The 41,244-nt window shown below is 56.4% G+C and carries 44 protein-coding genes; 29 read left to right on the top strand and 15 right to left on the bottom strand.

Going from position 1 to position 41,244, the window contains the following annotated elements; genetic code table 11:
• Window positions 1–156: 156 nt before the first annotated feature.
• Entirely contained in the window at window positions 157–1,383 is a 1,227-nt protein-coding gene (locus KOE80_RS18280) for an MFS transporter (protein WP_083055019.1), read from the bottom strand.
• Window positions 1,367–1,900 (bottom strand): Chromate resistance protein ChrB, encoded by a 534-nt coding sequence (locus KOE80_RS18275; RefSeq protein WP_080747983.1) that lies wholly within the window; start codon window positions 1,898–1,900, stop codon window positions 1,367–1,369. Before KOE80_RS18275 ends, KOE80_RS18280 begins: the two co-directional genes overlap by 17 nt.
• Window positions 1,901–1,979: 79 nt before the next feature.
• Here KOE80_RS18275 and KOE80_RS18270 point away from each other — a divergent pair, with 79 nt between their 5' ends.
• From KOE80_RS18270 to KOE80_RS18255, 4 genes are all read left to right on the top strand, one after another.
• Window positions 1,980–2,429, top strand: coding sequence for a hypothetical protein (locus KOE80_RS18270; RefSeq protein WP_137430495.1), 450 nt, complete (start codon window positions 1,980–1,982; stop codon window positions 2,427–2,429).
• Window positions 2,422–2,970: a ferritin-like domain-containing protein gene (locus KOE80_RS18265; protein WP_009461955.1), complete on the top strand. Its 549-nt coding sequence runs from the start codon at window positions 2,422–2,424 to the stop codon at window positions 2,968–2,970. Before KOE80_RS18270 ends, KOE80_RS18265 begins: the two co-directional genes overlap by 8 nt.
• A gap of 183 nt (window positions 2,971–3,153) precedes the next feature.
• A complete protein-coding gene (locus KOE80_RS18260; protein ID WP_115634605.1) occupies window positions 3,154–4,389 on the top strand; it encodes a multidrug effflux MFS transporter in 1,236 nt (411 codons plus the stop codon).
• A gap of 63 nt (window positions 4,390–4,452) precedes the next feature.
• The gene (locus KOE80_RS18255) at window positions 4,453–5,043 is read left to right on the top strand and encodes a TetR/AcrR family transcriptional regulator (RefSeq protein WP_226349680.1); all 591 of its coding nucleotides are present in this window, start codon (window positions 4,453–4,455) and stop codon (window positions 5,041–5,043) included.
• Here the strand turns inward: KOE80_RS18255 and KOE80_RS18250 are convergent, their stop codons facing one another.
• Together KOE80_RS18250 and KOE80_RS18245 are read right to left on the bottom strand one after the other, a co-directional pair.
• Window positions 5,044–5,751, bottom strand: a complete 708-nt coding sequence (locus KOE80_RS18250; protein ID WP_009461948.1) for a GntR family transcriptional regulator — start codon at window positions 5,749–5,751, stop codon at window positions 5,044–5,046.
• A gap of 100 nt (window positions 5,752–5,851) precedes the next feature.
• Window positions 5,852–6,586: a sulfite exporter TauE/SafE family protein gene (locus KOE80_RS18245; RefSeq protein WP_226349679.1), complete on the bottom strand. Its 735-nt coding sequence runs from the start codon at window positions 6,584–6,586 to the stop codon at window positions 5,852–5,854.
• Window positions 6,587–6,755: 169 nt separating this feature from the next.
• Between KOE80_RS18245 and KOE80_RS18240 the strand changes: the two genes are divergently transcribed.
• The 6 genes from KOE80_RS18240 to KOE80_RS18215 all read left to right on the top strand — a co-directional run bounded on the left by KOE80_RS18240 (window position 6,756) and on the right by KOE80_RS18215 (window position 13,696).
• The gene (locus KOE80_RS18240; protein ID WP_009461936.1) at window positions 6,756–8,273 is read left to right on the top strand and encodes a hypothetical protein; all 1,518 of its coding nucleotides are present in this window, start codon (window positions 6,756–6,758) and stop codon (window positions 8,271–8,273) included.
• Window positions 8,270–9,751 carry a gamma-glutamyltransferase family protein gene (locus tag KOE80_RS18235; RefSeq protein WP_226349678.1) on the top strand — a complete coding sequence of 494 codons (1,482 nt, stop codon included), beginning with the start codon at window positions 8,270–8,272 and terminating at the stop codon, window positions 9,749–9,751. The genes KOE80_RS18240 and KOE80_RS18235 overlap by 4 nt, the downstream gene beginning before the upstream one ends.
• A 123-nt stretch (window positions 9,752–9,874) precedes the next feature.
• Window positions 9,875–10,609 (top strand): TenA family transcriptional regulator, encoded by a 735-nt coding sequence (locus KOE80_RS18230; RefSeq protein WP_022983674.1) that lies wholly within the window; start codon window positions 9,875–9,877, stop codon window positions 10,607–10,609.
• A gap of 60 nt (window positions 10,610–10,669) precedes the next feature.
• Entirely contained in the window at window positions 10,670–12,130 is a 1,461-nt protein-coding gene (locus KOE80_RS18225) for an aldehyde dehydrogenase family protein (RefSeq protein ID WP_137430498.1), read from the top strand.
• Between the two features lie 31 nt (window positions 12,131–12,161).
• A complete protein-coding gene (locus KOE80_RS18220; protein ID WP_022983673.1) occupies window positions 12,162–12,641 on the top strand; it encodes a GlcG/HbpS family heme-binding protein in 480 nt (159 codons plus the stop codon).
• Between the two features lie 20 nt (window positions 12,642–12,661).
• Window positions 12,662–13,696, top strand: a complete 1,035-nt coding sequence (locus KOE80_RS18215) for a 2Fe-2S iron-sulfur cluster-binding protein (protein WP_226349677.1) — start codon at window positions 12,662–12,664, stop codon at window positions 13,694–13,696.
• Here the strand turns inward: KOE80_RS18215 and KOE80_RS18210 are convergent.
• On the bottom strand, window positions 13,693–13,884 hold the full coding sequence (locus KOE80_RS18210) for a hypothetical protein (RefSeq protein WP_105630127.1): 192 nt from the start codon (window positions 13,882–13,884) through the stop codon (window positions 13,693–13,695). The two genes, KOE80_RS18215 and KOE80_RS18210, sit on opposite strands and share 4 nt — an antisense overlap.
• 201 nt (window positions 13,885–14,085) lie before the next feature.
• On the opposite strand from KOE80_RS18210, the gene KOE80_RS18205 reads away from it, so the two are divergent.
• From KOE80_RS18205 to KOE80_RS18170, 8 genes are all read left to right on the top strand, one after another.
• A complete protein-coding gene (locus KOE80_RS18205) occupies window positions 14,086–14,394 on the top strand; it encodes a 2Fe-2S iron-sulfur cluster-binding protein (RefSeq protein ID WP_009457376.1) in 309 nt (102 codons plus the stop codon).
• Window positions 14,394–14,738, top strand: a complete 345-nt coding sequence (locus KOE80_RS18200; protein WP_088451752.1) for a ferredoxin — start codon at window positions 14,394–14,396, stop codon at window positions 14,736–14,738. The genes KOE80_RS18205 and KOE80_RS18200 overlap by 1 nt, the downstream gene beginning before the upstream one ends.
• An 11-nt stretch (window positions 14,739–14,749) precedes the next feature.
• On the top strand, window positions 14,750–15,028 hold the full coding sequence (locus KOE80_RS18195; RefSeq protein ID WP_226349676.1) for a 2Fe-2S iron-sulfur cluster-binding protein: 279 nt from the start codon (window positions 14,750–14,752) through the stop codon (window positions 15,026–15,028).
• Between the two features lie 11 nt (window positions 15,029–15,039).
• Window positions 15,040–15,984 (top strand): ornithine cyclodeaminase family protein, encoded by a 945-nt coding sequence (locus tag KOE80_RS18190; RefSeq protein ID WP_226349675.1) that lies wholly within the window; start codon window positions 15,040–15,042, stop codon window positions 15,982–15,984.
• 42 nt (window positions 15,985–16,026) lie between these two features.
• Window positions 16,027–16,377 (top strand): hypothetical protein, encoded by a 351-nt coding sequence (locus tag KOE80_RS18185; RefSeq protein ID WP_035269656.1) that lies wholly within the window; start codon window positions 16,027–16,029, stop codon window positions 16,375–16,377.
• A gap of 248 nt (window positions 16,378–16,625) precedes the next feature.
• Complete coding sequence (locus KOE80_RS18180; protein ID WP_026483541.1) at window positions 16,626–17,648, top strand: Nif3-like dinuclear metal center hexameric protein; 1,023 nt, start codon at window positions 16,626–16,628, stop codon at window positions 17,646–17,648.
• Window positions 17,649–17,674: 26 nt separating this feature from the next.
• Complete coding sequence (locus KOE80_RS18175; RefSeq protein WP_035274771.1) at window positions 17,675–18,781, top strand: hypothetical protein; 1,107 nt, start codon at window positions 17,675–17,677, stop codon at window positions 18,779–18,781.
• Between the two features lie 348 nt (window positions 18,782–19,129).
• Complete coding sequence (locus tag KOE80_RS18170; protein WP_226349674.1) at window positions 19,130–20,230, top strand: MBL fold metallo-hydrolase; 1,101 nt, start codon at window positions 19,130–19,132, stop codon at window positions 20,228–20,230.
• On the opposite strand, the gene KOE80_RS18165 is transcribed toward KOE80_RS18170, so the two are convergent.
• Window positions 20,227–20,976 carry a tyrosine-protein phosphatase gene (locus KOE80_RS18165; RefSeq protein WP_060185509.1) on the bottom strand — a complete coding sequence of 250 codons (750 nt, stop codon included), beginning with the start codon at window positions 20,974–20,976 and terminating at the stop codon, window positions 20,227–20,229. The two genes, KOE80_RS18170 and KOE80_RS18165, sit on opposite strands and share 4 nt — an antisense overlap.
• A gap of 475 nt (window positions 20,977–21,451) precedes the next feature.
• Here KOE80_RS18165 and KOE80_RS18160 point away from each other — a divergent pair, with 475 nt between their 5' ends.
• A complete protein-coding gene (locus tag KOE80_RS18160; RefSeq protein ID WP_226349673.1) occupies window positions 21,452–22,645 on the top strand; it encodes an aromatic amino acid transaminase in 1,194 nt (397 codons plus the stop codon).
• A gap of 339 nt (window positions 22,646–22,984) precedes the next feature.
• Here the strand turns inward: KOE80_RS18160 and KOE80_RS18155 are convergent, their stop codons facing one another.
• Window positions 22,985–23,935, bottom strand: a complete 951-nt coding sequence (locus KOE80_RS18155; RefSeq protein WP_060185508.1) for a LysR substrate-binding domain-containing protein — start codon at window positions 23,933–23,935, stop codon at window positions 22,985–22,987.
• Window positions 23,936–24,091: 156 nt separating this feature from the next.
• On the opposite strand from KOE80_RS18155, the gene KOE80_RS18150 reads away from it, so the two are divergent.
• Both KOE80_RS18150 and KOE80_RS18145 read left to right on the top strand, forming a co-directional pair.
• Window positions 24,092–25,135: an aromatic ring-hydroxylating dioxygenase subunit alpha gene (locus KOE80_RS18150; RefSeq protein ID WP_060185507.1), complete on the top strand. Its 1,044-nt coding sequence runs from the start codon at window positions 24,092–24,094 to the stop codon at window positions 25,133–25,135.
• 5 nt (window positions 25,136–25,140) lie between these two features.
• Window positions 25,141–26,346, top strand: a complete 1,206-nt coding sequence (locus KOE80_RS18145; protein WP_115634601.1) for an FAD-binding oxidoreductase — start codon at window positions 25,141–25,143, stop codon at window positions 26,344–26,346.
• A gap of 170 nt (window positions 26,347–26,516) precedes the next feature.
• Here KOE80_RS18145 and gcvA read toward each other — a convergent pair whose 3' ends face one another.
• Window positions 26,517–27,401 (bottom strand): transcriptional regulator GcvA, encoded by an 885-nt coding sequence (gcvA, locus tag KOE80_RS18140; protein ID WP_226349672.1) that lies wholly within the window; start codon window positions 27,399–27,401, stop codon window positions 26,517–26,519.
• Between the two features lie 145 nt (window positions 27,402–27,546).
• Between gcvA and KOE80_RS18135 the strand changes: the two genes are divergently transcribed.
• The 3 genes from KOE80_RS18135 to KOE80_RS18125 are packed head-to-tail and all read left to right on the top strand — an operon-like array spanning window position 27,547 to window position 29,709.
• The gene (locus KOE80_RS18135; protein ID WP_060185504.1) at window positions 27,547–28,170 is read left to right on the top strand and encodes a glutathione S-transferase family protein; all 624 of its coding nucleotides are present in this window, start codon (window positions 27,547–27,549) and stop codon (window positions 28,168–28,170) included.
• Window positions 28,171–28,182: 12 nt separating this feature from the next.
• Window positions 28,183–29,214 (top strand): LLM class oxidoreductase, encoded by a 1,032-nt coding sequence (locus KOE80_RS18130; RefSeq protein WP_226349671.1) that lies wholly within the window; start codon window positions 28,183–28,185, stop codon window positions 29,212–29,214.
• Window positions 29,215–29,232: 18 nt separating this feature from the next.
• Window positions 29,233–29,709, top strand: coding sequence for a GNAT family N-acetyltransferase (locus KOE80_RS18125; protein ID WP_226349670.1), 477 nt, complete (start codon window positions 29,233–29,235; stop codon window positions 29,707–29,709).
• 72 nt (window positions 29,710–29,781) lie between these two features.
• Here KOE80_RS18125 and KOE80_RS18120 read toward each other — a convergent pair whose 3' ends face one another.
• The 4 genes from KOE80_RS18120 to KOE80_RS18105 form a co-directional block, all read right to left on the bottom strand.
• Window positions 29,782–31,170 carry a type II toxin-antitoxin system HipA family toxin gene (locus KOE80_RS18120; protein WP_226349669.1) on the bottom strand — a complete coding sequence of 463 codons (1,389 nt, stop codon included), beginning with the start codon at window positions 31,168–31,170 and terminating at the stop codon, window positions 29,782–29,784.
• A complete protein-coding gene (locus KOE80_RS18115; RefSeq protein WP_052159270.1) occupies window positions 31,160–31,522 on the bottom strand; it encodes a helix-turn-helix domain-containing protein in 363 nt (120 codons plus the stop codon). The genes KOE80_RS18120 and KOE80_RS18115 overlap by 11 nt, the downstream gene beginning before the upstream one ends.
• A 219-nt stretch (window positions 31,523–31,741) precedes the next feature.
• Window positions 31,742–32,932, bottom strand: a complete 1,191-nt coding sequence (cml, locus tag KOE80_RS18110) for a CmlA/FloR family chloramphenicol efflux MFS transporter (protein WP_226349668.1) — start codon at window positions 32,930–32,932, stop codon at window positions 31,742–31,744.
• A 259-nt stretch (window positions 32,933–33,191) separates the two neighbouring features.
• Complete coding sequence (locus tag KOE80_RS18105; RefSeq protein ID WP_226349667.1) at window positions 33,192–33,662, bottom strand: helix-turn-helix domain-containing protein; 471 nt, start codon at window positions 33,660–33,662, stop codon at window positions 33,192–33,194.
• An 81-nt stretch (window positions 33,663–33,743) separates the two neighbouring features.
• On the opposite strand from KOE80_RS18105, the gene KOE80_RS20485 reads away from it, so the two are divergent.
• Window positions 33,744–33,890: a hypothetical protein gene (locus KOE80_RS20485; RefSeq protein WP_319002436.1), complete on the top strand. Its 147-nt coding sequence runs from the start codon at window positions 33,744–33,746 to the stop codon at window positions 33,888–33,890.
• Complete coding sequence (locus KOE80_RS18100) at window positions 33,847–34,197, top strand: DUF2938 family protein (RefSeq protein WP_319002435.1); 351 nt, start codon at window positions 33,847–33,849, stop codon at window positions 34,195–34,197. Before KOE80_RS20485 ends, KOE80_RS18100 begins: the two co-directional genes overlap by 44 nt.
• Window positions 34,198–34,322: 125 nt before the next feature.
• Here the strand turns inward: KOE80_RS18100 and KOE80_RS18095 are convergent, their stop codons facing one another.
• On the bottom strand, window positions 34,323–35,204 hold the full coding sequence (locus KOE80_RS18095) for a LysR family transcriptional regulator (protein ID WP_226349681.1): 882 nt from the start codon (window positions 35,202–35,204) through the stop codon (window positions 34,323–34,325).
• A 169-nt stretch (window positions 35,205–35,373) separates the two neighbouring features.
• Between KOE80_RS18095 and KOE80_RS18090 the strand changes: the two genes are divergently transcribed.
• Complete coding sequence (locus tag KOE80_RS18090; RefSeq protein ID WP_226349666.1) at window positions 35,374–36,885, top strand: MFS transporter; 1,512 nt, start codon at window positions 35,374–35,376, stop codon at window positions 36,883–36,885.
• A 127-nt stretch (window positions 36,886–37,012) separates the two neighbouring features.
• Here the strand turns inward: KOE80_RS18090 and KOE80_RS18085 are convergent, their stop codons facing one another.
• A complete protein-coding gene (locus KOE80_RS18085; RefSeq protein WP_083054996.1) occupies window positions 37,013–37,567 on the bottom strand; it encodes a GNAT family N-acetyltransferase in 555 nt (184 codons plus the stop codon).
• Between the two features lie 132 nt (window positions 37,568–37,699).
• On the opposite strand from KOE80_RS18085, the gene KOE80_RS18080 reads away from it, so the two are divergent.
• Window positions 37,700–38,560, top strand: coding sequence for an AraC family transcriptional regulator (locus tag KOE80_RS18080; protein ID WP_226349665.1), 861 nt, complete (start codon window positions 37,700–37,702; stop codon window positions 38,558–38,560).
• 133 nt (window positions 38,561–38,693) lie between these two features.
• Here the strand turns inward: KOE80_RS18080 and hutC are convergent, their stop codons facing one another.
• Window positions 38,694–39,383: a histidine utilization repressor gene (gene hutC, locus KOE80_RS18075; protein ID WP_226349664.1), complete on the bottom strand. Its 690-nt coding sequence runs from the start codon at window positions 39,381–39,383 to the stop codon at window positions 38,694–38,696.
• A 315-nt stretch (window positions 39,384–39,698) separates the two neighbouring features.
• Here hutC and hutU point away from each other — a divergent pair.
• Window positions 39,699–41,244, top strand: a 1,546-nt coding sequence (gene hutU / locus KOE80_RS18070; RefSeq protein WP_226349663.1) for a urocanate hydratase, incomplete at its 3' end; no start/stop codon positions are given.

The raw sequence follows: 41,244 nt of genomic DNA, 5'->3' as shown, positions 1-41,244 counted from the left end.
GGTCGCCCGGAACCAAGGAGTCCAGCGTGACCATTTCCCATTCATGTTGATAAGCAGTCGGGGTCTTAAGCATGAACGTATTATGAACAAGCCTGCTGTTTTATGGGAGGGTTTGTCAGCAGTCTGAAAGGCCGACATGAAGTCGGCCTTTTTGTTTCAGAACGCTCCTTGAGCGGAACGTCGCAAGGTAATCAAACCTAGGCCAGTCAAAACCGCAAAGATCGCACCGGCGGCAAAGGTGCCTTGGAAACCGATGGTATCCCAGAGCACGCCGGCAATGACGCTGGCCAGCAGCAGAGCGATACCGGTTAGCAGGTGGAACATGCCAAAGGCGGTGCCACGCAGTTCGGTGGGGGCGCTGTCAGCGATCAAGACGTTGAACAGGCCCTGGGTAAAGCCCATATGCAGGCCCCACAAGGCAACGCCCAGGCCCAGACCCAGCAAGCCGGGCACGAAAGCCAGGATCAGGTCCGCTGCAATCAGCAGGGCCACACCGATCAGGAGCAGGTCAGTTTTACGCATACGATCTGACAGCACACCGGCGGGGTAGGCGGACAGGGAAAAAGCCACGCTCATGACGACCAGCACGGCAGGGGCCCACATGGGCGGCAGACCGCTGGATTCACCGCGCAAGATCAGAAAGGCTTCGCTGAAACGGGCCAGGGTAAAAGCCAGGCCAATTGCGACAACCCACCAGTAGCGGGAACCCAGGCGGCCCAGATCTTCCCGGTTCAGAGGCAGTTTGCGGGGGCGGATGGTGGCCGGGATCTTCGGTTCGCGTACAAAGAACACCAGAACGGCGATGGCCGCAAAGGCAGGCAGCACGGCAACCCAGAAGATCAACTGATAGTTGTTTGCTGTCCACCACATCAGGGCGATGGCCAGTAGGGGCCCTACAAAGGCGCCAATGGTATCCAGCGTTTGCCGCAAGCCATAGGCTGCGCCGCGCAGCTCGGGCGGGGTGACATCGGCGACCAAAGCATCACGCGGCGCACCGCGTATGCCTTTGCCGATGCGGTCTACAAAGCGGGCACCGACCAGCCAGTCCAGCGAGTTCGCCAGTGGAAAAATGGGTTTGGTCAGGGCGGCCAAGCCATAGCCAATTACTGCCAGCAGTTTGCGCTTCCCAAAACGGTCGCTGACCGCTCCGGAAAACACCTTCATGATGGAGGCGGTGGCCTCGGCAATGCCTTCAATAAAACCGACCGCCAGTACCGATGTACCCATGACGGTGACCATATAAATGGGCAGCAGGGCGTGGATCAGCTCCGAGGAAATATCCATGAACATGGACACAAAGCCCAGTGCCCAGACGCTGCGGTGGATTTTGGCACGGGAGGCGTCGGCCGTCGGGGTAAGCGCGGGATTAGCGGTTTTCTTCATGAGCGTCATAGACCATTTGGGCATACGCATCCAGCCGTGCCTTGCACTCTTGCAGGCGCTCTTGAGCAACCTGTGCCAGGGGGGCGCCATAAAAATCCAGTTTCTGGATTTTCTCGTACCAGTTTTCCAGCTTCTTCAGATCGGTTTCTTCTTCGTCCAGTTCGGCGTAGGTGAATTTCTGAATCGAAATTTCCTTGTCGATTTCGGCCTCGAAGTCTTTGCAACGGCCCAGCAGTTCCTGGTATTGCTCGTTGCGGTCGTCCGTAAAACGGGCGATGACTTTGTCCTCTTGTGCCTTGTCCAGAGCAATGGTCTCCAGCAAGACGCATTCACCTTCCATGGTCGTGATGTCGTTTTCCAGCACCTTCAGACGGCGCACATGCTCGTCGGTTTTAGGCAGAACACATACCCCGTTTTGCAGATACACCGCGCCCAGCGCTTTCAGGCGCCGCCATAAGGCCAGCCGTTTTGCACTGGGTTCAGAGGGGACCTTATAGGTAAGAAGCAGCCAGCTCATTGAAGTCATGATCGTGGATTTAAAGTAACGATCGTTTCATATTAATAGAACTATATGATTCTGAAAAGAAGAACTGAACATGTCGTTCGAAACCGAGGGTATGTATCCAAGTGTTTGGTCTTGTATCCCGGCTTGTACAGAATCAGGCCATTTTCGGGTCGCGATTGCCGGTAACAATTTCTTCCCCCAAGCCGCATGTGTCATGAGTTCTGGCGACTTTCGCTTAAGGGATTTCCCGGTTTTCTATCCGAAAACAGCCACCTTCCAAGGAAGGAAAACAGCCGTTTTGCGCTTTCCAAGCCAAGGAGCAATCGCTACCATGACAGCACCTATCCACTTTGTTCAGTTTCTTGCACGACCGGTCTCAACCACAAGCAGCGTGCAGACTTCAAGCCCAGGTTTAGGTAAAGCGCTTGTCCTTGGACAAGCTCTTGTTGGTTATGGAGTCAGTGTGTTCGTTTCCGGTTGTTGCGCGATACAGCGCCGCACTTTCGCGGTGGGAATCAATACGGAGGAATGCAATGAGTAAGCAGAAAGCAGTCCAAGCAAGCCAAGGTCCAATCGATGTTGCCGCCATCCGTGCAGCTGCCAAGAAGTTTGTGGACGACGGGGCGGTGGCATCCGGCTACAAGGGTAATCGTGAAGAAATCATTCAGATGCTCAATGAGGCCCTGGCCACCGAGCTGGTCTGTGTGATGCGCTACAAGCGCCACTACTTCACCGCTACCGGCTTGAACAATGAGCCTATCAAAGCCGAGTTTCTGGAACATGCCCAGCAAGAAGCCGAGCATGCCGACCGCATTGCCGAACGTATTGTGCAACTGAACGGCGAGCCGGATTTCAACCCGGCCAATCTGGTCCAGCGTAGCCATGCAGAGTACGACGATAGCGACGATATCAAATCCATGATTCGCGCCAACCTGATTGCCGAGCGTATTGCGATCGAGTCCTATCGTCAGATGATCGAGCGCATTGGCGACACCGACCCGACCACTCGCCAGATGCTGGTTGAAATCATGGCGGTGGAAGAAGAGCACGCCGACGACATGGGCGATCTGCTGGATATCTAAGTAAGTTGCGCAGGTGCCCACCAAAACCCCGGTATTTTCCGGGGTTTTTTTCTGCCTGAATTCTGAAAAGGAGTACAGTAGCGGCTTTCCTACCTATCGGTAGGTAGCTTTGATTGACGTCGCTATATACGGGGGTGTGAGCGTGTTTGAATTTCTGTCCTTCCGCAGTGTAGAGGGTGTGACATGAGCGAGCTGTCACGTGCCAGAAGCCTGGCCTGGCCCTTGATCTTGTTGCTGGCCTTGTTGACGGCATTGGATGCCATGGCCATTGATATGTATTTGCCGGGCATGCCTGCCATTGCGCAGGAGCTGGGGGCTTCCCCCGGCCGGATTCAGCAAACCTTGTCGGTGTTTCTGGCAGGCCTGGCCTTGGGCCAAGGTATTTACGGCCCTTTGCTGGATCGCTTCGGGCGTCGAGTGCCCTTGCTGCTGGGCGTGGTTATTTTTGTGGTGGGCTCGGTTTTTGGCGCTTTGGCCACATCGGTTGAAGCCTTGTTGGCGGCGCGTTTTATCCAGGCGTTAGGCGCCGCAGCGGGCTTGGTCACACCGCGTGCCATTGTGGCGGACTTGTGCGATGTAAAAGAGTCGGCAAGCATCTTTTCCCTGCTGATGCAGGTGATGATGATTGCACCGATTGTGGCCCCCATTCTGGGTGCCTACCTGTTGAGCCATGCAGACTGGCGTGCCATTTTCTGGATGCTGGCGGCATTAGGGACGATGGGGCTGCTCTGGGGACTTAAAGCCATACCGGATTCGCTGCCCGTGAGCCAGCGTGTGCCTTTGAACCCCGGTCATATTGTTCGCGCCTACGGTCGCGAGCTGGGTAACAAGGCTTTCATGGCATATACCGGCTCCGGTGGTTTCGCACTGGCCGCCTTGTTTGTCTACATCAGCGGCTCGGCTTTTGTGTTCACGCAGCATTTTTCCTTGTCGCCCGCCGTATTCAGCTATGTGTTTGCCGGTAACTCGGTGGCGCTGGTTCTGGGTGGGGTCGTCAGCAATTATTTGTTGAAGGCCGGGATGCCCACCTCTCGGGTGCTGGCTTTGGGACTGATTGTCCATACGGCCTCGGCTCTGCTCCTGTATGCGGTGGTGCAAGCTGATGTGGCGGGCCTGATTCTGTATGCCGCCTTGATTGCTGTTTCGGTGGGCTCTTTAGGCATGGTGTTTGGCAATGTGACGGCCTTGACCATGGATGTGGCTGGCCCACAGGCTGGGACGGCTGCAGCCTTGATGGGCATGTTCCATTACTTGATTTCGGCGGTGGTGGGCTATATCGTCAGTCTGGCTGTGCCTGGGCCGCAGGTTTTGCCTGTGGCAATTGGTGGCTGCGGTCTGTTGGCTATTGTTCTGTATGTTCTGGCTGGCCGTTGCCGCACGGTGACCCGATCAGTCAGTGAGCTGGGGGTTGTAAAATAGGCAGTTGCTGCGGGCCGCGAAAGCGGCCCTGATCATTGGCCTTTGACTGAGAGCTGTTGGACTGTGAGCAAAACCACGACTGAAAAACTGCAGGATGCCGCGTTGGCGCGCTTTGCTGTTCAGGGCTTCGATGCCACCACCATGAACGAGATTGCCGCTGATGTCGGCATCAAGAAGCCCTCGGTCTACGCCCATTTCCGCAACAAGGACGAGCTGTTTCTGAACCTGATTCCGAAGATTGTGGACGATGAGCTGAACCACGCCCGTCAAGTTCTGCAGGGAGGCGATGACATCAAGGAGCAGTTGCGAGCGTATCTGGAAGGGATACAGGAGCGCTTTGAGCAATCACATCAAGTGCGTTTCTGGATTCGCACCTTGTTTGCGCCGCCTGTGCATTTGTACGATGTGGTGATGCAGCCCATGCATGTGTTCATGGACGATCTGGAACGCATCATCCATCAAGCCTTGGCACAGTCCGCTTTGGCCAAATCGGAAACAGGTTTGAGCGTGGAGACCCTGGCCATGACGTACATGGCCTTGATCGACAGTCTGCAAAGCGAGCTTCTGTTTGGTGGTGCGCACAAATACCAGCGGCGTCTGGCATCGGTCTGGAGGGTATTTGAGGCGGCCTTGAGAGCAGGCCGCCCGGCCTGATCAGGTTTTCTCGCCGTTCTGGGCGTCCTGATAGGCTTTGGCTGCATTGTGCACGTGTTGGGTGGCCAGCAGGTTGGCCAGATCACCATTACCGGCCACAACCGCATTGAGGATCTGGGAGTGATCTTCCCAGTTTTGGCGGATGCGCTGCAAATTGCTGGGCGCAAATAACAGGGCGGTGCGGTCACGCAGGGAGCGCATGAGCTCGGTCAGAACAATATTGCCCGACATGGTGGCCAGGGTTTCATGAAACTGGCGGTTCAGGGATTTGAGCAAATCCAGATTGCCGGCATCCATGGCTTCATGGCCCTGGCTCAGAATGGTTTGCAGCTTTTCGATATTGGCTGGGTCCCGGCGTTGGGCGGCCAGTTTTGCATTCAATCCTTCGAGCGTGGCGCGCACTTCAGCCATGTTGTAGGCAATTTCGGTCGACAGGATAGCCACTGAGGCCCCACGTCGTGGTTCGATCGTGACCAGACCTTCCGAGGCCAGCTCGCGCAGGGCTTCCCGTACCGGAATACGCGAGACGCCCAGTTCGCTAGCCAATTTACCTTCTACAAGGCGATCCCCCGGATGAAATTCTCCGCTCAAGATGCGCTCGCGCAATTGGTCACGGATAACCGCAAACAATGACGCATGTTGATCGCCCAAGCGACGGCTTTCCGCGCCGGAAAGGGTGTTGGGAAGGCTGAAACTGGGGATATTCATGGTGCGACCTGTGCAATTGGGCAAAAGGGCCAGCCACGATTATACGGTGTGAGCGCATTTTTCTGAATATGGTATACAGTTTGCGGCCTAAGCATCCTCATCACACGCTGCGGGCGATCAAGACCACGGCGCTTAGCGAACAAATCCCCAATAGCAATCTACGCATTAGCGGCATGCTGACTTTATGACGCCATCGTCCTGATAAGGCGAAGCCCAGCAGCATGAAGGGGTAGAGCACAATGCTGAGCATTGCCTGTTGCCAGGAGAACAGGCCAGCCACCATAAGCAGGATCAAGGACAGGCTTGCCCCTAAAAACAGAATAAGACCCAATGAGGCGCGTAGCTGTGCAGGAGCCAGGTTTTGCATGGCAATTGCCAGAGCGGGAGCGCCTACCGAGGTCAGGGTTCCCATGATGCCCGAGGCAATGCCCGCCAGGATCATGTTTCGTTTGGAAGGCAGGATGCGCAAGCCCCAGGCACTCAGTGCGACTGCGGCCAGAATGGCCAGGGCAAAACCCAGATTCACCGCCTCTATGGGTAGTTGTGTCATGGCCAGTATGGCAATGATCGATCCGGTGGCACGGCCACCCAGTGCACAGACAACCACATTGGGCACGATATGTTGACGCTCTCGCAAGGCCGCCAGCAAAGAGACGCTGCCACCCAAGGCCAGTAGAGGGCCTGGAACCAACTGCGGAAATATCAAGGCGGCAATCGGCGCGACCAACATTGCAAACCCAACTCCGCCAACGCCTTGCAAAAAGGCGGCCAACACAACCAGCAAGGCCATGAGCAGCCAGGAGAGCGGGTCCTCCAGATCAATCAAAGCCGCCATAGTTTCCTCTTCATTTGTATAAGGTATTCAATCTAAGTGTTTCAAACATAAAACTCTTAGAGTTTTCCCCAGTTTTTGATAGTTTTTTCTGATTCGAAATCACAATTGAAGATAGTATACCGTTTCAGATGTGCTCGATATTCAGAAAAAAGAGAAGGAAGGGGGATACATGCAAAGCGACGTGGTGCTCAGTGCGGCGCACTGGGCTTATTTGATCAGCGTTCTGGTCATCATCATTACGATGATTTTCCGGGCCAATGTGGTGGTGCCATCGGTTATTGGCACCTTGGCGGTCGTCACCGCCATGACTGGCAGCCCTATCCAAGGCTTCATCAGTATTTTTTCAGCCAGCTTTGTGGCGGCCCAGGAACTGTTCAATATTTTCCTGGTAATCACGTTCATGACTGCCCTGCTGAACTCGTTAAAGAGGCTGGAGGCCGATGTGAAGATGGTGGCCCCCTTCCGCAAGGTCATGGTCAATAGTGCCTCGTCCTTTCTGATGATTGCGGCGGCTACCTACTTTATTTCCCTGTTCTTCTGGCCCACACCCGCTGTACCTCTGGTGTCGGCCATTTTGCTGCCGGCGGCAATTGCGGCTGGCTTGCCTCCCCTGGTCGGGGCGATGGCTATCGCCATCTGTGGGCAGGGCATGGCGCTATCGTCCGACTACATCATTGGCGTTGCTCCTGGCATCAGCGCCAAGGCAGCCGGTGTCGGAGCCGATGTTGCCGTGCTGGCGGATCGTGCGCTGGTGCTTTCCTGGATTACCGGTGGCGTTGCGTTGACGTTGACATTTTTGTTGATGCGCCGCTATTTCAAACCGGCAGATAGCCGTTTGCTGGATGCCTGGATGCGCCAGGCGCCGGATAGCACCCTGGATGAAGTGGAATCCCAAGGCACGTATGACAAGGCCGAGATTGCTCGTGGCACGGCGGGTAATGAGCACACGGTGCATCCCGGCCTGAGCCCCAAGGAAGAGCGCTATTCGCGCATTCTGGCCTGGATTACGCCACTGGCGTTTCTGGCGGTGATTGGCATCATGCTGTTGCCCCGCTTTATCCCGTCCTTGCCTGTCCTGCGGGGTGGCGACGCCGCCGGTTTGGTAGGGGGCGTGGCCTTTGTGTTGATGATGATTGCTACCTGTATGGCAGAAGGGCCGCGTCGCATGCTGGACACTTGCCCGGATCATATGACCGATGGTTTTGTATTCGCCTTTCGCGCCATGGGTTCGGTGCTGCCCATTGCCGGTTTCTTCTTCCTGGGTGCCAGTGAAGCAACGTCTGCCATTTTGGGCACTCCACTGGAACAAACACCCAGTCTGCTGTTCGAGCTGATCTCGGCGGGGCAGCATCTGATTCCGGACAATCATTTTCTGGTGGCTTTTGGTGTTCTGTTGGTGGGCATGATCTCGGGCATTGATGGCTCGGGCTTCTCGGGCCTGCCATTGACAGGAACCCTGGCCTCGGCCTTGAGCCCGGTATCCGGGCTGGAGGTTGAAACCTTGGCTGCGGTAGGACAGATCGGTGCTATCTGGACGGGCGGTGGCACTTTGATTGCCTGGTCTTCATTGATTGCCGTGGCGGGCTTTGCCCGAGTGCATGTGCTGGATCTGGTGCGAGCCCTGACGGTTCCTGTGCTGGCGGGGATGGCGCTGTCGACAATTTGCGCTGTGCTGGTGTTCGGATGAGCGATATGGGTACGACAGCCTATCGCGCCGGTGAAAAACAGGGCTTGGGGAAACATTGGGCCGTTGCTGCCGGGCACCCCTTGGCGGTGAGGGCCGCGCAGGCCATGCTGGAACTCAAGGGTAGTGCAGTGGATGCGGCTATTGCTGCCGATGCTGTCATGGGGGTTGTCGAACCTATGGCGACAGGCATTGGTGGCGATCTGTTGGCCATGATTGCATCGCCCGACAGTATGCCAGTGGCTTATAACGGCAGCGGAGCGGCGCCCCTGCTGTTGAAGGCTGAGCAGGTTCAGGCTTTGCCTGGGGGACGGATTCCGGAGCGTCATGTGTTGTCCATTACCACGCCTGGCCTGGTGCGAGGGTGGTGGGATATGCACCAGCGCTATGGCCGTCTGGACTGGGCCTGCTTGTTTCAGCCTGCCATTCAGGCAGCGCGGGAAGGTTTTGCGGTAGCGCCGGTGGCGGCGCGTGAATGGCAAATCTTTGATTTTGTACTGCACCGCGATCCCGTGTGTGCCGCCCTTTATAGGGCGGGCAAGCCGCCCAAGGCGGGGGAGCAATACCTGAACCCTGAACTGGCAGCTGTCTTGCAGGACATCGCCACGCAAGGCCCCGATGCTTTCTATCTGGGACGCCCCGCGCAGCAGGCAGAGCAGGCAATGGAACAGGTACAGGGGCTGTTGAGGGCTGAGGACTTTCGCCGCCATAAAGGGTTCTTTTGCGAGCCTGTCAGCGCATCGCTGGGAGAGTTCAGTCTTTATGAATGTCCCCCCAACACGCATGGGGTGGCAGTCCTGGACGCCGTGCAACGCGCCTGGAAACGCCCGGTTGACCAGGATGCGGCGGAGCTGGAACTGGTCAAGGCGACCGAAGCGGCGATGGTTCAGGCTTCACGGGTCGTGTGTGATCCGGCAGGCAATACGGTCTGCACGGTTGTGGTCGATGCAGACGGGTTGGCGGTGACGTTCATGTCCAGCATTTTTAAACGATTCGGCTCTGCGTATGCCGTACCCGGCTGTGGATTTGTGCTGCAAAACCGGGGTTTCGGTTTCTCCGAGCCTGGGCATGTGAATGGCCCTGGGCCGGGAAAACGCCCTTATCACACGGTTGTTCCGTCTTTGGCCTTGAAGTCGGGTCAGTTCCATATGGGGCTGGGTGTGGTGGGCGGCTTGATGCAACCCCAAGGGCAGATACAGATATGGACTCGTGTTCTGCGTGATGGCTGGCCTTTGGATAAAGCGATGTTTGAACCGCGCTGGCGTTTGGAGGGGGCTGGGCGTCTGGCCCTGGAGGATGGTTTTGATGCGAACCGTACAGCCTTTCTGCGTGAGCACGGGTATGTGTCGCCTGATAAAGGCGTAGGCGAACTGGCTGGCCGCAGCGACTTTGGCGGGGCTCAGGCGGTTGAGCGCTTGGCAGACGGCCGTTTGCAGGCTGTTTCTGACCCTCGTAAGGATGGTTGCGTGGCGCTGGCCTGATAAACGGGCAGGGTTATTCCCTACTTTCTAAAATAGTAGACGGTATACAATATACTTAAATAGTCCAAACCTCATCTTTCGTCGGCTGCTGTCAGGGCGACGTCTTTCAACAAGGAAACAGTCATGGAAAAACTGCTGAATCGCGATGAATTTCGCACCGCACTGGAAACCGCCATTAAAGGGAAAAGCGCCAATACTTCCCCTTTCAGTATTGCCTGGGCCAGCGGCAAGCTAAGCCGTGAGCATCTGGCACGCTGGGCGGAAAACCACTATCACTATGTCGGCCCTTTTGCCGATTACCTGGGTTATCTGTATGCCCGCACTCCCGCCGAATACGTGGAAGCCAAAGACTTCTTGTTGGCCAATATGTATGAAGAGGAAATTGGTGGTGACCGCCACACAGATCTGCTGATCCGCTTTGGCGAGGCTTGCGGCACGACACGGGCCCGTATCGAAGACCCCGACAACATGAATGCCACCACCCGCGCCTTGCAGGCCTGGTGTTACGCCATTGCCATGCGCGAAGATCCGGTCGTTGCGGTGGCGGGGCTGGTGGTTGGCCTGGAGTCCCAAGTGCCCTCGATCTACCGCAAGCAGACCCCAACCTTGCGCGAAAAATACGGCTTCACGGACGAAGAAGTGGAGTTTTTCGACCTGCACATTGTGTCGGACGAAATCCACGGCGAGCGTGGCTACCAGATCGTGCTTGAGCATGCGAACACGGTGGAACTGCAGCAGCGTTGCTTGCGTATCTGCGAAATTGGTGCCGAGATGCGTCTACTGTATACCACTTCCCTGTACAACGATTACGTCAAAGACGAGATCAGCCTGCAAGAACTGCAGCTGGAAGCAGCCTGAGCCAGAAAGCCGAGCGGGCAGATGGGCTGCCCGCCGACCTAGAAACAAGGAAGTACAGCGGTGGACAATCTCAAGGACGTCGTTTTCGACAATTACATTGATGGGCAGTGGCTGCCCAGCCAGAGCGGGCGTACGCAGCCCAATCTGAATCCGGCCGATCGTGACGATGTAGTGGGGGCTTTCCCATTGTCCACGGCTGAGGACGCAAAGGCGGCTGTTGCAGCTGCTCAGGCTGCCTTTGCAGGATGGCGAGCCACGCCTATCTCCGCTCGAGCTCGTGTGCTGAATGCGGCGGCAGCCTGGCTTGATGCCAATGTGGACCGTATCGCTCAGGGCCTGACGCGAGAAGAGGGCAAAACGCTGGCGCAAAGCAAGATGGAAGTCGGGCGCTCGGCCCAGACCTTGCGTTTTTATGCGGTTGAAGGCCAGACCTATACCGGCGAGACCTTCCCCCAGGATGATGCGCAGCAACTGGTGTACACCCAGCGTGAACCATTGGGCGTGGTGTCCGTGATTGCGCCCTGGAATTTCCCTATCTCCATCCCGGCACGCAAAATTGCCCCCGCATTGATCACCGGTAATACCGTCGTGTTCAAGCCTTCATCCGACACACCTTTGACGGGCTATTACCTGTGCGAAGCCTTTGCGCAAGCCGGGATTCCGGCGGGTGTGCTGAATCTGGTGCATGGCAGGGCCAGTGAAGTGGGGCCCACGCTGGTGCAATCTCCTCAGGTACGCGCTATTTCGTTTACTGGTTCGACCCAGGCGGGTGAAGACATTTGTCGTCAGGCACGCATGAGCACCCGGACTCAAATGGAGCTGGGTGGCAAAAATCCCTTGATTGTCATGGAAGACGCCGATCTGGATCTGGCCGTCAAACTGGTGGTTCAAGGCGGATTCTCCTTGAGCGGCCAGGCCTGCACGGGAACCAGCCGTGTGCTGGTGCATCGTCAGGTCAAAGAAGAATTCACGCGGCGCCTGGTAGAGAAAGTCAGCGCTTTGACCGTGGGTAATGGTTTGAATGGCAACCCCGATCTGGGCCCGATTGCCACCGAAAGCCAGTTGGAAAGCATTCTGGAATATGTGGCCATCGGCAAGCAGGAAGCCACCCATTTACTGGGCGGCGAACGTTTGACTGAAGGTGACTACGCACGGGGCCTGTTCATGCGTCCGGCTTTGTTCACAGACGTGACCCAGCAAATGCGTATTGCCCGCGAAGAGATTTTTGGTCCGGTGATTGCCTTGCTGGAAATCGATTCCTACGAGCAGGCACTGGCCATGGCCAATGACACCGAATACGGCTTGTCGGCCGCCATTGTGACGCGCAGTGCTGAATATGCGCATCGCTTCGCCAATGACATTGAGGCCGGGACGGTCAAGATCAATCGCACCACAACCGGCAACTTGATCAATGCTCCCTTTGGTGGACTGAAACAGTCCAGCACCTCCACCTTCCGCGAGTCGGGCCGGGCGGGCCTGGAGTTCTATACCCAGATCAAGACCGTGTATCGCGGTATCTGAATTTTATTAACCCGAAATACTGAGAAGACATATGAAAAAGATCCTACGTCTCGAACAGCGCGAAGCGCGCTTGATGGTGGACGCGGCGATTGCCAAATCCAAGGAGATTGGCGTGCTGGAGACCGTTTGCGTGGTTGACGAAGGGGGCTACCCCATCGTGATGGAGCGCATGGATGGGGCACGTATTACCGGCGCCCAGATTGCCTGGAACAAGGCGTTTACCGCTGCAGGCCACAAGCGCTCCACCCATTTGTTCACCACGCCGCCTAATGGCCCCGCCTTGCCGGGTAACGAAGCCTTCGGGATTCAGTTGAGCTTTGAAGGTCGCTTTGCTGCTTTTGTAGGCGGCTACCCCATCGTGGTCAACGGCGAAGTCATTGGTGGCATAGGCCTGAGCGGTGGTAACGGCGAGCAGGATACGGCAGCCGGTGTTGCTGGCTTGCAGGCCTTGGCCGAGGCCTTGAAGGCAGAGGGTCTGGACGTGCTGGTTCAGGCGGACATCAAGAAATAGTGGCATCAGGAGGACGGGTCATGGCCCATCGTGTCGATATCAAGGAAACCGGCGAGCAGTTTTGGGTAGAACCGCAAGAGACCATCTTGCAGGCCGCCCAGCGCCAAGGCGTGCGCATTTATAGCGACTGCGAGTTTGGTGGCTGCGGGACCTGCCGCATTCAGGTCACCCGTGGGAAGGTTTGTTATGAGGATGACTGCCTGCCCATGAGCATTGCTGATGAAGAACACGAGCAGGGCCATGCCGCCGCCTGCCAGGCACGGCTCGATGCCGATATTGAGATCAGTCTGGCCGCGCATCGAGATGACTTGCCTGAAACCCGGCAAGTCCGGGCGCAGGTTCACAGCGTGGAAAGGGCATGTCAGGGGATCTGGCGTCTGATTTTACAGTTGCCGCAGGACGTGCAAGTGCCGTTCCGTCCAGGTCAGTATCTGAACATCTTGTTTGAGGACGGGCGTGCACGCAGTTTTTCCATGGCCAATGCCGATGCCGCACAGGGGCGCATTGAATTGCATGTGCGGGAAGTGGAGGGTGGGCGTTTCACCCAGGTATGTTTGCCGACCCTGAAAGCCGGCGACGAGCTGCTGCTGGAACTGCCCTTGGGCGTGTTCTATTGGCGTGAGCGCGACTGGCGACCCATGGTCATGGTGGCAACCGGAACTGGCATTGCCCCCATCAAGGCGATTCTGGAGTCCTTGCTGGACAAGGATGATTGCCCGCCTGTCAGCCTGTATTGGGGAATGAATCGGCCCGAAGACCTGTATCTGGCCCAGGAGATTGCATCTTGGGCTGAGCGCTTGTGCGAGTTCCGTTTTGTCCCTGTGCTCTCCCATGCTGACGAGAGTTGGCAAGGCGCGCGCGGCTATGTGCAGCAACAGGTGTGCCGGGATGAACCTGACCTGTCAGAGCATGCCATTTACTTGTGTGGCTCGCCCGTGATGATTGAGCAGGCCCGTGGTTTGTTCAAGGAGCATGGCGCCAATGAGCAGTTCATGTATGCCGACGCCTTCAACTTTCAGTCTGATCCCAGCTCGGCAGAGCCTTCTCTTGTCTAGGCTCGGTGGGGGAGTTGGTCCTGACCGGCTTCGGGGTCGCGCTTCTTGCGGCCGCCAAACAGTTCAGTTAATGAGGGCAGGTTGATGAGCGGGATACGACGGCGCAGATGCTTGCGCTTTGCCAAGTGTGGCAGCAACTGCTCGCCGACGGGACGCTGCAGATAGCGAAGTTCGACGGGGGTTTTCATGATGATCTCGTTAATAGGTTTGAATTGAATTAAGTATACCGCAATAGGGGTTTCTACTCAAATTGACGGATATTTGTGTCTAAAAACAAGAAAAACTGTTGCTTGAAGGTTGCGGTTTTTATCTTGGTATACCGTTCTTGGTTTTTCAGGCGGTCAGGGCTCGCAATCCGGTCGCATTATTGGCAGCCAGCAGGAGGTTTCATGCCAACCATTACTTTTCATAAAAACGGCCAGACGCATGTGGGTGAGGTGCAGGAGAACACCAATCTGGTGGTCCGGGCGGGTATCAAGCAATTTCCCTTTCCGCATTTGACCTACGGTTGTGGCATGGGCAAGTGCGCTAAGTGTGCCTGCCGTGTTCTGGAGGGGGGCGAGCATTTGCCAGCGGCCAACTGGAAAGAGAAAAAACAATTGGGCGAGCGACTCGATCAGGGCTGGCGGCTGGCCTGTCAGCTATGGATTAATCAGGACATCGTTCTGGAGCAAGCTGAAACACAGGAGGTGCAGTGATGTATGTGGTGCTGACCAGCAAGCCAGGGGAATACCGCACGGAACCGGGCGTGGGCGTGGAGATGGTGGCGGCCTATGAATACCATTTTCAGGGTCGTTTCAAGGCGGTGTTTGCCATTGCGCGTATTCAGGAAGGCTCGCGCGTTCGCATTGTGGAAGAGACTCCAAATGGCACGATCAATGACATCCCTACCCGGCAAATGGAAAAGTTTGCAACAGTCGAACAGGCTTATGAAGAACTGGCCGGATTGACGCACTTTGGCAGCATACAAGCCGAATTGCGTCAGTGTGAGCTTGACGGTCACCAGGCAGGGGCACAGACCCCGGCACAGCAGCAATCCTGAGGTAGCAGAATATGGTTCAGATTACATTTGCGTCGAATAATGGTTTGGTGGTGTCTGCCGCCGAGAACAGTAACTTGCTGCGGGTTTCCATCCGCGAGCGCGGTGGCATCCCGTTCAAATGCGGGGGCGGGATCTGTGGCACCTGCAAGTGCCGAATTACGGAAGGGCTGAGCAATACGGATGAGGTCAAGGCCAAGGAACACAAGCATTTGTCCGAGCAGGATCTGGCAGAGGGTTTTCGTATGGCGTGCCAGACCTTTGTTCGTGGTGACGTTACGGTGAGCTGGTAAAAGGAGCGGCCATGCTGCATTTGACCGATCAGCAACTACACGAGCTGCTTGATGCGCCTGCCGTACAAGAGGTGCTGGAGCAGGCTTTCATCGAGTTTGGGCAGGGCCAGGCGGCCCAGCAGCGTCGTGTGCGCACGCAGGTGGGCGATACCCGCTTGTCGACCTTGGGCGCGGTCATCCCAGGCCAGCAAGTGGCGGGTGCCAAGATTTATACGACCGTGCATGGCGCATTCAATTTTGTCATTGTGCTGTTTGATGCACTGAGCGGACAGGCTTTGGCCACTTTGGATGCTGGCGCGATCACGCAATGGCGTACTGCAGCCTGCTCGGTACTGGCAGCACAGCGTGGCGCCAATCCCCATTCGCAAACCTTGGGAGTGCTGGGTCTGGGTGCCCAGGGGATGGCGCATGCCCTGCAGTTTTGCCAGACCTTTGATTTGCAGCGTGTGCTGGTGTGGAGCCCGAATGTCGATGAGAAGCGCTGCCACCAGCTGGAGCTGGAGTGTGGTGTGCCTGTGCGAGCCGCCCGAGCGGAAGAGATCGCCGCACAGGCGGATATTCTGGTCACGGCCAGCCGCAGTCGCGATCCCCTGTTTGATGGACGCAGCCTGAAGCCCGGCTGCTTTGTCGCCGCCGTTGGCTCCAGTTTGCCAACAGCGCGGGAATTGGATGATGCCTGCCTGCAGCGGGCAGGCAAGATTGTGGTGGAGTGGGGCGAGCAGACTCTCTCGGAGGCGGGGGATCTGATTCTGGCCGCGCCCGATTGTGGCGTCTCGGGAAAATTGTGCGAGTTAAGCGATTGGTTGCAATTAGACCGGGGACAAGGCTACGACGCACAGGGAATTTGCGTGTATAAATCAGTGGGTGTGGCGATTGAAGATATTGCCGTCGCTGGATTGGCGTATCGCCGTCATCAGCTTGGCAAGACAGCGCAGGAGGCGCTTGCCGCACACTGAAAAACGACAATAATTCAAGCATGTTGGGAGTAGGCAATGGGGATGGCAGGCTTTTCTTCTTTAGGCGAATTCAAGCAGGCACTGACCCGGGACTACAACCGCATCAACAGCAGTATTTTTGCATCAGGTGTCGTGACGCTGAAGATTGATGTGCTGGAGGATCGGATCAGCATGTTGGCGGTTCATAAACGCCAGCCTGCCTTGCAGACGTTGAGCCGTGAAAATGCACATATTGCTGATCTGGCGGATCTGTATCTGATCAAGGCCTTCAAAAAGGAGATGAAGCAGGTTTTGGTGGACGAATATGGGTTGGATGTGGTGGCCATATTCAAGGACTACGACGCCGCGGCGCAATTGTCTTCCACTATGGTGTTGTTGCAAAAAGGAGTGTGAATGCAGTGGCATTGGTGAGAACCGTTGCCCTGAATTCCGAACCGATAAAAAGAAGCTGACTGGTAGACAGTCTTGTTGTCCTTCCGTCCGGAGTGGATTGCCTGATGTGCAATTTGCCCTGGAGCCAAGCCCAGGCCCTGACAGGTCCGCTTGGGGAAGTTGCCGACAGGAAGTGCTCGCATACCGCCGGCCTCGGACTCTGGGATACCCCAGGGTTCGAGGCCGGCTTTTTATTTGGAGACAAAATCATGGCCTATGTAGCCGATTTGCTGGATGCATTGAACGTAATCACGGGGGGACGCATGGTGTCCTGTATGGATGAGGTCAAATGCGGCCACCATCCCTTCGTGATCTGGAAGTCCTCTGGAATTTACGGCAAGGAAGTACTGGAAATCCCAGGCTTGATTCATGGGGACCCTAACAAGGAAGTGCGCAAGGTGGCGGTGTGCATGACCATGTCCGAATTGAGCATTGAGCTGGCGGGCGCAACCGGGGTGGACGCCATTGTTGCGCATCATCCGATCGCCGATGCCGCAAGTTGCGGCGGCGTGACCCTGAAGGATTACCTGGACCTGTATGGGGTGGCTGCCCTGGAGTGTCATGAGGCGTTTCATGGTCTGCATCCGGGCATCGCGTATCTGCATGGCCACAAAGTCGCTAAAAGCGATATTGCCTATGGAGGCATTCATGGCAATGTGATGTTCGTGGGCGAACCATTGGATGGGGTGAGCACTTTGGGCGACATGCTGGATCGGCTTGACGGCTTCATGGGGCTGGATCTGGAGGATCAGGTCTTGCAGGCTGAACGCCGCATCAAGGGCAATGAAAACATTCTGGAGACCAGCACCTTGACGCGTGGTGCGATTCGGCTAGGGGAGCGCAACAGTCGCGTCGGGCGTATTTTGCACATTTTTCCGCATACGGGATTCAGCCCCGACCATCTGCGTCAGGCGGTGGCCGAGAACCCGGGCGTTGACACGGTGCTGGCCTCTATCAGCCGGGTCTACGACGGTCATGCGCTTATCGAATGTGCTCGTGAATTGGGTCTGAATTTCCTGGTGGGCAATAGCCACGTGCTGGAGATCCTGGAGAATGGCCTGCCCTTGGCCTATGCCTTGAGTGCCTTGCTCGATGGCGTCGAGGTGGTCATGTTCCGTGATCGGGTGACGTCCACGCCTGTGCACCAGGTGGGTGGGGCCCGCCTGCGTGAATACGCCCAGCATTTTTCGACGGCTCATTTGATGGGCAAGAACGTGTTGAGCTTCCAGTAGGTCCAGCTTCCTGAACGGAGAGAGACATGGATAACAAAACAATAGAAATAGACAAAGTAGTGCATGTAGCGCCTGCGGGCCGTCGGCCCATGGAGCGTATCGAGGCGGTGGGCCTGGGCTTGCTGCTGCTCGCCATGCTGACGCTGTTTTTCTTTCCCGCTACCTTGTCGGGCGCGTTTGATACGGTGCTCAACAAGGTCAAGCCCGTGGTGGTGGATGTATTTTTGACCGGGCAGGTTGGGGTGGCTGTCATTATCAGCGTCATCATTGGACGCTTGCTGGAGCGTTTGGGTTTTACCGATGCCATGATGCGAGTGTTCATGCCGGCGATGCGGGCCATTGGAATCAATCCGGCCGTCATTATTCCCAGCGTGTACAACATTTTTGGCGATATCAACGCCGCTGGTCGTATTTCGGGGCCTTTGTTGCGGCAGGCTGGTGCAACCAAGGACGAGCAAAAGATTGCGGTAGCCACGATGGTGCAGTCTCAGCAGTCGTTCTCCACGTTCATGCTGGGCATGATGGCTTTGACCTTTGCCGGGGTGAATGTCTTTGCCGTTGTGCTGATTGCGATCTTCGGCCCCTTGTTGCTCTCCCCCTTATTGCTGTCGCGGCTGGTTTACCGCAATGTTCGCTCGGTGGATCTGCTGGCAGCCCCCCGTTTCACACCGAATATCGATTTTGCGCCCATGCTGTTCAAGGCCGCCCGCGAAGGAGTGGAACTGTTGCTGCTGATCCTGATCCCGGCTGTGGCCCTGGTGTTCTGTGTCATTGGTTTGCTTGAACATATCGGCATTTGGGCACCTATCAGCGATGTGCTTGAGCGCGGTCTGCTTGCGCTGAATATTCACCCTGAAACGGGCGTGCTGGCGATGCTGGTCAGCCCCACTTTGGCAATGGGCAAGTTGCAGGCGATGGCTTCCACACTGGATCCATCTTTGGTAGTGGGTTCATTTGTACTGGCGTCGTCCGGTTTGCCCTTATCGGCTGTCTTTGGACAGATTCCGGTGGTCTGGGCTGAATGCTCGGATCTGAATGAAAAAGAAGTCATGCTGGCCGCCGTTCTGGGCATTGTGATGCGCTTGTTGACGGCAGTGGTACTGGCTGTGTTTCTCACGCCTTTGATTGTCTGAGTTCCTGTTTGTAGTTCCCCCCACTTTAGGAGCGCTGATGTTGGCGCTCTTTTTTTATTTTGTCTGTTTTCTCCAGGCGTGGTGACTGCCATCGAACTGCCATAAAACTGTAACAGGGCTGAAAGAACACTTGTTTAACCTGAGCCTGTCGTAGTCTTTTTAAGGCAGGGCACCTCGGTGACTCTGGTTCTTTAAGTTGATGCCTTTTTCTGTCCGGCAGCGTGCGCTGCGGCCCATTGCGCTTATTGATGCTTTGCTTTTGTGTCCGGTGTTGCGCCGTGCTGCAAAGCAGGATGCCGGGTGTGGCTTGGCGATGTATTGGCCTGAATGCCTTGTAGGGGACGGAGCATGAACCAGACCCTGGTGACGGTGTTAAGCGGCTATGGAGGCAAAGCGCCAGCCGCCATTCTCGTGCAGGCATGTGGCTTGCGATTGCTGCTGGATGCCGGCGGGCCTTTGTATCCTGGGCAGGTGTGCGACTGGTATCAAGGGCTGGAGGTGGATGCCATTTTGGTGACACATGATCACCAGGATCATATTGGCTCCTTGTCCAAGCTGCCTGAACACATACCTGTTTATGCCACGGCCTCTACGGCGCGCAGCCTGCCTGCTGGGCGGATCTGGCGTGAGCTGCCAACCCGTGGCACAACTTATATCGGCGATATTGCCGTGCGTACCGGCTTGTCCGGCCATGCTTTGGGGGGGGTCTGGCTGCATCTGGATGTGGGCGGTGGGCTGTTCTATAGCGGGGACTTTTCCTGCGAATCCTTACTGTTCCCCTTCGATTTGCCGCCGCCTGCGTATCTGGCTTTGCTGGATGCGTCTTACGGTTTGTACGACCAGTCTCATCACGTGGCCTGGAGCATTCTGGAGTCCTTGCTGGAGTCCCATCCCGCCTTGTTGCCCGTACCGCCGTCAGGCCGGGCGATAGAGATTGCCTTGTGGCGCCAGCAGCAAGGTTTTGAGGACTGGAGCATGGACGCGTCCTGCTACGAAAACCTGACCCGCATGATCAGCCAAAGCAGTGACTTGTTGTTGCCGGGTGTGCAGCAATCCTTGCGTGAGTTGATGCCGCGTGCGGCTACGTTTGATCCGCAAGCGCACCTGCTGCTGGCCGGTGAGCCGGACGGCTGTCAGGGCAAGGCAGGGGAGCTGATTCGGGAGCGTCAGGCACGGGCTGCGGACCCCAATGCCGAGGCTGGTGAACGCTTGTTGATTCACACCGGCTATGTGGCCCCACATGCACCACGTGGCACGCATACCCTTTGCTGGAATGTGCACCCGCGTTTGACGGATTTACGCTGGCTGGTGGATATGGTGCAGCCACGTTATTGCATGCCTTTGTTCACGCAAATGCATGATTTGCCGACCTGGCGCAATGTGATGGGACCGGCCCTGAGCCTGGAAGGTCACTGGGAACTGCCAGCGACCTCCGTAGGCGTGGTTTAAGCGGTGTAGCGCTCCAGCAAGGCCTCGCGTCGGGCGGGGCTGAGCTTCAAGGCGTTCTGAAAGAAGTTCTCCAGATTACCGTACGTTTCATCAATCGTCTTGAAGGCGGTTTCCAGAAACTCGGGCTTGACGCCCCATAGAATATCCAGCACTTCGTCACTGATGCCACGGTTGTCGGGCAGATCAGGGCGGCGGAAGAATTGATTGGTCAGCAGATAGTCGTGCATGACATCGTCAGGGTGCACCCCGGCAGCGCGGTGCAGCAGGGCGACGGCAAAGCCGGTGCGGTCTTTCCCTGCCGTGCAATGCATGACTACTGGCGTATCAGCTTGCAGCAGTTGATCAAAAACTTGGCCAAAGGTGGCGGCGTGTCCGGTCACAAATTCGGTGTAGGTCTTGTTCATGGTGCTGTGTGCCGCATCCACATCCACCTGACCTTTGGCCAGCATGTCCATAAAGTCCGGCAAGACGGTGGGCTCGACGGTCAGTGCGTGGCTGGTCAGAAAGCTGTACTGGTAAGGCGAGCGTTTGCGCTCGTGTGCTCCGCGAAAGTCCAGGGAGCGGGCAATGCCCAGCTCTTGCAGGGTGTCCAGGTCCTGGCTGCTCAGATCCGCCAAATGGTCTGAACGATAGACGCGACCCTTACGAAAGGAGCCGGAGTCTGTGGCATAGCCGCCTATATCACGGAAGTTGCTGGCCCCTTCTAAAGGGCAGGATAGGGAACTGGGCAGCGGCGATACGGACACGGCGGACTCCTGTTGAAACGGTGAAAGTCCCATGTTAACGGTCTTGGACGGGATCTGCATATGACAATGCGGTGACAGTTGGGGAGTGCGGGAGGACCGAAAGCACAATGAATGCAAGTGCACGGTTCTGTATCCTCAGAAAGCCATGTATATTCTTTGCTGGCAAGGCCCAGGCAGACAGGCTGGTACACCGCGTTCATGTTCTTGAGGCTTCGGTTTGCTGAAAATGTGAACAGACTTCAAGGTGACGCTGGCGTTTGACAGCCTGCACCGACTAGACAAGAACAGGTGCCGTGCCGAGCCAAGGGGGGACAAGTCTGATGACGCATTCACGCATCGCTCGCGTGCTCATGTGCTGCAAAAAGAGCCCCAGGATATTGGCTAAAGTAGGCCCAAGGTATAAGGTCAATGGTTATTTGAATAGACCGGCGATCAGCCCGGGCGGCCCACAACCGTAATTTTTCAAGGAACAAGCATGTTTGAGCATTTGCAGGCCTATGGTGGCGATCCGATTTTCCGTTTGAACGAGGCATTTCACGCCGATCCGCGCGATCGCAAGGTCAACCTGACCATTGGTTTGTATTACGACGATCAAGGCCGTCTGCCTTTGCTGGATGTGGCTCGCCGGGCTGAAGAACAATGGGCGGCCAAGGGCCAGCCCCGTGGCTATCTGCCTATTGAAGGTTTGGCTTCCTACCGCAGCGCCGTGCAAAAACTGGTTTTTGGTGCCGACAGCAAAGTGCTGCAAGAAGGTCGTGTTGCGACCATTCAGACATTGGGCGGTTCGGGGGCCTTGAAAGTGGGTGGCGACTTCCTGCACGAAGCCTACCCCAATAGCGAAATGTGGATCAGCGATCCAGCCTGGGATAATCACCACTCCATCTTCCGTGGATCGGGCATTCCTACCCACACTTACCGTTACTACGATCCAGCCACGCGCGGTCTGGATTTCACCGGCCTGATGGAAGACATCTCCGTCCTGCCCGAGCACAGCATTGTCTTGCTGCACCCCTGCTGTCATAACCCCACCGGGGCTGATCTGAGCGACGAGCAGTGGCTGCAACTGATCCCTGTGCTGCAACAGCGCAAGCTGATCCCTTTCCTGGACATGGCTTACCAGGGTTTTGGCCGTAGCCTGGATGAAGACGCTTTCGCCGTGCGCGCCATGGTCGATGCTGGCCTGACGTTCTTGCTGGCCAACTCCTTCTCCAAAAACTTCTCCTACTACTCCGAGCGTTGCGGTGGCTTGTCGGTGGTGTGCCAGAGCGCGGACGAAGCTGATCGTGTTCTGGGTCAGCTCAAGGCCGTGGTGCGTCGCATCTACTCCAACCCGCCCTCGCACGGTGGTCAGGCTATTGCCACCATCTTGTCCGATGAAGCCTTGCTGGCCGAGTGGACGGCAGATGTGGAAACCATGCGTCAGCGTATCGCTGCCATGCGCAAGCGTGTACACGATCGTCTGAAAGAGCTGGCTCCCCAGTACGACAGCAGCTACTTCGTCAAACAGCAAGGCATGTTCTGCTACACCGGCCTGACCAAAGAGCAGATCCAGAAACTGCGTGACGATTTTGGCGTGTACGTGCTGGAGTCGGGCCGCATCAGCGTGCCAGGTCTGAATCAGTCCAATGTGGATTACTTTGCGGAGTCGCTGGCTGCTGTCGTGGCCTAAGACGCCGAGGTCTTTCCTGCAGAATTAAAGAGCGTGTTTATGGCCCCTTCGGGGGCGGTAAACACGCTTTTTTTGATGCTGAAAATGCATCCGCAGCTGCGTTGATCGTATGGTGGAAGCCGCTTATACGTACCTGTCTGATTGATGCGTTCGACTTGTTCTGGCCACTTGGCTGGGGGCTTGAACCTGAACTGAAAAGCGGAACAGTGTCGAGCTAGACCATTGAATAGCCCTGCGCTTACATAGCCGAAGCACTCAACGGTTCATTAGTGCTTAGCCATGGTCAGGCAAGCAGGTCAACCGGCAAGCTGACCGTATTTCGTCGTATTGCGACATTGCTCAGGCTAATGCTTGCAGCAGCAGTTCCTGATTGATCTGCTCCTGCTGCCGCGCCCGGTTCAACAAATAGCGATGGAAATCCTGGCTATGAGGCGACTCAAACGCACCCGCCCGTCGGGTCAGCACATAGGGCCAGGGCAGAGGCAAGGAATGGGAGAAGGGCAGGATCAGCTGCCCGCTGCGCACTTCCTTTTCTATCATCGAGCATTGCGCCAATACAAAACCCTGACCGGCCACTGCAGACTCCAGCGCCATGTGCGACAGAGAAAAAACCCGGAAGCGGTCCAGGGGCGTATTGCCTATATCTATCTCCAAGGACTCAAACCAGTCGCGCCAGGATGGCGGCGAGGTAAAGCGTGGCTGCCAGTCCGAGGACAGCAAGGGATAGCTCAATAGATCACGAGGATGTCGCAAGGCGGCTTGCCCTTGGAGCAGGGTCGGGCTGCAGGCGGGAACGACACGGTCTGTATACAGCTCGGTAAAGCTGCGGGGGCGGGCGGCGGCCTGACCGTAGGTAATCCGAAAGTCGATTTGCTCGGCTTCCAGATCGGGCTCGGCATGGCTGCCTTTCAGATGCAGTGTCAGCTCCGGGTCGTACTGTTCCTGCCATTGAAATGCCAGCGGTGCCATCCAGGTTTTAAGCATGGACGGCAAAGCGCTGATCGAAAGCAGGCTGGTGTTGCGCGAGCGCTCCATTTCTTGTTGTCCGTCGCGCAATAGCTCAAATGCCTGGGTACAGATTTCATGAAAGCGCACCCCCGCCGCTGTCAGCCGCAAGCGTTTGCCTTCTTTGTAGGTCAGGCTGCAGCCCAGCGAGTCTTCCAGCAAACGCAATTGCTGGCTGATGGCGCCGGGAGTAATTTTCAGACGACGGGCGGCTTCTTGCAGGCTTTGGCTATGGCCCAGCGTCTCAAAGACTTGCAATGCACGTAAGGGAGGCAAGGTATCCATGATGGTCAGACCCCGTCCAGAAAAGTAATTTAACTTTAGAAATTCTAAACGATATGGATAGTAGGCTGAATTTGATTGCGACTATCATCACAAACAAGAGAGCATGAATGGGCTCGTTCAGCCATCATGCACCGTATTCAGAGTTGGGGGTAAATCATGTTTGTACGCAATGCCTGGTATGTAGGCGCATTGGCTACACAGCTCGGTCGCAGCTTGCAGCCTGTGCGTATGCTTAGCGAGAACCTGGTGCTGTATCGCCGCGAAGACGGCCAGCCCGTGGCCTTGGAAGATTCCTGTCCGCACCGTCGCCTGCCTTTGTCCAAAGGCCGCTTGATTGGCGACCAGGTGGAATGTGGCTACCACGGCCTGACCTTTGATTGCAGCGGCTCCTGTACCAAGGCGCCCGGTGTGGCGCAAATCCCTAAAAGCGCGGTGGTACGCAGCTACCCCTGTACGGAGCGTTTTGGCCTGGTCTGGGTCTGGATGGGTGATCCTGAATTGGCTGATCCGTCCAAACTGATCGATATCCCCGAGTGGGACAATCCCGAGTGGGGTGTGAACCGTGGCGACGCCATGGAACTGGACTGCAATTACCTGTACGTCACCGACAATTTGCTGGATCCTTCGCACGTGTCCTGGGTACACCAAAGCTCGTTTGGCAGCCCCGACATCATCGGCCTGCCCTTGACGGTGAAGGTTGAGGACAATGGCGTGACGGTCTCGCGCTGGTCAAAAAATGTGGAAGTTGCGCCGTTTTACAAGCAGTTTGTGAAATTTGAAGGCAATTGCGACCGCAAACAGCAATACGAAGTGCGCTTCCCGTCGCTGGCCGTGATCAAGGCCATCTTTCTGCCCGCCGGTGCGGCTACCGAGGAGCCCAGCGAGTACCACCAGGACGTTTTTCTGATGGACTCCTATAACTTCCTGACGCCTATCGACGAAGAACACACCCGTTACTTCTGGTTCCAGCTGCGCAATTTCAGCCCGGATGACGAGGCGATCTCCAAGATCTTCAACGAAGATGTACGCCACGCGTTCCTGGAAGACAAAGTGGTTCTGGAAGAAGTGCACAAAGCCCTGAAAGAGCGTCCTGCCGCGTTGGATTTGCCCTTGGATTCAGGCCCCTTGCGCTTCCGTCGCAAGATCAGCCAGATGATCCAGGCCGAACAAGCTGTCGCCAGCGAGACAACAACGGCTTGAGCGTGATGAATACGACTGCATCATCTGCGTCTACGGAGGCTACGGCCAACCGCCGTTTCCGGGATTATCGTGTCCTGGAAAAGCAGCGCGAAAGCGAAGTGATTACTTCGTTTGTACTGCAGCCGGTGGACGGTGTTATGCCGCCTTATCAGCCGGGTCAGTATCTGGTGTTCCGCCTGGAGATTGACGGGCAAATCGTGCTGCGCAATTACAGCGTGTCGGGGGATCCCGACTGCACGGATCGTCTGCGCATTTCCGTCAAACACGAGAAGGCCCCGGCAGGGTCAAGCGTGGCGGATGGTTTGGCCTCCTCCTATCTGCACCAACAGGTGCAGCCGGGCGATGTGCTGAGTGCGGCCGGCCCTATGGGCGAGTTCGTGCTGGACGAGAGCAGCCAGCGGCCTGTGGTGTTGCTAAGCGGTGGCGTGGGCCAGACCCCTTTGCTGGCCATGCTGCATCGTCTACTTAAACGCAGCCAGCGTAAGGTGTATGTGATTCATGCATGCGATAACAGCGCGGTGCATGCCTTTGCCGATGAGATGCGTGAGCTGGTGGCACAACGCGAAGGCGTGCAGCTTTACTTCTGCTATCGCAACCCGACTGAACATGATGAGCAAGCCGGTTTGCACCATGTGGCGGGACTGATTACACGTGAGCAGCTGCAGCGTTGGCTGCCACTGGATGATTACGAGTTTTACCTGTGTGGGCCCAGTGCCTTCATGCAGAGCAATTATGGTGTGCTGCGTAGTCTGGGTGTGGCACGTGAGCGCATTCACTACGAGTTTTTTGGCCCGGCGACGGTGCTGGAAAACACCTTGGCGGATGATGGTGCAGCCAGTGCGGTTCAGGATCAGGTCCAGCCTGCCCCCTCCAGTCGTGTCGATGCGAATGTGTTGGAGCTGGATTCGCCTGTAGAAGCAGTAAGGGGAGCCGCGACAGCAGCGGAAGATGCGGCGCAGACGGTGACATTCCTGCCCGATGGCCGCCAGGCCCAATGGCATGAGGACTGCCCCTCCTTGCTGGATCTGGCGGAAGCAACGGGCTTGAGTCCGGACTTCAATTGCCGGGCGGGTCTGTGCAATACCTGCATGTGCACTCTGGTATCGGGCGAGGTCGACTATTTTGAAGAGCCGCTGGACCCTGTGCCAGAGGGCAAAGTCTTGTTGTGCTGTTCCCGTCCCCGTGGTCCGGTGGCCGTGGAATTACCTTAAGAGTTTTTCAATTGCTTGTTGAGGTTTGCCCCGTCCTTTTGGGACGGGGTTTTTTTTAAAAAAATCATATGCTTCCTTGTTGGAAGTCAGGCGGATTGTCGATGTCTGGAGCAGGGGGTGTGGACATGAGGACTGTTGAAGTGGTGGTCCTACATAGGCTGGCTACCTTGCTATAGCTGGGCTTGCTCGCTTATCCAATCACTAAAGGCACGGACCTCTGCTTTTTGTGTCGCATCGGGCAAGGTCACCAGGTAGTAGGCAAAGCGGGCTGGCCAGGGCTTGTCCAGCACTTGCACCAAGCGGCCTGCGGCCATTTCATCCTGCGCATATTCTTGCGGTATCAAAGCCAGCCCCAGGCCCGCAATCGCGCCGCGTATCAGCAGGTAATCGTCCTCAAAAGCCGTGCCTCTATCGGCGCGCGCATCGTCCTCCACCCCGTGGGCAGACAGCCAAAGCGCCCAGTCGGCCCGGTCGGCATCTTGTAGCAGTGGCCACTCCAGACAATCTGCTGGTTCCTGAATGGTTGGCTTGTCTTGCAGCAACGCAGGGCTGGCTACAGGCAGCAAGACAGGGGCCATCAAGGGCTCGGCCTGCAAGCCGGGATACACGCCCAGGCCGTGGCGAATGGCGATATCCACTTTGTCGCGACGCAGGTCCACCAGCGTGGGGGACGCCTCCACACGGATTTCGATATCGGGATGGCGTTGCTTGAAGTCGGCCAGCCGCGGAATCAGCCAGGATGCGGCAAAGGAAGGCACGGTGCTGATCGTCAGTGTCTTCCTTTGCTTGGTGGCTTCCAGCGTGTGCATGGCCTGTTCGATCTGGTCGAACGCCGTCAGCAGGACAGGGTAGACCTGTTCACCGGCTTCGCTCAGGCTCATTTTGTGGTGGCTGCGCACAAATAGTGTCACGCCCAAACGATCTTCCAGCAGCCGGATTTGCTGGCTGACTGCGCCCGAGGTTACGCCCAGCGCCTGGGCGGCCAGCTTGATGCTGCCGTGGCGTCCGACTTCGGTAAAGGCGCGCAGAGCTTGTAAAGGAAAGACAGGGTTCACAGTTTAGTTTATCTAAATCTATCAAGTAGATTTAATCGTTTTTATTTGGCCATTTAGCTAGGGAAAATAGGCTTCTGAATCGTTTTTAAAGTTTAGCTTATCTATATAACAAGGAAGAGCGAACTTTCAATTTTGGAGCCACACCATGATTGATCTGTATACCGATAGTTCGCCTAACGGCTTTAAGGCGACCATTGCCTTGGAGGAGATGGCGTTACCGTACCGCTTGCATCACGTGCGTATCAACGCGAACGAGCATAGGCAGCCAGAGTTCCTGGCCTTGAATCCGCATGGGCGTATCCCGGTGATGAAGGATGATGAAACAGGTGTTGTCCTGTTCGAGTCCGCCGCGATCTTGCTGTATCTGGCGGAGAAAACCGGCCAATTGCTTTCAAAAGAACCTGTTCAGCGCTGGGAAACAATCAAATGGCTGCAATTTCACTCCTCCAGCGTGGGGCCGATTCTGGGTCAGCGCGTGCATTTTGAGTTGTTCGCCCAGGAGAAAATCCCGGCCGCCATCGAACGCTACCGCCGTCTGGTGAATGATCTGTTCACCGTGCTGGATACACGCTTGGCAGACCATCCTTATCTGGCAGGACAGGACTATTCCATCGCCGATATTGCGCATTTTGGCTGGACGCATATTGCGCGAATTATCGATTTTGATTTCAGCCACTACTCGCACATGAGTGCCTGGCATGAGCGCGTGGCCCAGCGCCCTGCAGTCCGTAAAGGCATCACCTTGCCTGAGCCCGCTACCGGCGCTTGAGGGGAAAACATCATGACGATTGAAACAAGCCTGATTCAAGGCGCATCTTTCCCTACCTTTGCCACTCACCCTGGCTATAGCCGCATGTTTGCACCCGGCCGTCTGACCATGGGTATCTTTCTGCCTCTGCGTTTTTATCAAGGCGATATGAGTGTGCTGGCCGGGCAGGCCGCGTTGGTAGAGGAGATAGACCGCCAGGATTTTGCGGCGGTGTGGGTGCGAGACGTACCGTTGTATGACCCCAGCTTTGGTGATGCGGGGCAGGTGTTCGATCCCTTTACCTATCTGGCTTTTCTGGCTGCTCGCACCAGGCGGGTGGCCTTGGCCACGGGCAGCACGATTTTCTCCTTGCGTCACCCGATCGATCTGGCCAAATCTGCCTTCACCATTGATCAGTTGTCCGGTGGACGCTTGGTGCTGGGCATCGCTTCCGGGGATAGGCCTATAGAATTTCCCGCCTATGGTGTGGAGCGAGCCGAACGGGCAGAGCGTTTTGCACACGCTGTCAGCTATTTCCGTCAACTGATGCAAGCGGGGCAATTGAATATCGACTCTCCGCTAGGCCGCTTCAATACGGCAGAGCTGCTGCCCAAGCCCGCGCATGGTTCCATTCCTTTAATTGTTACCAGCTCCTCGGGGCAGTCGCCCGAATGGATCGCAGAACATGCCGATGGTTGGCTGACCTACCCGGAAGCCACACATACACCGCTGGGTCCGCAAAAGCTGGCTGCCAAAATTCAGGCCTGGCGTGCCCGGATTCCAGATGGCGGTTTTCGCCCACACATGACCAACGAGTGGCTGGACTTGGTGGATGATCCTGATTATCCACGCACACCCTTGCAAGGTGGTTTTACACTGCGTACCGGGCGCAAGGGGCTGATCACCTTGTTGGAGGAATGGCAGGCAGCGGGTGTGAATCACGCCGCTTTGGGTATTCAGTTTGCGCAGCGACCAGCGGCGGAAATTATCCAGGAGCTGGCTGAGTATGTGCTGCCGCATTTTGCCTCTCATCAGGAGCAGCCTGCTCTTGCAACAGCATGGTAGCAACAGGGGAATACAAGCATGAATAGCAGTGCAGAACAGCTAGTAGTCGATGGCATTCAGATCCGGGATCTGCAGCCACAAGACCGGGCCGCCTGGGAGTCTCTGTACAGACAATACGCCGAGTTTTACAAAGAGCCCATGAATGAAGAGATCCTGGCTCGTACCTGGGGCTGGCTGCTGGATGCGCAGCATCCTTTGCAGGGCAAGGTGGTAGCGACGGCGAATGGTGCGTTGTTGGGCCTGGCGCATTACCGTCCTTTCCCGGAGCCCTTGCTGGGCAAGGATGCTGGTTTTCTGGATGACTTGTTTGTGTTGCCGGAACAGCGAGGCGGCGGGCTGGGCCGCCGTTTGATTGAGGCAGTCGCCCAGGCAGGTAAGGAGCAGGGCTGGCCGTTCCTGCGCTGGATTACGGCGCAGGACAATGCGCAGGCGCGAAGGCTATACGATGGTCTGGCTCAGGCAACAGCTTGGGTGACGTATGACTTGAATCTGTAGAAGGGGGCTAGGGGCGTGTAGAAGGTGATACGTTTTTCAGGGTGCCAGTATGCAACTAACAGGAATGATGGTTTAGTTCCCGAAGGCTCGCAATTCCTTCGTTAAGGAGGAGGAGGCCAAGCGCTCTAGTGGTCTGAATGCACCCTCCAGATAGTTCATGTCTTGGGCGGATGCATCGAACTGCTCAAAATAAGGCTTCCAGGCTCTGACGACTATCCATACTTCATGCAAGGCGCGAATGGCTTCTTGGCGGCTAGAGAAGTAGGCTGCCCAACGTGTCATTAAGTTGTCCAGGGTGGCCAGCCTTCCTTGCTCTCCTAGTTCGAGGTGCAAATAACGTTCGCTTGCCACCGTGTTCATGGGCAGAACGTCATAGAGCGGGCTTAACCTCCATCCTTTGCCGACCACGTCATAGATGAAGGCGTGGTTTCTCAAGTGATCGTCATTGTTGTTGGCAAAGATGTTCAGGGCTTGGCGCTTGAATAGTTCACGTAAATTACGATCGATGAAGGTGGGCAAACAACGCTCTCGTAGTTTGAGGGCCAGTGCCTGATAGGAACTGCTTCTTGCTTCGTACTCGTCAATGCCCATCAGGGTCATAGCGGAGCAAAAGCCGATACGCCCCTCAACGGTAGACGCATTGTGTTCTGGGGTGGCGGGCGACCAACTGTCCTGGCCGGGGGCGGGTGCTTCTCCCGGAGCTGCCCAGTAACGGTCAAATCTACGAATGAAGAGCACGCGCGCCGTGCCAACAGATTGGATATGCACGGGTGGAACGCATAGATCTGCAGCACGTGCCAATTCCAAGGTGCCAGCTTCAAGTACAGCATTGCAGGCGCGATCAGACTTGGAAGGGAATTTCGCCAGCCACAGCACATCGGATTCATCGCGAATTGATGCTTTGGGCCGGGCTCCGCCAGCCGAACCTAGGCCTTCAAAGCAGTCAGCCAGGTCCTCACCGATGTCTTCGTCATTTTCAATACGATCAGCGGCTTCAAGTAGGCGTTCAAGGCTGACCTCCCCAGCTGCCGATTTCTTGGCGGGGGAATCGAGCGTAAGTCGAATATCCAGTGCGCCTACGCGATCCACTCCTGCCTCCAGTAAATAGGCGACTTCAGGTAAAACGCCCGAGCCTACTTTGAGTTTGTTTTCGATGACACGTCGACCCCATGCGTCAGGGGCCGCGTCGCGCAGTCCACCAAACTCGTGCAGCCCAGGTAAGGTAAAACGTTGTATGCCTCCGTTTTCTGCCGTTAGTGGCAGTGCTGCAGGATCGATTTCAATCGCGTGTTGCCGTTGTACATAGCGCTTACCGTAGGTGAAGCTTGGCGCATCGGAATTCGCGTTCTCCAGTAGTCCTGCTGGTACAAAAGCATTGCCCTGATCGCTTTGGGCAATATGAGCAAACACAGCAACCTTACTGGGTGGTCGGCTGTATGGATTGCGCGGTTTAGAAGTCATATTTGTCCTTGGCTGGAGCGCTGTTGGCTGTATTCGATGCATTTTTCCTGGAGACACGCTGTACCTTGTTGGCATTGTTGAAGCTCCGCACAGCGCCGGACTGCTCTGTGAGCAGATCCAGCAAGGTAAGTTCGGGCTCAATGGCATGGAGGTAGCGCAGGATCTGAGACATCGTTCGGCTTTCATTACCTTGCTCAAGCAGGGCGGCCGTGGACCGTGAAATACCAGCACGAGCAGCCACATCGCTTTGAGTCATTCCATGGGCGATGCGCAGTTGCTGGAGCTTCTGACCAATGGCGCTGGCTTCCTGCAAGCGTTTAGGGGGGGTGCGTTGTGCCTCATCGTATTTCATAGTTGGCCCTTTCTGCCATGTTCGTCATGGACAATTTTGTGAAACATGTAGAGTCAAGACTTCTGATTTATTGACCGTAATAACAGTCCTTGAATTGATTAAGGACTGTTATTACGGACATTTTAATTGAATTTGATTGTTTGCTGAACAGACACGTAGTCTAATGTCCGTAATATCAGTCTTAATAGCTATTAAGGGCTGTTATTACGGACATTTTAGTTAGGCTTTTCTTCTCTCCAGCAGCATCAAAGCAAGCAACACCATGCTGCTCATTCCCAGCCCAAAGACCACCAGCGGCCACGCAGTGTCCCCATCCAGCAAGGTCACTGCCAAGGTGCCGATCACGCTAACGATCAGGCTTTCCACGCAGAAGTAGATTGCCACGGCGGAACCGGCCACATCGTTGAACTGGGCCAAGGCGCCATTGGCGGTGACGGATACCGTCATCACAATGCCCATGGCGGCTAGCCACATGGGCAGGATAAAGCTGCTAAAGGAGGGTTCCAGCAGGAGTTGTCCTGCTGCCAGCAACAGGGCGGCTAGGGCGATCAAACCCATACCGCGTCTCAGGCTCCCGGCCGTTCCCCAGCGAGCCACAAAGGTTTTGGACAGGCGGGTGGTGGCAATCATCACCAGGGCAACACTGGCAAAGGCCAGGCTGAAGCTTATTTCTGTATAGCCAGCTTGTCCGATCAAGACTCGGGGCGCGGTCGAGAAGTAGACAAAAAATGTCCCCATCCCGGTGGAGAAGCCCAGGGTATAGACCCAAAAAGCCGGACTCTTGAAGACGGCCAGTGCGCACTGCTGTGAATGCAGCGGTTTGGCAGGTCGGGTCTCCTGCCATCTGCACAGCGCATGGATCCAGGCTATGAGCCCCATCGCCGCCAAACTCAGGAAGATGGCTTGCCATCCTCCCATGCGGGCAATCAGAGCACCTGCAATAGGCCCCAAGGCGGGTACGAATGCCAGGATGGAGCTGAACAGGCTATAGATCACTACCCCTTCGGGGCGGTCTGCATACACATCGCGCACTGTGGCAAACAGGGCCACAAGGGTGGCCGAAGCCCCCAGTGCCTGCAGCACCCGAAAACCAACAAAAGCCCAGGCGGAACTGGACAAGGCAGCGGCGGTTGAGGCCAACACGAACAGGGCGGCCCCTGTCAGCAAAACAGGTCGTCGGCCTATGCGATCCGACAGGGGGCCAAAGATCAGTTGTCCCGCACCCAATAGCAGCATGTAAAGGCTAAGGGTCAGCTGGATGATGGCTGGGGTCGTACCTAGAAGTTCCGGCATGGCCGGGACGACGGGCAGGTAAATATCCATTCCCAGGGAGGCGAGGATGTCAAAGGGCGCCATCAGCAGCAGGGCAGCCGGCAGCGTATAAGCCCAGGAAGAGCGTGAGGAAGACATAACAAAATTACCACTCGAAAAAGAAATCGGGCGGCGTCTGTTTGTTATCAATCAGCGGGATTGGAAGTACAGAACGCCGCAACAAGACCAGAGCTTGTTGCGGCTTACTCAGTTGCTGACTTAGTGCTCGTCATGCAGACGGCTCCTCTCATCATCGTTTGTTGGTGTGTCGCGGATTGGATGCTTTAAGGCGGCGGCTGGCCTGGCCTTGCTGCGACAACTGCTCATTATAGGGGGAGGTTCTTACAGCCTTGAAGCGTCAGCTTGTGGTGGTTGTTTTTGTACCCGACACCGTTTTGGCAAGATGCGACATCGCTTCTTTGGAGCCGCTGGTCTTGTTCTTCTTTACCCGGATGGCGGCGGCTTTCAGCAAACGCTGGAATGTCGGGCACTGCGTATGGTTGGCGGCAGGGCAGTGGGCGGCGTGGCGCAAGCCTTCGCTCATGGCTTTCAGGCGCTTGATGGTGGCATCCAGTTGATCGGCCTTGGACAGCAGCAACTGCCTGTCCACCTGCGCAGAACCATCGGGAGGCAGCATGGCCCGTATTTCTTCCAGCGACAAACCGCCCGCTTGCCCCAGGGCAATCAAGGCCAGTTGATCCAGCACTTGGGGCGTAAAACGACGCCGTGCTCCGGGGGCGCTGACTGCACGGATCAGGCCTTCTTTCTCGTAGTAACGCACGGTGGAGGAGGGTAAGCCGGTTTGCTTGGCAACTTCTGAAATATCCATCTTGTACCTGTTGACTTGAAGTTGACTTCAACTTCTATGATTACTCAAAAACAAAGTGCTTATCAACGGAAAGGATTGCCAATGTTGTCGATCAATGAATGGGTGCATGTGATTCTGATCGGAGTCGGAGCCACTATTTTCATGGATATCTGGGGCCTGATTCAAAGGGCGCTGGGCCGGGCATTTGCTGCGTGGCCAGATCGCACACAGCAGTATCGGCAAGGCTGAGCCGATTGTGGGAGAGTCTGCCTGGGGCTGGTTCATTCACTATGCTGTGGGCATTGTTTTCGCCTTTTTGTTGCTTGCGGTTTACGGCACTGAGTGGCTGCAAGATCCCCGCTGGTTGCCCGCCGTCATGGTGGGCATGGCTACGGTCGTGATGCCCTTTTTTGTCATGCAGCCCGCCATGGGAGCCGGAGTGGCGGCCTCGCGTACCCCCACGCCTTGGACTAACCGTTTGCGCAGCCTGCTGACACACGCGGTTTTTGGTTTGGGCATGTACCTTGCGGCCTTGCTGATCAAGCAGGTGGCTTAAGGAGATGTCATTTGTTGGGGCCTCTGTCATGGGTGGCCTACTCTTTTTGTGCGTCAGCCAGTCCCAGGATGCCGCTTCCGAGCTGACCGGGGACTGAGCAGGAGGCACTAGCAGTATGTGTTTGGTCAGGCCTGGAAAACCGCCTCGCTCATGCAATCAATAAAGGCGCGCAGCTTGGGCGACAGGTTGCGGCTGGCAGGCCAGACAATCCACAGTGGCACGGTGTTATGGGTGCATTCATCCAGAATGGTTTGCAGCCGTCCGCTGCTTAAATGTTCCCCCACGGTGAAATCTGGCAGGCAAGCGATGCCTTGCCCTTGCAAGCTCAGATGCACCCGCATTTCCACGCTATTGCAGACCAGTGTGCGGGGCAGCTCGGGTATGTCCTGAGTTTCGGAAATTGGCCATTGTTCCAGCCGCCCGGTATTGGGGAAGCGGTAGTGCAGGCAGGCATGGTGTTGCAGATCTTTGGCGTGCAAGGGGCGACCATGCTCTTGTAGATATTCGGGGGAGGCAGCCAGGACGCGACGGAACGTGCACAGACGGCGGCGCATCAGGCCGGAATCACTCAAGGCGCTGGCACGGATGGCAGCATCAAAACCTTCGCCAATCACATCGACCAGACGGTCAGAAAAGTCCAGATCCAGTTCTACAGCCGGATAACGCTGCATGAAGTGGCTGATGGCCTGCTGAAACAGGCCGCTGTAGCGCGGCAAGCTGATTCGCAAGGTGCCACGCGGCATTTCACTGGCTTGGGACATTTCCAGTTCTGCTGCTTCGATTTCACTCAATATGCGTCTGCAGCGCTCCAGAAAAACTTTGCCATCGGCAGTCAGGGCCAGAGTGCGGGTGCTGCGGTGAAACAGGCGCACTTTCAGCCGCTCTTCCAGGCGGGCGATGGACTTGCCTACTGTGGAGGGCGACAGGCCGGATTCGCGGGCCACGGCCGAAAAGCTCAGGCGTTCCGCCACGCGTACGAACAGGCCGATATTGCTCAGGTTTTCCATCATGGTGCCGACTCTATTTAAGAATTTATTTCCTAAGTATTAATAACTGTAGTGCATTTTTCTTTGATGGGGTGACGCTTAAGCTCCTGAAATCGACCCCGATCATGCGGGTATTTCACGCCGTGTTCATTTCTGTTGGGCACGCACGCTTTAGCAGTCAATGAGAACCATGCTTTCCTCTTCTTCATCGTCGGCCATGCGTCGGCTGCAATTATTGTCAGCCTGTTTAACGGCTTTATTGATCCCCTTGTGCTTCACCGGCCCGGCAGTGGTGCTGTCGGCCATCAGTGCAGAGTTAGGTGGTAGTGCCGCCCAGCTGAGCTGGATCATGAACGCGTACATCCTGAGTTACGGCGGTGCCATGATGGTGTCAGGCAGCCTGACGGACATTTACGGCCAGCGCCGCATCTGGCTGATTGGCATGCTGTGGTTTTGCGCCTTTACCATTGCCATTCCTTTCATGCCCTCCGTGTTCTGGATTGATATTTTGCGCATGATGCAGGGCCTGGGCGGTGCCGCCGCTTTTGCCGCTGCCATGTCCTCCCTGGCTCCCTTGTTTGAAGGACGTGCACGGGCGCGGGCGTTCAGCTTGTTAGGCACGTCTTTCGGGCTGGGGCTGTCTTTTGGTCCCTGGTTTTTCGGCTGGATTGTGGAGGCGCTGCAATGGCAAGGCGTGTTCTACGCGACCGGGGCTATTGGCGTGGTCGGTTTGTTGCTGGTTCTGATCAGTACCAAGCCCAGTCAGGGCGGCTCGCAGGGTGCATTGGACTGGCCGGGTGCCATCAGCTTTACGCTGGCTTTGGGCCTGTTTACTTATGGCATGTTGCTGATCCCGGAACGGGGCTGGTCCGATAGCTGGGTGCTGTCCACCCTGCTGGCCTCTGTTGTCGCCTTTGTGGGCTTTGTCTGCATAGAGCGCCGCGTTGCGCAGCCCATGATTGATTTGAGTTTCTTTCGTGACCCCGGCTTTGTGGGTGTGCAGGCTTTGGCTGCAGCCCCTGCATTCCTGTTCATCGTGCTGATTGTGTTGTTGCCCGGTCGCTTTATGGGTATTGATGGTTACGGTGCATTGCAGGCCGGGCAGATGATGGTTTGGCTGGCTGCGCCCTTGTTGATCGTGCCTTTTGTGGCGGCCTTGCTGACTCGCTGGCTATCGGCAGGCACCTTGTCCAGCCTGGGTTTGCTTCTGGTGACCGTGGGTTTGTGGACTCTGGCTGAAGGCTTTGAGGCAGGTGGCGGGCCAGCCCTGCATCTGCCTTTATTGCTGATCGGCATGGGTATCGGTTTGCCCTGGGGCTTGATGGACGGGATGGCGGTCAGTGTGGTCAGCCCGGATCGGGTCGGAATGGCGACGGGTATCTTCAATACGGTGCGAATCTCTGCGGATGGTGTGGCCATTGCCGTGGTCAGCGTGCTGCTGGCTACCTTGATTCAGCAGCACCTGAGTGTGGGCAGCACTGCGTTTACACAAGCAGCGGTTCTGGAAGCGGCCAGTCGGGCGGCTTTGGGTGAATTGCAGTTGGCCGCGCACCAGCTGCCTGGTTTGGAAGCGCAATTGACTGCCAGTTATGCCGCTTCATTTTTGACGGTGCTGCATGCGCTGGCAGGCCTGGCGGCCTTGATTGCCGGTCTGCTCTTTGTCTTGTTGCGACAGCCCAAGCACGCTTTGCAAACGGCCTAGAAGACACCGCGTGCGCTGCACGCGATGCCCAAGGTGAACGGGCCCCAAACGCCTGGGACAGGTATCCAGGTTTTGGGGGCCGTTCTACACCCAGAGCGGCGGCGTGGGTGTGGGTTACGACAGGTGTTCAGGCCTGTTGTTTGGGCAAGGCCAGCCATTCCTGAGCTGTGATGCGGCTGATATGTTCAGTTCGGTAGTCCTGCAGGAACGGGTTGTACTTGTTTTCCTCGGTGTGATGATGGCGAAAGCCACACTTGCTTTGCGCGATCTGCGATTGGGCATTGTTGGCAAAGTAGCCGCACCACAGTGCTTTCAGCTTCAGTGTTTCAAAAGCGTGTCGCATCACTTCGCGCATGGCCTCGGGGATCAAGCCCTGGCCCCAGTAGGGCACGCCAATCCAATAGGCAATTTCGCCTTCTTCTTCGCCGATCTCGAAGTTGCTGTTCTTGCCGATCAGGATGCCGATGCAACCGACAGCCCGGCCATTATCTTTGTGCTCGACGGCATACACTTCAGGCATATTGAAAACTGTGCGGATAATTTCGGCACTTTCCTCAACGCTGGTATGCACCGGCCAACCTGCAATCGGGCCGACTCGCTCGTCTTTGGCGTATTCGTACAAGTCCTTGGCATCGGTGTCCTGCCAGGGGCGTAAAATAAGTCTTTCTGTTTGAAGTGTCATTTTCTTTACTCACCATTCATCAGAAAACAGAATAGAAGCTGGCTGGTTTGGCGAACAGAGCAGGACCTTGGTAGTTTCGGTACTTTTAGCAAGTCCTGTCGGTTGCCGGGCCGTGAAGGGCAGAGGAACACCATGCATCAGATTCCACAACTATTCAGCGCCAAAGATAGCTGGCTGACAGGCCAGACCACGCTGGCCGAAGGCGTGGGAATGCCTTTGTCTTTCGGTCATGCCTATATGGCCTTGATGATCTGCCTGTCGGGTCGCGCTTTGGTCAGCTTGAACTTCAAGGATCAGGTCGTACGGGCCCATGATGTGCTGGTGCTGGCCGAAGATACGATTACCTTGCTGAGACGGCGCTCACGCGGTTTCAAGGTGTTTTTTCTGTTGATGCCCAAGAACCTGGCGTCAGAAGTGGCCTATCAGCTGCCTAATTCCTTGTTCGTGTTCCTGCATGACAATCCGTTGTGTGTGCCTCCGCAGAGAGATCGAGCTTTACTGGCGGCCTGGTTGCTGCAACTGCACGAGATTGTGCAGACCAGCACGCTGCATCAGCACATCATGCTGCGTAATCAGCTGCAGAATTTCTTTCTACATATTGCCGAGCAGATTCCGTCCGAGTATCAGGGCGGCCAGCCGTTCAGCCGTCAGGAAATGATCAGCTGGCGGTTTTGGGAACTGGTTGGCCAGCAATGTCGGCAGCACAGAGAGGTGAAGTTTTATGCCGATGCGCTCAACATCACCCCGTTTTATCTGTCCCAGCTGAGCAAACAGTTTTTTAACGACAGTCCCAAGGCCTTGATCGACAGGCAAGTGGTTCTGGAGATCAAGGCGCTGCTTTCCTACAGCCAGCTGGCGATCGGGCAGATTGCCGATCAGCTGAATTTTGAGGATCCCTCTTATTTGTGCCGGTACTTCAAGCGCCATACAGGCTTGTCGTTGACCCGCTATCGCCAGCATGAGCAGGCTCGTTCCGGTGTGGTTGGCAAGTGATCAGCTCAAGGGTTGGTCGTGCCAGGTCAATGCGACAAGAAAATGGCGATGGTGTATGACTCAGGAGGCCAGAAGCCTGTGCGCCTGATCGATGCGTTTGGGAGTCAAACTCTAGGCAGAGCAGATTTACGGCTCACATCTTGCCGGTGAATTTGTAGCGATCCCCTGGATGCCACAGTCTGGCGTGCGTTGTGAACTGCTCGCTGGAAAAAGTGCGGCGGTCCATCACCAGACAGGGTTGCTGCTCTTTCATGTGCAGGGCCTGCGCGATTCCGGCGGGCGGCACCAGCACTTCAATGCTGTAAAAGCCGGTTGGCAAGGGGGCAACGCGCACCAGGTACTCATTAGGCGTGATCTGGCTCCAGTCCTGCTCCATGTAGTCCGGCGCCATTTGCGCGTCCACCAGACGATCTTCGTACTGGATAGGCAAGCCGTTTTCGGCATGAACAATAATGGAATGAAACAGTGCTGCGCCCGGTGCAATGCCATATAGCCGCGCTTGAGCCGGGCTGGCCTGCAGCCGCTCTATGCTCAGCACCTGACAGCTGTGTTGGTGGCCGCGCTCCCGTATGTCTTGCGCGATGCTGCGTATCTCGATCAGGGTGGACTGGAATTTGGGCTGCGCGACGTAGGTGCCCGAGCCTTTGATGCGGACCAGCAGCTCATCATTCGTCAACTCCCGCAGCGCGCGGTTGACCGTCATGCGCGACACGCCAAATTGTTCGCATAAAGCCAGTTCAGTGGGGATCAGATCACCTTCACGCCATTGGCCGGACTGGATTTTCTCCAGCACAAAATTCTTGATTTGCAGGTAGGCGGGCATGCTTGGTTCAGTTGACGAATGGCTCGTCTGGGGGACATCCATTTTTATGCTTTCCTGTAGGACGTGTTCACACTCAAAAGAGTCTCGCGCAGGCCAGATCTGAGGTCGTGCACCAGGCCGCGTGTGATGCCTTCCCATGCTCGCATTCACGGGCTTATGCAAGGCTCTTTTTATATGTATAGACAACTTGGAAAAATGACTATACATTGGCATGAGCTTACAAGAAAACCGTTGTTTTGTCGGCGCCAGAACCTGCCCTTCGGGTGTGGAAACAGCCTGCCAGATAGAACCAGCGCGTATCCAGAGACACCTCAGATGGAGGACATCACCATGCCTGATCATCACACTTTGGCGGCCAGCCACGATCCTCGCTTCGATCCTGCGCGGCAGATTCATGCCCCTACGGGTACCCAGCTCAGCTGCAAGAACTGGGTGGCGGAAGCTGCGTACCGCATGATTCAGAACAACCTGGACCCGGCCGTGGCCGAGAACCCCCAGCATCTGGTGGTGTACGGCGGCATCGGGCGTGCAGCCCGGAACTGGGAATGCTATGACCAGATTCTGGCCAGCCTGCGCCAGTTGGAGGATGACCAGACCTTGCTGATTCAGTCCGGCAAGCCGGTGGGTGTCTTCCGTACTCATAGCGATGCGCCGCGTGTGCTGCTGGCCAACTCGAATCTGGTGCCCAAATGGGCTACCTGGGAGAAGTTTCACGAGCTGGATCAGGCCGGTTTGTTCATGTATGGGCAGATGACGGCGGGTAGCTGGATCTACATTGGTAGCCAGGGCATTGTGCAAGGTACGTACGAGACTTTTGCTGAAGCAGGTCGTCAGCATTTTGGTGGTTCGCTGGCCGGGCGCTGGATTCTGACTGCTGGTCTGGGTGGTATGGGTGGCGCACAGCCTTTGGCGGCGACTTTTGCCGGGGCGGTATCGCTGACGATTGAATGCAAGCAAAGCAGTATCGACTTCCGTCTGCAGACCCGTTATCTGGATAAACAGGCGCGGGATCTGGATCATGCGCTGGAGTTGATTGCCCAACACACGGCCGCCAAGGAAGCGGTGTCGATTGGCTTGCTGGGTAATGCTGCCGATGTACTGCCTGAACTGGTGCGACGTGCCCAAGCGGGTGGTTTGAAACCTGATCTGGTGACGGACCAGACCTCTGCCCACGATCTGCTCAATGGCTATTTGCCGTCAGGCTGGACGGTGGAACAGTGGCAGGCGGCGCAGAAAGACCCGGCCCAACACGTCCGCATTCAACAAGCGGCTGCCGAGTCTTGCGCAGTTCATGTACAAGCCATGCTGGATTTCCAGAAAATGGGTATTCCGGTTGTGGACTACGGCAATAACATTCGCCAAGTTGCGTTTGATGAAGGCGTGGCCAATGCCTTCGATTTCCCTGGCTTTGTGCCTGCCTACATTCGCCCCTTGTTTTGCGAGGGCAAAGGCCCGTTCCGTTGGGTGGCCTTGTCAGGCGACCCGGAGGACATCTACAAAACCGATCAAAAAATCAAAGAGCTGTTCCCCGACAATCAGCACGTGCATCGCTGGCTGGACATGGCGCAGGCGCGCATTGCTTTCCAGGGCTTGCCGGCACGCATTTGCTGGTTGGGTCTGGGCGAGCGTCATCGTGCCGGTTTGGCCTTTAACGAGATGGTGCGCAAGGGCGAGCTGAAAGCGCCCATTGTGATTGGCCGCGACCACTTGGATACAGGCTCGGTGGCCAGCCCCAACCGCGAAACTGAAAGCATGCGTGATGGCACGGATGCCGTGTCGGACTGGCCTTTGTTGAATGCCTTGTTGAATACCGCCGGCGGGGCCAGCTGGGTTTCGCTGCACCACGGGGGCGGGGTGGGCA

This window comes from Alcaligenes sp. 13f, assembly GCF_020496585.1.
Taxonomy (GTDB): Bacteria; Pseudomonadota; Gammaproteobacteria; order Burkholderiales; family Burkholderiaceae_B; genus Alcaligenes; species Alcaligenes phenolicus.
This window is presented reverse-complemented; position numbering and strand designations above follow the sequence as displayed.

Coding starts and splice junctions, on each gene's coding strand:
- KOE80_RS18280 (WP_083055019.1), bottom strand. CDS start 1,383: ATGAAGAAAACCGCTAATCCCGCGCTTACCCCGACGGCCGACGCCTCC.
- KOE80_RS18275 (WP_080747983.1), bottom strand. CDS start 1,900: ATGAGCTGGCTGCTTCTTACCTATAAGGTCCCCTCTGAACCCAGTGCA.
- KOE80_RS18270 (WP_137430495.1), top strand. CDS start 1,980: ATGTCGTTCGAAACCGAGGGTATGTATCCAAGTGTTTGGTCTTGTATC.
- KOE80_RS18265 (WP_009461955.1), top strand. CDS start 2,422: ATGAGTAAGCAGAAAGCAGTCCAAGCAAGCCAAGGTCCAATCGATGTT.
- KOE80_RS18260 (WP_115634605.1), top strand. CDS start 3,154: ATGAGCGAGCTGTCACGTGCCAGAAGCCTGGCCTGGCCCTTGATCTTG.
- KOE80_RS18250 (WP_009461948.1), bottom strand. CDS start 5,751: ATGAATATCCCCAGTTTCAGCCTTCCCAACACCCTTTCCGGCGCGGAA.
- KOE80_RS18245 (WP_226349679.1), bottom strand. CDS start 6,586: ATGGCGGCTTTGATTGATCTGGAGGACCCGCTCTCCTGGCTGCTCATG.
- KOE80_RS18240 (WP_009461936.1), top strand. CDS start 6,756: ATGCAAAGCGACGTGGTGCTCAGTGCGGCGCACTGGGCTTATTTGATC.
- KOE80_RS18235 (WP_226349678.1), top strand. CDS start 8,270: ATGAGCGATATGGGTACGACAGCCTATCGCGCCGGTGAAAAACAGGGC.
- KOE80_RS18230 (WP_022983674.1), top strand. CDS start 9,875: ATGGAAAAACTGCTGAATCGCGATGAATTTCGCACCGCACTGGAAACC.
- KOE80_RS18220 (WP_022983673.1), top strand. CDS start 12,162: ATGAAAAAGATCCTACGTCTCGAACAGCGCGAAGCGCGCTTGATGGTG.
- KOE80_RS18215 (WP_226349677.1), top strand. CDS start 12,662: ATGGCCCATCGTGTCGATATCAAGGAAACCGGCGAGCAGTTTTGGGTA.
- KOE80_RS18210 (WP_105630127.1), bottom strand. CDS start 13,884: ATGAAAACCCCCGTCGAACTTCGCTATCTGCAGCGTCCCGTCGGCGAG.
- KOE80_RS18205 (WP_009457376.1), top strand. CDS start 14,086: ATGCCAACCATTACTTTTCATAAAAACGGCCAGACGCATGTGGGTGAG.
- KOE80_RS18200 (WP_088451752.1), top strand. CDS start 14,394: ATGTATGTGGTGCTGACCAGCAAGCCAGGGGAATACCGCACGGAACCG.
- KOE80_RS18195 (WP_226349676.1), top strand. CDS start 14,750: ATGGTTCAGATTACATTTGCGTCGAATAATGGTTTGGTGGTGTCTGCC.
- KOE80_RS18190 (WP_226349675.1), top strand. CDS start 15,040: ATGCTGCATTTGACCGATCAGCAACTACACGAGCTGCTTGATGCGCCT.
- KOE80_RS18185 (WP_035269656.1), top strand. CDS start 16,027: ATGGCAGGCTTTTCTTCTTTAGGCGAATTCAAGCAGGCACTGACCCGG.
- KOE80_RS18180 (WP_026483541.1), top strand. CDS start 16,626: ATGGCCTATGTAGCCGATTTGCTGGATGCATTGAACGTAATCACGGGG.
- KOE80_RS18175 (WP_035274771.1), top strand. CDS start 17,675: ATGGATAACAAAACAATAGAAATAGACAAAGTAGTGCATGTAGCGCCT.
- KOE80_RS18170 (WP_226349674.1), top strand. CDS start 19,130: ATGAACCAGACCCTGGTGACGGTGTTAAGCGGCTATGGAGGCAAAGCG.
- KOE80_RS18160 (WP_226349673.1), top strand. CDS start 21,452: ATGTTTGAGCATTTGCAGGCCTATGGTGGCGATCCGATTTTCCGTTTG.
- KOE80_RS18155 (WP_060185508.1), bottom strand. CDS start 23,935: ATGGATACCTTGCCTCCCTTACGTGCATTGCAAGTCTTTGAGACGCTG.
- KOE80_RS18150 (WP_060185507.1), top strand. CDS start 24,092: ATGTTTGTACGCAATGCCTGGTATGTAGGCGCATTGGCTACACAGCTC.
- KOE80_RS18145 (WP_115634601.1), top strand. CDS start 25,141: ATGAATACGACTGCATCATCTGCGTCTACGGAGGCTACGGCCAACCGC.
- KOE80_RS18135 (WP_060185504.1), top strand. CDS start 27,547: ATGATTGATCTGTATACCGATAGTTCGCCTAACGGCTTTAAGGCGACC.
- KOE80_RS18130 (WP_226349671.1), top strand. CDS start 28,183: ATGACGATTGAAACAAGCCTGATTCAAGGCGCATCTTTCCCTACCTTT.
- KOE80_RS18125 (WP_226349670.1), top strand. CDS start 29,233: ATGAATAGCAGTGCAGAACAGCTAGTAGTCGATGGCATTCAGATCCGG.
- KOE80_RS18120 (WP_226349669.1), bottom strand. CDS start 31,170: ATGACTTCTAAACCGCGCAATCCATACAGCCGACCACCCAGTAAGGTT.
- KOE80_RS18115 (WP_052159270.1), bottom strand. CDS start 31,522: ATGAAATACGATGAGGCACAACGCACCCCCCCTAAACGCTTGCAGGAA.
- cml (WP_226349668.1), bottom strand. CDS start 32,932: ATGTCTTCCTCACGCTCTTCCTGGGCTTATACGCTGCCGGCTGCCCTG.
- KOE80_RS18105 (WP_226349667.1), bottom strand. CDS start 33,662: ATGGATATTTCAGAAGTTGCCAAGCAAACCGGCTTACCCTCCTCCACC.
- KOE80_RS20485 (WP_319002436.1), top strand. CDS start 33,744: ATGTTGTCGATCAATGAATGGGTGCATGTGATTCTGATCGGAGTCGGA.
- KOE80_RS18095 (WP_226349681.1), bottom strand. CDS start 35,204: ATGGAAAACCTGAGCAATATCGGCCTGTTCGTACGCGTGGCGGAACGC.
- KOE80_RS18090 (WP_226349666.1), top strand. CDS start 35,374: ATGCTTTCCTCTTCTTCATCGTCGGCCATGCGTCGGCTGCAATTATTG.
- KOE80_RS18085 (WP_083054996.1), bottom strand. CDS start 37,567: ATGACACTTCAAACAGAAAGACTTATTTTACGCCCCTGGCAGGACACC.
- KOE80_RS18080 (WP_226349665.1), top strand. CDS start 37,700: ATGCATCAGATTCCACAACTATTCAGCGCCAAAGATAGCTGGCTGACA.
- hutC (WP_226349664.1), bottom strand. CDS start 39,383: ATGCCCGCCTACCTGCAAATCAAGAATTTTGTGCTGGAGAAAATCCAG.